46 protein-coding genes (1 of these 46 running past the window's edge) are annotated in these 57671 nt (G+C 62.1%); 14 read left to right on the top strand and 32 right to left on the bottom strand.

Translation table 11 applies throughout. The features are described from left to right. The 5 genes in view from DXT88_RS00550 to DXT88_RS00530 are tightly spaced (at most 44 nt apart) and all read right to left on the bottom strand, a layout consistent with a single transcriptional unit that may run on beyond the window. Positions 1–917: the 5' portion of a transketolase family protein gene (locus DXT88_RS00550; protein WP_016834140.1), read on the bottom strand. 88 nt of this gene lie to the left of the window's left edge; 917 of the gene's 1005 nt are visible here — the first part of the coding sequence; its start codon is at positions 915–917; its stop codon lies off the left edge, out of view. After that, entirely contained in the window at positions 914–1759 is an 846-nt protein-coding gene (locus DXT88_RS00545) for a transketolase (RefSeq protein WP_265210956.1), read from the bottom strand. Before DXT88_RS00545 ends, DXT88_RS00550 begins: the two co-directional genes overlap by 4 nt. A gap of 32 nt (positions 1760–1791) precedes the next feature. Continuing rightward, positions 1792–3648: a TRAP transporter large permease gene (locus tag DXT88_RS00540; protein ID WP_265210955.1), complete on the bottom strand. Its 1857-nt coding sequence runs from the start codon at positions 3646–3648 to the stop codon at positions 1792–1794. After that, positions 3645–4685 (bottom strand): TRAP transporter substrate-binding protein, encoded by a 1041-nt coding sequence (locus DXT88_RS00535; protein WP_265210952.1) that lies wholly within the window; start codon positions 4683–4685, stop codon positions 3645–3647. Before DXT88_RS00535 ends, DXT88_RS00540 begins: the two co-directional genes overlap by 4 nt. Before the next feature lie 44 nt (positions 4686–4729). Then, on the bottom strand, positions 4730–5479 hold the full coding sequence (locus DXT88_RS00530; protein WP_265210951.1) for an SDR family NAD(P)-dependent oxidoreductase: 750 nt from the start codon (positions 5477–5479) through the stop codon (positions 4730–4732). 205 nt (positions 5480–5684) lie between these two features. Here DXT88_RS00530 and DXT88_RS00525 point away from each other — a divergent pair, with 205 nt between their 5' ends. The 3 genes from DXT88_RS00525 to DXT88_RS00515 all read left to right on the top strand — a co-directional run bounded on the left by DXT88_RS00525 (position 5685) and on the right by DXT88_RS00515 (position 8209). Next, the gene (locus tag DXT88_RS00525; protein ID WP_029363416.1) at positions 5685–6569 is read left to right on the top strand and encodes a LysR substrate-binding domain-containing protein; all 885 of its coding nucleotides are present in this window, start codon (positions 5685–5687) and stop codon (positions 6567–6569) included. Between the two features lie 77 nt (positions 6570–6646). Further along, positions 6647–7780: a sensor histidine kinase gene (locus DXT88_RS00520; protein ID WP_265210948.1), complete on the top strand. Its 1134-nt coding sequence runs from the start codon at positions 6647–6649 to the stop codon at positions 7778–7780. 78 nt (positions 7781–7858) lie between these two features. Next, complete coding sequence (locus DXT88_RS00515) at positions 7859–8209, top strand: response regulator (RefSeq protein WP_265210946.1); 351 nt, start codon at positions 7859–7861, stop codon at positions 8207–8209. Between the two features lie 143 nt (positions 8210–8352). On the opposite strand, the gene DXT88_RS00510 is transcribed toward DXT88_RS00515, so the two are convergent. From DXT88_RS00510 to DXT88_RS00495, 4 genes are all read right to left on the bottom strand, one after another. Then, the gene (locus DXT88_RS00510) at positions 8353–9249 is read right to left on the bottom strand and encodes an NAD(P)-dependent oxidoreductase (protein WP_265210944.1); all 897 of its coding nucleotides are present in this window, start codon (positions 9247–9249) and stop codon (positions 8353–8355) included. Next, a complete protein-coding gene (locus tag DXT88_RS00505; protein ID WP_265210942.1) occupies positions 9246–9581 on the bottom strand; it encodes a putative quinol monooxygenase in 336 nt (111 codons plus the stop codon). The genes DXT88_RS00510 and DXT88_RS00505 overlap by 4 nt, the downstream gene beginning before the upstream one ends. A 9-nt stretch (positions 9582–9590) precedes the next feature. Then, positions 9591–10958, bottom strand: coding sequence for an NAD(P)H-dependent oxidoreductase (locus DXT88_RS00500; RefSeq protein ID WP_265210940.1), 1368 nt, complete (start codon positions 10956–10958; stop codon positions 9591–9593). 321 nt (positions 10959–11279) lie between these two features. After that, complete coding sequence (locus tag DXT88_RS00495) at positions 11280–12200, bottom strand: LysR substrate-binding domain-containing protein (RefSeq protein WP_040503401.1); 921 nt, start codon at positions 12198–12200, stop codon at positions 11280–11282. A 187-nt stretch (positions 12201–12387) separates the two neighbouring features. Between DXT88_RS00495 and DXT88_RS00490 the strand changes: the two genes are divergently transcribed. Together DXT88_RS00490 and DXT88_RS00485 are read left to right on the top strand one after the other, a co-directional pair. Beyond that, the gene (locus DXT88_RS00490) at positions 12388–13452 is read left to right on the top strand and encodes a TRAP transporter substrate-binding protein (RefSeq protein WP_016834126.1); all 1065 of its coding nucleotides are present in this window, start codon (positions 12388–12390) and stop codon (positions 13450–13452) included. A gap of 26 nt (positions 13453–13478) precedes the next feature. Then, positions 13479–15320, top strand: a complete 1842-nt coding sequence (locus DXT88_RS00485) for a TRAP transporter large permease (protein WP_265211131.1) — start codon at positions 13479–13481, stop codon at positions 15318–15320. A 38-nt stretch (positions 15321–15358) separates the two neighbouring features. Here DXT88_RS00485 and DXT88_RS00480 read toward each other — a convergent pair whose 3' ends face one another. Further along, positions 15359–17086 carry an IlvD/Edd family dehydratase gene (locus tag DXT88_RS00480; RefSeq protein WP_265210936.1) on the bottom strand — a complete coding sequence of 576 codons (1728 nt, stop codon included), beginning with the start codon at positions 17084–17086 and terminating at the stop codon, positions 15359–15361. A gap of 168 nt (positions 17087–17254) precedes the next feature. Between DXT88_RS00480 and DXT88_RS00475 the strand changes: the two genes are divergently transcribed. Further along, positions 17255–18166 (top strand): LysR family transcriptional regulator, encoded by a 912-nt coding sequence (locus DXT88_RS00475; RefSeq protein ID WP_265210935.1) that lies wholly within the window; start codon positions 17255–17257, stop codon positions 18164–18166. Positions 18167–18250: 84 nt separating this feature from the next. On the opposite strand, the gene DXT88_RS00470 is transcribed toward DXT88_RS00475, so the two are convergent. The 5 genes from DXT88_RS00470 to DXT88_RS00450 all read right to left on the bottom strand — a co-directional run bounded on the left by DXT88_RS00470 (position 18251) and on the right by DXT88_RS00450 (position 24299). Beyond that, the gene (locus DXT88_RS00470) at positions 18251–19948 is read right to left on the bottom strand and encodes a methyl-accepting chemotaxis protein (protein WP_265210934.1); all 1698 of its coding nucleotides are present in this window, start codon (positions 19946–19948) and stop codon (positions 18251–18253) included. A gap of 279 nt (positions 19949–20227) precedes the next feature. Beyond that, positions 20228–21463 carry an ABC transporter substrate-binding protein gene (locus tag DXT88_RS00465; RefSeq protein WP_265210933.1) on the bottom strand — a complete coding sequence of 412 codons (1236 nt, stop codon included), beginning with the start codon at positions 21461–21463 and terminating at the stop codon, positions 20228–20230. Between the two features lie 110 nt (positions 21464–21573). After that, positions 21574–22743, bottom strand: coding sequence for a branched-chain amino acid ABC transporter substrate-binding protein (locus tag DXT88_RS00460; RefSeq protein WP_265210932.1), 1170 nt, complete (start codon positions 22741–22743; stop codon positions 21574–21576). Between the two features lie 223 nt (positions 22744–22966). Further along, the gene (locus DXT88_RS00455) at positions 22967–23293 is read right to left on the bottom strand and encodes a hypothetical protein (RefSeq protein WP_265210931.1); all 327 of its coding nucleotides are present in this window, start codon (positions 23291–23293) and stop codon (positions 22967–22969) included. 22 nt (positions 23294–23315) lie between these two features. Further along, positions 23316–24299, bottom strand: coding sequence for a DMT family transporter (locus tag DXT88_RS00450; protein WP_265210930.1), 984 nt, complete (start codon positions 24297–24299; stop codon positions 23316–23318). Positions 24300–24529: 230 nt separating this feature from the next. Between DXT88_RS00450 and DXT88_RS00445 the strand changes: the two genes are divergently transcribed. After that, positions 24530–24895 carry a hypothetical protein gene (locus tag DXT88_RS00445; protein WP_016836743.1) on the top strand — a complete coding sequence of 122 codons (366 nt, stop codon included), beginning with the start codon at positions 24530–24532 and terminating at the stop codon, positions 24893–24895. Between the two features lie 281 nt (positions 24896–25176). Continuing rightward, positions 25177–25728 (top strand): flavin reductase family protein, encoded by a 552-nt coding sequence (locus DXT88_RS00440; protein ID WP_265210929.1) that lies wholly within the window; start codon positions 25177–25179, stop codon positions 25726–25728. A 99-nt stretch (positions 25729–25827) separates the two neighbouring features. On the opposite strand, the gene DXT88_RS00435 is transcribed toward DXT88_RS00440, so the two are convergent. From DXT88_RS00435 to DXT88_RS00410, 6 genes are all read right to left on the bottom strand, one after another. Continuing rightward, complete coding sequence (locus DXT88_RS00435) at positions 25828–27489, bottom strand: methyl-accepting chemotaxis protein (protein ID WP_265210927.1); 1662 nt, start codon at positions 27487–27489, stop codon at positions 25828–25830. A 142-nt stretch (positions 27490–27631) separates the two neighbouring features. Then, positions 27632–28789 (bottom strand): patatin-like phospholipase family protein, encoded by a 1158-nt coding sequence (locus tag DXT88_RS00430; RefSeq protein ID WP_265210925.1) that lies wholly within the window; start codon positions 28787–28789, stop codon positions 27632–27634. Positions 28790–29137: 348 nt separating this feature from the next. Beyond that, entirely contained in the window at positions 29138–30076 is a 939-nt protein-coding gene (locus DXT88_RS00425; RefSeq protein WP_265210924.1) for a dihydrodipicolinate synthase family protein, read from the bottom strand. A gap of 126 nt (positions 30077–30202) precedes the next feature. Continuing rightward, positions 30203–32470 carry a putative bifunctional diguanylate cyclase/phosphodiesterase gene (locus DXT88_RS00420; RefSeq protein ID WP_265210923.1) on the bottom strand — a complete coding sequence of 756 codons (2268 nt, stop codon included), beginning with the start codon at positions 32468–32470 and terminating at the stop codon, positions 30203–30205. Between the two features lie 449 nt (positions 32471–32919). Then, entirely contained in the window at positions 32920–34470 is a 1551-nt protein-coding gene (locus DXT88_RS00415) for a methyl-accepting chemotaxis protein (RefSeq protein WP_016835379.1), read from the bottom strand. 281 nt (positions 34471–34751) lie between these two features. Further along, a complete protein-coding gene (locus tag DXT88_RS00410; protein WP_016835380.1) occupies positions 34752–35360 on the bottom strand; it encodes a TetR/AcrR family transcriptional regulator in 609 nt (202 codons plus the stop codon). 196 nt (positions 35361–35556) lie between these two features. On the opposite strand from DXT88_RS00410, the gene DXT88_RS00405 reads away from it, so the two are divergent. From DXT88_RS00405 to DXT88_RS00395, 3 genes are read left to right on the top strand one after another with little or no spacing between them, the layout of a single operon-like run. Beyond that, positions 35557–37062, top strand: a complete 1506-nt coding sequence (locus tag DXT88_RS00405) for an efflux transporter outer membrane subunit (protein WP_265210921.1) — start codon at positions 35557–35559, stop codon at positions 37060–37062. Between the two features lie 57 nt (positions 37063–37119). After that, entirely contained in the window at positions 37120–38334 is a 1215-nt protein-coding gene (locus DXT88_RS00400; RefSeq protein WP_265210919.1) for an HlyD family efflux transporter periplasmic adaptor subunit, read from the top strand. A 13-nt stretch (positions 38335–38347) separates the two neighbouring features. Continuing rightward, complete coding sequence (locus DXT88_RS00395) at positions 38348–39886, top strand: DHA2 family efflux MFS transporter permease subunit (RefSeq protein ID WP_265210917.1); 1539 nt, start codon at positions 38348–38350, stop codon at positions 39884–39886. Positions 39887–39966: 80 nt separating this feature from the next. On the opposite strand, the gene DXT88_RS00390 is transcribed toward DXT88_RS00395, so the two are convergent. From DXT88_RS00390 to DXT88_RS00380, 3 genes are read right to left on the bottom strand one after another with little or no spacing between them, the layout of a single operon-like run. After that, positions 39967–41397 carry an efflux transporter outer membrane subunit gene (locus tag DXT88_RS00390; RefSeq protein WP_265210916.1) on the bottom strand — a complete coding sequence of 477 codons (1431 nt, stop codon included), beginning with the start codon at positions 41395–41397 and terminating at the stop codon, positions 39967–39969. After that, the gene (locus DXT88_RS00385; RefSeq protein WP_265210915.1) at positions 41397–42662 is read right to left on the bottom strand and encodes an efflux RND transporter periplasmic adaptor subunit; all 1266 of its coding nucleotides are present in this window, start codon (positions 42660–42662) and stop codon (positions 41397–41399) included. The genes DXT88_RS00390 and DXT88_RS00385 overlap by 1 nt, the downstream gene beginning before the upstream one ends. 16 nt (positions 42663–42678) lie before the next feature. Then, on the bottom strand, positions 42679–45909 hold the full coding sequence (locus DXT88_RS00380; protein WP_265210913.1) for an efflux RND transporter permease subunit: 3231 nt from the start codon (positions 45907–45909) through the stop codon (positions 42679–42681). Positions 45910–46085: 176 nt separating this feature from the next. Between DXT88_RS00380 and DXT88_RS00375 the strand changes: the two genes are divergently transcribed. Continuing rightward, a complete protein-coding gene (locus tag DXT88_RS00375) occupies positions 46086–46952 on the top strand; it encodes an oxygenase MpaB family protein (protein WP_265210912.1) in 867 nt (288 codons plus the stop codon). 19 nt (positions 46953–46971) lie between these two features. Here DXT88_RS00375 and DXT88_RS00370 read toward each other — a convergent pair whose 3' ends face one another. Beyond that, a complete protein-coding gene (locus DXT88_RS00370) occupies positions 46972–48480 on the bottom strand; it encodes a DHA2 family efflux MFS transporter permease subunit (protein ID WP_407649252.1) in 1509 nt (502 codons plus the stop codon). A gap of 80 nt (positions 48481–48560) precedes the next feature. After that, on the bottom strand, positions 48561–49670 hold the full coding sequence (locus DXT88_RS00365; protein WP_265210909.1) for an HlyD family secretion protein: 1110 nt from the start codon (positions 49668–49670) through the stop codon (positions 48561–48563). A gap of 189 nt (positions 49671–49859) precedes the next feature. Between DXT88_RS00365 and DXT88_RS00360 the strand changes: the two genes are divergently transcribed. Continuing rightward, the gene (locus tag DXT88_RS00360) at positions 49860–51326 is read left to right on the top strand and encodes an efflux transporter outer membrane subunit (RefSeq protein ID WP_265210907.1); all 1467 of its coding nucleotides are present in this window, start codon (positions 49860–49862) and stop codon (positions 51324–51326) included. 54 nt (positions 51327–51380) lie between these two features. Here the strand turns inward: DXT88_RS00360 and panE are convergent, their stop codons facing one another. The 4 genes from panE to DXT88_RS00340 form a co-directional block, all read right to left on the bottom strand. After that, positions 51381–52313, bottom strand: coding sequence for a 2-dehydropantoate 2-reductase (gene panE / locus DXT88_RS00355; RefSeq protein ID WP_265210905.1), 933 nt, complete (start codon positions 52311–52313; stop codon positions 51381–51383). A gap of 24 nt (positions 52314–52337) precedes the next feature. Further along, positions 52338–52718, bottom strand: a complete 381-nt coding sequence (locus tag DXT88_RS00350; protein ID WP_321161085.1) for a winged helix-turn-helix transcriptional regulator — start codon at positions 52716–52718, stop codon at positions 52338–52340. 12 nt (positions 52719–52730) lie between these two features. After that, complete coding sequence (locus DXT88_RS00345) at positions 52731–53534, bottom strand: SDR family NAD(P)-dependent oxidoreductase (RefSeq protein WP_265210904.1); 804 nt, start codon at positions 53532–53534, stop codon at positions 52731–52733. Between the two features lie 304 nt (positions 53535–53838). Then, complete coding sequence (locus DXT88_RS00340; protein WP_016833826.1) at positions 53839–54177, bottom strand: STAS domain-containing protein; 339 nt, start codon at positions 54175–54177, stop codon at positions 53839–53841. Positions 54178–54452: 275 nt separating this feature from the next. Between DXT88_RS00340 and DXT88_RS00335 the strand changes: the two genes are divergently transcribed. Further along, a complete protein-coding gene (locus DXT88_RS00335) occupies positions 54453–56192 on the top strand; it encodes a chloride channel protein (protein WP_265210902.1) in 1740 nt (579 codons plus the stop codon). A gap of 127 nt (positions 56193–56319) precedes the next feature. On the opposite strand, the gene DXT88_RS00330 is transcribed toward DXT88_RS00335, so the two are convergent. Both DXT88_RS00330 and DXT88_RS00325 read right to left on the bottom strand, forming a co-directional pair. Further along, a complete protein-coding gene (locus DXT88_RS00330; protein ID WP_265210901.1) occupies positions 56320–56970 on the bottom strand; it encodes a CoA transferase subunit B in 651 nt (216 codons plus the stop codon). Positions 56971–56982: 12 nt separating this feature from the next. After that, on the bottom strand, positions 56983–57671 hold a 689-nt coding region (locus tag DXT88_RS00325), incomplete at its 5' end, for a CoA transferase subunit A (RefSeq protein ID WP_265210900.1).

The following is a 57671-nucleotide window of genomic DNA, read 5'->3' as shown; positions in this document are numbered from 1 at the left end:
AGGAAGGCGTCCGGCAAACCAGCCATCTGGAAACCGGCAGGCTGCACACGGTTACGCATCAGCGTGCTTGCCACGATTTCACCCAGTCCGCCGATGACCGAATGATTCTCGGCGACCACCACGAGACGAGTTTTCTTTTTTACCTGCTCCAGCACGGTCGCTTCGTCGAACGGCTTGATGGTCGGGCAGTGCAATACGCCCACGCTGACGTTGTCGGCTTCAAGCGCCTTCGCCACTTCCAGAGCGCGCATCGTCATGAAGCCGCTGGAAATGATGAGCACGTCGTTGCCGTCCCGCAGCTCCTTGGCTTTGCCCAGTTCGAACTTGTAGTCGTATTCGTCCAGAACCAGCGGCACGTTGCCGCGGGCCAGACGCATGTAGACGGGGCCTTTGTGTTCGGCGATCTGCGGCACAGCCTGCTCCAGGTCCAGGGCGTCGCAGGGATCCACGATCGTCAGGCCGGGGATGGCGCGCATCATGGCCAGGTCTTCGGTGGCCTGGTGGCTGGGGCCATATCCGGTTGTCAGTCCTGGCAAGGCGCAGCAAATCTTGACGTTCAGATTTTCTTCGGCAATGACCTGATGGATGAAATCATAGGCGCGACGGGTGGCGAACACGGCGTAGGTCGTCGCGAACGGCACCAGGCCTTCCTTCGCCATTCCTCCCGCGGCAGCCATGAGCAATTGTTCTGCCATGCCCATCTGGAAGAAGCGCTCGGGATATGCTTTCTGGAATAGCTGCAAGTCGGTGTACTTGGCAAGGTCGGCGGTCATTCCGACAATTTCCGGCCGGTCGGCGGCATACTCAACCAGGGCTTTGCCAAACGGAGCCGCCTGGACGCGTTGCCCTTCGGCGGCAATCGAGGCAATCATTGCCGACGTCGTCAGGCGCGGTTTCTTTTCGGCTACGGTATTCATGCTGGGCTTCCTTCCTTGTATGACTGATCGAGAATGTTCAGCGCCTGCTGCCATTCGGGCGGGTCGACGCGGATGAAATGATTCTTCTCGCGCTGCTCCAGGAACGGCACGCCTTTTCCCATCAACGTATCGAACAGGATCACGCGCGGCTTCGACTCCGGCAACTGGCGAGCCTGGTCGAACGCCGCGATCACTGCGGGCAGATCATTGCCGTCCACGCGTTGAACGTGCCAACCGAACGAAGCCCATTTATCGGCCAGAGGTTCGAAGCCCATGATCTTGCCGGAAGGACCGTCGGCCTGCTGATTGTTGATGTCGACCAGGCAAATCAGATTGCCGAGATTGTGATGCGCAGCGCCCATGGCGGCTTCCCAGGTAGCGCCTTCGTCCAACTCCCCGTCCGACATCGAGTTATAGACGAACGACGCACTTCCCTTGTGACGCAACGCGAGCGCCATGCCGACACCGATAGCCAGTCCTTGACCCAGCGAGCCGCCGGAAATTTCCATCCCCGGCGTATAGGCCGCCATGCCGGACATCGGCAAACGGCTGTCGTCGCTGCCATAGGTTTCAAGCTCCTCCTCGGGGAGGATGCCGGCCTCAATCAGCGCTGCGTAGGCCGCGATGGCGTAGTGTCCGTGCGACAGCAGGAAGCGATCGCGACCTTCCCACTCCGGCTCCGTCGGACGGATTTGCATGGCGCGCTTGTACGCGACCGCCAGTACATCGGCCCAGCCGAGCGCCTGACCGATATAACCTTGCCCTTGCACTTCACCCATGCGTACGGCGAAGCGGCGGATTCGATATGCGCTTGCACGCAGACTTTCGAGATTTTCAGACATATGAATTCCTTCGTTGATAGATGCCATGCAGGTCAGAGGAAACCGATGGAGAACCACGGCACGAACGCCACGATAAGCAGTCCGATCACCAATATTCCCAGATAGGGCCAGATGCGCCTGACCGCGACATCGGGATGAACACGCCCGATGGTGCAGGCTGCGTAGTAGCCCAGACCGAATGGCGGTGCGAACAGGCCGACGCCCATCGACAGGATGATGACCATGGCGTAGTGAACCTCATGCACCCCGATGGCCTTGGCCACAGGGAACAGCAGCGGCGCGAACAACACCATCGCCGGAATGCCTTCCAGCACGCTGCCGAGCACGATGAACGCCGCGATCGAGACCAGCAGGAAACCGTATTTCCCGCCCGGCACACTCGTCATCGCCTCAGCCAGGCTATGCGAAAAGCCTGACTGCGTCAGCGCCCAGGACATGCCCGTGGCGGTACCGATGATGAACAGAATGGCGCCGGAGAGAGCCGCGGTATCCACCAGCATCGGATAGATCCGCTTCCAATCGAATCTGCGGTAAATCAGCAGACCGGCGACGACCGCATAGGCAATGCCGATGGTCGAGACCTCTGTCGCGGTCGCCACGCCTTCGACAACGGCAGTGCGAATCAGAATCGGCAGCAACAGTGCGGGCAACGCAATCGCCAGAGTGCGCAAGACGACCTTGCCAGGCGCGCGCTGGTAGCCGTCCATGATCTCTGCACTGCGAAAGCGCGCCAGGATCGCCAGCAAGACTGCCAGAACGATGCCGGGCATGATGCCGCCGGTGAACAAGGCGGCGATGGAGACGCCCGCGACCGATCCGATGGTGATCAGCACCAACGAAGGAGGAATCGTTTCGGCCATGGCGCCGGAAGCCGCCAACAATGAAATCAGTTCGCCCTCATGGTTGCCGCGACGTTTCATCTCCGGCAACAGAACCGGCGCCACGGCCGCCATGTCGGCGGTCTTGGCGCCCGAGATTCCCGATACCAGTAGCATCGCGCCCAGCAATACGTAGTTCAGGCCGCCGCGTACATGGCCCACGAGCGAAGCGAGAAAATCCACCATTGCCTTCGCCATGCCGGTCATTTCAACCAGATGCCCCAATAGAATGAACAACGGAACAGCCAGCAGAATCAGCGAACTCATGCCTTCATCGAAACGTCCCGCGACAACCGCCAGCGGACTGCTGGTGACGGTCAGCATGAACGCCACGGTCGCCAACCCGAAGCAGAATGCGATCGGGATGCCCAGCAATACCGACATGCCCAACAGCAGGCCAAAAAAGATGACGAGGTTCCAGTTGCCGATTCCTTGCAACCACGCAGACCCAAGGTACATCGCGGCGCCGAGGATTGCGATGGCGACGACGACACCGATAAAATCGGCCAGGCGGTGCCGGGAAATCCGCAGCAGGCAGATGACGATCATGAACACGGCGCCGACCGCGACTGCGGCCGCACGCACGGTATTGGGCCAACCGAGCGCCGGCGTCTGTATGAACATTTCGTCTTCGGCGTATTCCCACATCGGCCCCATCAGAATGAGCAACATGAGACAGGGCGCGATGATGGCCAGCGCTTCCGCCCAGGCCTTGCCGCGTTCGCTCAGGAAGCCCACCAGAACCGTGGTGCGCATATGCGTGCCGCGGCGCAGCGCGACCGCCGCGCCCAGATTCGCCAACCAGAGGAACAGGATGGAGGCCAGTTCATCCGCCCACGGAATCGGGTTGTTGAAAATGAAGCGCATCACTACGCCGGCCAACAGTACCGCCACTTCGCCCACGACGAGTGCGGCGGCGGGAATCTCGATGGCGTGCCCCAACCAGTTTTCCAGGCGCACGGACAACGACGTGTCCGCAAGCGCCGGGCGCTCAAGCGACAGCGCGCTCATCCCAGGCTCCCCACGCTGTTCTGCAGCAGTTTCCAGGCATCCTCTCCGAACTTGCTGCGCAGATCCTTGTAGAAGGTGCCTTTGGCCAGCGCATCCTTGAAGGAGTTCTTATCCGGCTCAATGATCTGCACGCCTTTGGCGGCCAGGTCATTGCGGGCGGAAATCGAGAGCGATGCGATGTCGGCACGTTCATCGGTTGCTGCCTTGTCCAGCTCGCGGCGCACGATTTCCTGGATATCCTTCGGCAGACGCTCGATGGCGCGACGGTTGCCCAGAATCCAGTAGGCATCCCATACGTGGTTCGACATCGCACAGAATTTCTGCACTTCATACAGCCGGGCCGTACTGATGATGGCTAACGGATTCTCCTGTCCCTCCACCAGCTTCGTCTGCAGCGAGGAATACACCTCATTGAAGTTGATCGGAGTCGGACTGGCGCCCAGCGCCGTGAACAGCGAGGTCAGCATCGGCGCCGCCGGCACCCGCAACTTCAGTCCTTTCAGATCTCCTGCGGTCTTGACCGGTTTGGTGGACGTAGTGATCTGGCGAAAGCCGTTATCCCAGGGCCTGGACATGGTGAGCAAGCCGGCCTTTTCGATCTGTGCGCGGACATAGGCCCCCAGCGGGCCGTCCATCGCGGCCCAGACTTCCTTGTAGTCGTGGAATGCAAAACCCGTATTGACGATACCGGCCGCCGGCACCAGGGTCGACAACACCACGCTGGCCTGATTGAAGAATTCCACACCGCCATTGCGGATTTGCGACATCAGGTCGGTATCCGAACCCAACTGGTTTGCCGGAAACAGTTTGATCTCCAGACGACCGTTGGTGGCGTTGCGAATGCGCTCAATCGCCTCCTGCGCCCGCTTGTTCACCGGGTGAGTCGGATCCTGTCCGGTCGCGAATTTGTACGTAAATTCAGCCGCGTTAGCCGGGCGCGTCATGATGGAAAATAACGGCAACGCCGTTGCAGCCGCCCCTATCTTCAACACTTGGCGACGGGTGATATTCTTTTTTGCGTCCTCGATCTTGCTCATGTCTTGTCTCCTTTTATGATGTCGTTGAATCCGTGGCAACCGGCTTAGTGAATCAGCATGCCGCCATTCACGTCGAGCGTGATGCCGGTGCAATACAGCGAAAGGTCGCTGGCCAGGAAGACGCAAGCGCCGCCGATATCGTCTGCGCGGCCAAGGCGCGCCAGGGGAATCGTTTCGGCAATGTCCGCTTTCTTTTCCTCGGTCAGTTTTCCCTTGATGATGTCGGTGCCGATCAGGCCCGGTGCAATGCTGTTGACGCGAATGCCATCCGGTCCGAATTCGCGCGCCATTGCACGCGCCAGGCCGAGTACGCCGGCCTTGGCAGCCGAGTAATGAGGTCCTCCCAGGATGCCGCCGCCGCGCTGGGCGGATACCGACGAAATGCAAATGATCGATCCGTTCCGCTGTTGCTGCATCGTCGGCAGGACCGCCTGCGACATGTACATCGTGCCGCGCAGACTGACATCCAGGATACGATCGTAATCAGCACCGGATATCTCGAGCGTCTTCGCGGCCTGGGTAATGCCGGCATTGTTGACGAGGATGTCGATCCGTCCGAATTGCTGGATGGCTGCGGCCGCGGCTGCGTCGCAGGATGCCTTGTCCGTGACATTGGCGACCAGTCCGAGATGACCGTCGCCGATGCGTGCAGCGGCTGCGGCAGGCTCCGCTTGCGCAAGGTCCAGGATGACTACGCGAGCGCCGTGCGACGCCATCAGACGTGCCGCGGCAAAACCCAGACCGTTGATGCCGGCTGCGCCGGTGATGACGGCGACTTTATCTTTGAGCAACATGAAATACTTCTCCGGTTAATGATCATTCTTGAGAGAACGCCGGAGACAGGCATGTGGAATGCCGCCGCGTGCGGAGCTTGCCTCTGCGCGCGACCCGTCTCCTTTCTTGTTCTTTTGCCGCATGTTCGGCCTTTGCCGACCTGACGACAAGCGAAGTATCATCATGCTAAAGTGACGAATCGTCATCTTAGATCCGGAGCTGTCCATGGCTGCATTGCCGCCCATTCCCAATCTCCAGGCATTCGAGGCTGTTGCCCGGCGCAGGAGCTTTGCGCTGGCTGCAGGAGAACTCCATCTCACTGCGTCGGCGGTGAGCCACCAGGTGGCGCGACTTGAATCCTATCTTGGCGTTCGCCTGTTTGAACGCAGTGCACATGGCGTGCACATCAGCGCCGCCGGAGAAAGCTATCTGGCGCGGATTCAAGGCGCGATCTCCGCCATCACGGCAGCATCCATGGATGTCAAACATGGCGTCAGCAACAGCCTGTACATCCACTCCGCTCCGAGTATCGCCAGCTTGTGGCTGATGGAACGACTGAATGGCTTCGCCCGCGCCTACCCCGACATTTCATTCAACCTGTCTGCAGCGCACACGCCCAGCAATTTCGAACTCGGCGAAGTCGACATCGACATCCGCTACGGCATACCGAACTGGCCGGGCCTGCAGGTTGAACCGCTGTTCGAGGAACGCATTGTCCCGCTCGCCAGCCCCGAGTTCATCCGTCAGAATAAATTGAAAAAACCCGAGGACCTGCTGAGGGTCCGGCTCATCCGCAGCAACGTCAGCGTCGTTCAATGGCCGGACTGGTTCGCGATCTATTCTCCACTGCGTACTCCCAACCAATTTGCGGTGCGCTTCGATCGCGCGCAAATGTCGTTGGACGCGGCGACTCAGGGCTTGGGCGTGGCGCTGGAGAGCACCACGGTTGCAGGACGGCATATCAGAGAACGACAGCTAAAACCTGTGTTCGGGTTGGAACAATGCATCAAGGTGAAAGCGCATTTTGCCGTCTATCCTGCGCGCCACATCAAGCGGCCTGCGGTTGAGGCATTTCTGGGATGGTTGCGAGAACAGGCGGCGCTGGAATAGTGAAACCTTTGTTTGCTTTTGGAAGGGATTTACCCCACCCTGTCCATTCAAGGCACTTTGCCGCCATCCTGGATCATATGAAGCTCTCGACATTCATCATCACCAACATGGAACAGGTTCTGGCGGAATGGGATCGATTCGCAAAAACGCTGGAACTGGAAGGACTGCTGTCGAGGAAGGAATTTCGGGATCACGCGGAGCAGATTCTGCGTGCGATTGCGTTGGATATCGACACCCATCAGAGCGCCGAGCAACAGCAAAGAAAATCGCAAGGCCTGTCGCCTGAGAATACCGTTGCCAGTGGGGCGTCCATCTACGGTACCGCCCGGCAGCATGACGGCTTCACGCTGTTGCAACTGACCGCAGAATTCCGCGCGCTACGCGCGACGGTGCAACGCCTCTGGTTCGCCTTGGGAAACGCGCTCACGCCAGCGCACAGTGCTGATCTGATTCGATTCAACGAGGCCATCGATCAGGCGCTGGCCGAATCGGTCGGTACTTATGCCGCACAGGCTTCACGGGCCAAAGATACCTTTCTTGCCATCCTCGGCCATGATCTGCGTAATCCCCTTGCAACCATCACCCTGTCCAGTAGCCTGCTGGGGCAGCCCGGGATGACAAAGGAAGCGGTCGCGTTGCTGGCACCGCGCATCAAGCGAAGCGCGTCCATGATGAACTCGATGATTAACGACCTGCTGGAATACGCGCGGGCTGAACTGGGCGGCGAAATGCCGATGGCGTTCGCTGATGCGGATATGTTGGATATCTGCCACTCCGCGGTTATTGACGCTTCCGCAGTCCATTCTCACTGTTCTTTCGTCGTGAATGCAAAAGAGCCGGTCCTGGGTTGCTTTGATCAGATCAGACTGCAACAGGTATTTACCAACCTTCTCAACAACGCCGCCCAGTACCGGGGCGACGAACAGCCCGTCGCGATGACACTGTCGTCGGACGCGGACAGCGCAACCATCTCCATTCAGAATTCCGGCGCCTTGATTCCGAAGGAGGCCATCGATGCCATTTTCGATCCCATGGTGCAGTTGGCGATTGTTCCCCAGCAAAGGCAGCGGGCTACGACGAGCTTGGGGCTGGGCTTATATATCGCAAAAAAGATCACCGAAGCTCACGACGGCTCGATCGGCGTCGAGTCACGCGATTCCACCGGAACGACATTTACTGTCGTCGTTCCCAGAGTAAGACCCTGCCATTGACCTGTTGTCCTACGCATAAAAAGCGTTGCGCCTATGGCGAACGAGGAAAGATGGTGTCATGGTGGTTATGGAGGAAATATGAACAAAAGCATTCTGATAGTGGATGACGAGCCTGACTTTCTCGACGTCATCGAAGTGGCGCTGCTCATGGGTGGATATCGGGTGGCGCGAGCAAAAGACGGCAAACAAGCTTGGGAAATGCTCGACAGCGAGACTCCGGGCATCATTTTGTCCGATTATTCGATGCCGAGAATGAATGGATGCGAACTATTCGACCTGGTAAGAAGCTCCAGTCGAGGCAGAAATATGCCATTCATATTCATGAGCGCAACGCCGGAGCTGATCAGTTCTGTCGGGTCCTATTCCGTGCTGCGCAAGCCGTTCCAATTTGACGCCTTGATGGCTAAAGTCGACTCCATGTGCGCTTGATGAGTTGCATTTAAAGGCACTGCCCGGCAGTCTGATCATCATCCCCAAAGGAACGCCGCACGCCGGCGCCGTGGTGACGACTTCCCCGACGGTCGCCTGCAGCGCTTCGGCGAACCGGTGTAGCCGCTCCGGCGAGGGCGACCTCAAACAGGAAGCTGATTGCGCCGGCGTAGTTCCCGGATCACACCGCTGTGATCGAGATCGCCGTCGCCGTGGTCCAGCATGTCGGAAAACAGCTGGTCGGCCTTGTTGATCATCGGCAAATCCAGTCCGACGCTGGCGGCGAAACGGATCGCCGTGCCGGTGTCCTTGACCTGGTAACGCGCCGGACCGCCCGGCGCGAAATCGCCGCTGATCATGCGCAGCGCGTGCTGGCGCAATATCGTCGAGTCGGCAAACCCGCCCAGCAGCGCCTCGCGCACTTTTGCCGGATCTGCACCGCCACGCTCGGCCAGCAACAACGCTTCCGCCACGCTGGCGATGTTGTTGGCGACCATCATCTGATTGACCAGCTTGGCCAATTCGCCGGATCCCGCCGGACCGACGTGCGTCGGGCGCCCCATTTTTTCCAGTAGCGGCAACGCCTGTTCGTAGGCTTGCACCGTGCCGCCGGCCATGATCGCCAGGCTTGCTTCGATCGCACCTTTTTCACCGCCCGACACGGGAGCATCGACGTAGGCCACGCCGCGCGCGGCAGCTTGCTGCGCCTGACGGCGAGCGGTCTCGACCGGGATCGAACTCATGACCACCAGCAATGATCCCGCACGCATGCCGGCGATCAGGCCCTGCTCACCCAGCAGCAACGCATCGCAATCGGGACCGGAACTCAGCATGCAGACCAAGGCGTCCGCGTCACGGACGACGTCACCGGCCTCGGCAATCACCTCGGCGCCGAACGCGGAAAGCCGCCGCGCTTTGTCCGGCGTGCGATTCCATGCCTGCACGCGATAACCCGCTTGCGCCAGATGACGCGCCATCGGGAAACCCATGATGCCGATGCCGATGAAACCGACAGTTTTGATTTTTGCGGCAGCCGTCATGTCGCTTCTCCCGTGCCGGTACTGCCGAAGCGCACCGGCAATTCGCGCTCGATGCAGGCCGGGAAGCCCGCCCTGAAACGCGCCAGGTGCGGCGTCTCCAGATGCAGATCGAATGCCTCGCGGTCGTCATACACCTCGTAGAAAAGCACCCGCGACGACCCCGGAAAACGCACCACGTCGAACTGGCGGCAACCCGCTTCGTCGGCCACCGAATGCCGTGCATCGTCATGCGCCAGCGCGAGGAAATCCGCCATGCCGGCGGACTTGACCTCGAACTCTGCAATCACGACAAATGCTGTTTGCGTTTCTATTTTTATTCCTGCATTTGCCATACGCCGCTCCTAAGGCAGCAAGATGCTGCCGCCCGGATTGGCGCGAGCGTGCCGTTCCATTTCCTGACGCAGCTTCACGACGTCCAGATCGCTCGACAATTCGACGTCCTCAAAGCGGACCACCGTGTCCTTCCTGACGGGACGCTTGAGCTTGACGTTATGCGCCAGGCCGATCGGCAATGCGCCCAGCGCCAGGCTCTTCGATGCGGGAATCGCGTTGGCCCACACCGCATAGCCGCCCTCGCCGTCCAGCATCTCGCCGGCCTGCAGGTCGCGCTTGGCGGTGGCGACCGCATCGCCGCGGAACTCCTTCGAACAGCCGGTGGACTCGCCGCGCAGCACTGCCGACAACACGCTGATGCTGGTCTCGAGTCCGATCATGTGGAACGGCCGCCACATCGAGCCGTACCAGCCCGACTTGTCGACCAGCAGGCCATATTGCTTGAAGCAGGCGCGGGCATATTCCGTCGGCGCCTTGAAGGTGACGAAGACGCCGTAGCGGATGTTGTTGAAGACTTCGCGACCGTCCGGCTCCTGGCTGGCGGCGATGTCGACCAGGCCGCTGCGCGCCAGCCGGCCGCCGTCGGCGGCAGGACGGAACACGCTGGCCAAATCATGCAAACCGGTCGGCGGAAACGCCAGGCCGTCGTCCGGACAATCGAGGCCGGTGCCGTTGGCGACCGCCGCCATTTCAATCGCAGCCTTGGTGCCATCGGTGAAGGAGTTGTACATCTTGGGATTGAAATCGCCCTTGGCGACTTCTTCGTCGGTCCAGCCGAAAAATCCCCAGACGGTGTCCGGCGTCGAATAGCGATAGCGCGGTTCGTAGTTCATGCCCTTGCCGGCCGAGACCAGTTCGAAGCCGCAGGAACGCGCCCAGTCGACCAGCTCGCAGATGATGGCCGGCTGGTCGCCGTAGGCCATGCTGTAGACCAGGCCCCTGGCCTTGGCGCGCGCCGCCAGCAAGGGACCGCACATGGCGTCGGCTTCGACGTTGACCATCACCACGTGCTTGCCGCCGTCGATGGCCGACAAGGCGTGGCGCACGCCGGCGATGGGGTGGCCGGTGGCTTCGATGATGCATTCGATTTCCTGGCAATCGGCCAGTGCGGCGGCGCTGTCGAGCACGCAGGTGGTGCCGTTCTTGACCGCGTCGCCGAGCGTTTTGGCCTGGTATCTGTCCTTTTCCCAGCCCACCCGCTCCAATGCCGCATGGGCTTTTTCCACATTCAGATCGGCCACGCCGACGATGTGCATGCCTTCGATGAGCCGGGCCTGCGCCAACACCATGGAGCCGAATTTACCGGCGCCGACCAGGCCGACGCGCACCGGGCGGCCGGCCGCCGCGCGTTCGCGCAGCAAGCTGTACAGATTCATTGTTAATCCTCGTCAATAACGGCAGGCATCGCCCGTGTCTCTCGCGTTCCGGGCTTGGGGTGCGATACCTGAAAGCGTGAAATTGTCGTCATGCCTTGCGCCACTACGCGTGAAACAGATGAACCAGCGCCATGGGACAAACCAGCCGACAGACTCTTACGCAACGGACGAACTGCTTTTGCTGCAGCTTGAACTTCGCCCGATGTGTGCAAAAAGTTTACTCAGCGCATCCTGTTAAAACAATTAACATTTACGAGAGAAATACTTAGTTTTTCTAATCGATAGAAAACGGGGGAGGCGAAGGAAATGCGGAGGAAGGGATTATTTTGAAAACGGCAAACGGAGATATTGCGCTTGCTCCGCCTGCCATTGCGCGACTTCGACGCGCAGCCAGTCGATGAAGACGCTGACCTTGTTTTTGCGCAGATGATCGACCGGGCAGACAATCCATTGGGTAGTCTGGGAAATTCTGGGCGGATTGCGCACCGGACAAACCAGGTTGCCGTCGCGCAGTTCGCGCCACATCATCAGGCTGCTTTCAAGCGCCAGGCCGATGCCGTCGGCGGCGGCGTCGACCGCCATGTGGCTGCGGTCGAACAGCACCCGGCGCATCTGGTTCGGCGGCGTTATCTTGCTCATGGAAAACCAGTACGGCCACTGCACCTGCGACTTGACCGACTGGATCAAGCGATGCTGCGCGACGTCGGCCACGCTCATGCTGCCGGCAGCGGCATAACCGGGGCTGCACACCGGGAAAAACCATTCCTCGGTCAGCCCTTCCGTGAACAGCCCCGGCCATTGACCGCGCCCGTGGCGGATCTCAACGTCGACCGTCTCGCGCGTGAAGTCGGTCACTTCATTGGTGCCGTTCAGGCGCACTTCGAGATCGGGGTGGGCGTCCAGGAACGAACGCAGGCGCGGCAGCAGCCATTTACTGGACAAGGTCGGCGTCGCCCGCACCGTCAGCAGCGTGACGGGACGCAGGCCGCGGATGCTTTGGGTGGCTTCGGAAATGCGGTCGATCTCTTCGGCGATCATCGAGAAATAACGCTCGCCTGCTTCCGTCAGCGCAACCCCGCGGCCGACCTTGACCATCAATGAGGTGCCGAGATGCGTCTCCAGCGCCTGGATCTGCTGGCTGACCGCCGAAGGGGTGACATTGAGTTCTTCAGCCGCGCTCGAGATGCTGCCGGAACGGGCCACCGCATGGAAAACACTGATCGAGCGCAGAGGAAGATACATGGCGTCAACTCTTTAAATTTTCTACACGATACTTAAAAATAAATTAATTGTACTTCACCAACAAACCTTTTACATTCAATCACGGACTCCCCAGGCAAGCTCACAGAAAGCGACCGGGGAATCTCGAAAGCACCCGGCCAGCGTGCCGATTGCCGCAGCCGACCTATAAAAAACTGGAGACAACAGCATGAAGCAAACCACACCGCCACGCGGCGATTTTTCATCGGACTCGTCGTCAAGCTTGCCTTCCGCCAAACGCCGCAGCTTGCTGACCGCAGCGGCGACGTTGCCCTTGTTCACGGTCTGGTCGGGCCCGGCGCGCGCCGCCGAATTCAATTACAAGCTGGCCACCGGCCAGTCGCTCGACCAGCCGGTCAATGCGCGCCTGAAGCAAGCCACCGATCGCATTCGCGAAGCCAGCGCAGGCCGGCTCGACATCCGTTTCTTCCCGGCCAGCCAGCTCGGCTCGGATACCGATCTGCTGACGCAGGTGCGCTCGGGCGGCGTGGAATTCCTGAACATCGCCGGCTCGGTCATTTCGACGGTCGTGCCGCTGGCCGCAATCACCAACGTCGGCTTTACCTACTCCGATTATCAGCAGGTGTGGAGCAGCGTCGACGGCGAACTCGGCAAGCTGATCCGCGCGCAGATCGACAAGAGCGGTTTCGTTTCCGTGGCGAAGGCCGGCGACAACAGCTTCCGCCAGATTTCATCCGCCTCCAAACCGATCAAGACGCCCGCCGACCTGCAGGGCTATCGCATCCGCGTACCGGTGTCGCCGATGTTTACCTCGCTGTTCAAATCGCTGGGCGCCAATCCGACCTCGATCAACTTCAACGAGCTGTACACGGCGCTGCAAACCAAGCTGGTGGACGGCCAGGAAAACGGTCTGGTCGCCATCGATTCCGGCAAGCTGTACGAGGTGCAGAAGTACATCACCCAGACCAATCACATCTGGGATCCGTTCTGGATGCTGGGCAATCGCCGCGCGTTCGCCGCCTTGCCCGACGACCTCAAGAAAATCGTGCAGCGCGAGTTCGATCGCGCCTACATGGAGCAGCGCGGCGACGTTGAGCAGCTCAACACCACGCTCAAGGAACAGCTCACCAAGAAGGGCATCGTCTTCGAGACCGCCAATCGCGACTCCTTCCGCAAGGCCTTGTCCGACGCCGGTTTTTATAAGGAATGGCGCGACAAGTTCGGCGCCGCGCCGTGGGCTGCGCTGGAGGCCGTCGTTGGGAAAATGTCGTGAGCGCCGTGCATAGCGCCATACCGCCGATGCCGTTGAACGGCCCGGCCGGCAACATGCTGGGCAGCGCGCAGCACTGGCTGGAAAAATCGGTGGAAGTACTCACCGCCACCGTAGTCGTCGCCGAAGTGGCGCTGCTATTCATCGGCATCATCGCGCGCTCGGTGCTGCACAGTTCGCTGATCTGGAGCGATGAGCTGGCGTCGATCCTGTTCCTGTGGCTGGCGATGCTGGGCAGTGCGCTGGCGGTGCAGCGCTCCTGCCACATGCGCCTCACCTTCTTCGTCTCGAAGCTGTCGCCGCGCGCACAAGCGTGGGCCGAGACGCTTGCCGTGGGGGTCACGGCCGTGCTGCTCCTGATGATGATCCATCCGAGCTTCGACTATGTCGAAGACCAGGGCTTCGTCGAAACACCTGCATTGGGATGGAGCGGCATGGTGCGGGCGCTGGCCGTTCCGGTCGGTTTCCTGATCGCCCTGGTAAGCTGTGCGCTGCGTCTGATGCATCACGACAAGCGCGACATCTTCATGGTCGCGGCATTGCTGGCCGTGATCGCCGGCGCCTGCTATCTGGCGGCGCCGATGCTCACGGCGATGGGACAAAGCGCGCTGCCGATCTTCTTCATTGGCTTGCTCGGTGCTGCAGTCATGGCCGGTGCGCCGATCGCCTTCGCCTTTGCGATCGCCACCTGTGCGTACCTGCTGACCACCACCAGCACGCCGGTGGTCATCGTGGTCGGCCGCATGGACGAAGGCATGAGCAGCCTGATCCTGCTGGCGGTGCCGATGTTCGTGCTGCTGGGCCAGCTGGTGCATGCGACCGGGCTGGCGCGCGTGATGGTGGAATTCCTGGCGGCGCTGGTCGGTCATGTGCGCGGCGGCATGTCCTACGTGCTGCTTGGAGCGATGTTGCTGGTGTCCGGCATCTCCGGATCCAAGACGGCGGATATGGCGGCAGTGGCGCCGGTGCTGTTTCCTGAAATGCGCAAGCGCGGCATGCAGGACAGCGAATTGATTTCCTTGTTGGCGGCTTCCGGCGCAATGAGCGAAACCATCCCGCCTTCGCTGGTCCTGATCGCCATCGCCTCCGTGACCGGGATATCGATTGCGGCGCTGTTCACCGCCGGCATCATGCCCGCGTTCGTCCTTGCCATCGTGCTGGCCGTGGTCGCCTGGTGGCGTGCCGGATCGGACCATGTGACGACCAGCCGTGCGCCGCTCAAACGCGTGCTGAAAACCTTTGCCATCGCCGTACCTGCCCTGTTGCTGCCTTTCGTGATCCGCACTGCGGTGGTGGAAGGCGTTGCAACCGCGACTGAAGTGTCGACCATCGGCATTGCCTACTCGCTCATTGTCGGCCTGATCATTTATCGCGGCAGCCTGAAGTGGCATATGGCCTTGCCGATTCTGGTGCAGACGGCGGCATTGTCCGGCGCCATTCTCTTCATCGTCGGCGCCGCCAGCGCAATGGGGTGGGCGTTGACGCAATCGGGATTTTCACATGACCTGGCGGCCATGATGACGGCCGTGCCGGGCGGCGCAACCGGCTTCCTGCTGGTCTCCATCGCGGCCTTCATCGTGCTCGGCAGCGTGCTGGAAGGCATCCCGGCCATTGTCTTGTTCGGCCCCTTGCTGTTCCCGGTGGCGCGCCAGCTCGGCATCCATGAAATTCACTATGCGATGGTGGTGATCCTTGCGATGGGCCTTGGCGTCTTCGCGCCACCCTTCGGCCTGTGCTACTACGCCGCCTGCATCATCGGCGAAGTCAAACCGGAGGTGGCGCTCAAACGCATCTGGCTGTATCTGGGAATGCTGCTGCTCGGGTTGATTGCAATTACGTTCGTGCCCTGGATATCAACCGGATTCCTTTGATTCGTTGACGGGAAGTGCGCAGGGCGACTCATCTCGGCTCAACCACGATCCGGCGCCTTGCCCACCATCTTCACCGCACGCAGGAAATCAAAATCCACGCCCTGGTCCGCTTGCGTCACGGTGTCCAGGAACAACTTGGCGTAGCCGCGCCCGGCGCTGGGAATCACGACCGGCGTCTCCTGCACGCGCCGCGCCAGTTCCTCGTCCGCGACCAGCAAGGCGATTTCCCGGTTCGCCACGCTCAGGCGGATGCGGTCGCCGTTTTGCACGTAGGCCAGCGGTCCGCCGATGGCCGACTCGGGCGTGACGTGCAACACGATGGTGCCGAAGGCGGTGCCGCTCATGCGTCCGTCCGAAATCCGCACGATGTCCTTCACGCCGGCGCGCGCCAGCTTGCGCGGGATCGGAATATAACCGGCTTCGGGCATGCCGGGCGCACCCTTGGGGCCGATGTTCTTTAGCACCAAAATGTCGTCGGCGTTGACGTCCAGCGCGTCGCTGTCGATGCGCGTGGCCATGTCCTCGACATTCTCGAACACCACCGCACGCCCTTCGTGCTCCATCAGCCGGGCATCCGCTGCCGACTGTTTGATGATCGCGCCGCCGGGAGCCAGGTTGCCGCGCAGGACGGCGATGCCGCCTTGCGGATAAATGGGATTGGCGGCCGGACGGACGACGTCTTGCGGGAAGCCGGCGCCGGCGCGCTCGATCTCTTCGCCCAGCGTGCGCCCGGTCACCGTCAGCGCCTCCAGGCGCAGCAGCGGCTTGAGTTCGCGCAGCAGCGTCGCCATGCCGCCGGCGTGGTGGAAGTCCTCCATGTAATGTTTTCCCGAAGGCTTCAAGTCCAGCAGCACCGGCGTCTCGCGGCCCATGCGGTCGAGTGCGTCCAGGTCAATCTCCAGGCCCATGCGGCCGGCGATTGCCGTCAAGTGCACGATGCCGTTGGTAGACCCGCCGATGGCCAGCAACACCCGCATGGCGTTTTCAAACGCGGCGGGCGTCAATATCTTGTCGATGGTCAAACCGTCGTGCGCCATCTGCACCGCCTGCGCGCCGGTTTCTTCCGCCACGCGGATGCGATCTGCGGTGACCGCCGGCGGCGAGGCGCCGCCCGGCACCGTCATGCCCATGGCTTCGGCGATGCAGGCCATGGTGCTGGCGGTGCCCATCACGGAACAGGTCCCCACGCTGGCGACCAGCTGGTTGTTGACCTCGGCGATATCTTCCGCGTCGATTTCTTCCGCGCGGTATTTACCCCAGTAGCGCCGGCAATCGGTGCATGCCCCTACCCGCTCGCCGCGATGACTGCCGGTGAGCATGGAGCCGGTGATGAGCTGGATCGAAGGAATGCCTGCCGAGGCCGCCCCCATGAGTTGCGCCGGCACCGTCTTGTCGCAACCGCCGATGAGCACCACGGCGTCCATCGGTTGTGCGCGCACCATTTCTTCGGTGTCCATCGACATCAGATTGCGCAGGTACATGCTGGTCGGCGCCGAGAAGCTCTCATGGATCGAGATGGTCGGGAAGTCCATCGGCAACCCGCCCGCCAGCATGACGCCGCGCTTGACCGCTTCGATCAGCTGGGGCGCGTTGCCGTGGCAGGGGTTGTAGCTGCTGCCGGTGTTGACGATGCCGACCACCGGCCGCTCAAGCGCCTGGTCCGTGTAGCCTGCGCCCTTGATGAACGCCTTGCGCAGGAACAGCGAAAAGCCCTGGTCGCCGTAGTTGGTGAGCCCTTTTTTCAAACCGGTTTGCCTGGGTTTCATTTGTCTCGTCTCCTGCTGCCTGCCCGCAAGGGCGGTCGCTTTTTTACCGTCGCTGGTTGAAGAACCTGTTCATCAACAGGTGGTGAAGCCAGAATACTGGGCGGTTCCATTGCAAAAAACAATTTGGTATTTCTTGCTTTAAAAGAAGATATTTTTTAGTATCGACAGATGGACCTTCGCTACCTTCAGAGCTTCGTGGCCACCGTCGAGTGCGGCTCAATCGCCGAGGCGGCGCGCCGTCTGGACCTGACGTCGGCGGCGCTGGCCGCGCGCGTCAGGGCGCTCGAGGAAGAACTTGGAACGCCGCTGCTGCAACGCTCCGGACGTTCGGTCAAGCCGACCGCGGCCGGTCTCAACATCCTCGACAGCGCGCGCAGCATGTTGCGCGAAGAGCGCGACCTGCGTGCGATGGCCATCAAGGAAGCGCCGGTCGGCGAACTGCGCCTTGGCACCTTCGTCTCCGCGCTGACCACCGTGCTGCCGCCGGTCTTGCGCACGCTCTATGCGGACCATCCCGACCTGTCGGTGTCGGTGGTGTCCAACGGCTCGGTCGAGCTATGCCGCATGGTGGCGGCGGGAGAACTGGATGCGGCGGTGGTGGTCGAGCCGCAGTTCGCCATTCCCAAGACCTGTGAATGGCGTCCCCTGATGGACGAACCGCTGGTGGTGGTGGCGCCTGCCGCCATGGCCGGTCGCGATCCGCATGCGCTGCTGCGCGATGAACCGTTCATCCGCTACGACCGTACGGTCTGGGGCGGCCAGCTGGCCGATCGCTATTTGCGGGACCACGGCATCCGTCCTCACCAGCGGCTCGAGATCAATGGCCTGATGTCGATTGCGGTGATGGTTGACCATGGACTCGGCGTGTCGCTGTTGCCCGACTGGTCGGCGCTGTGGTCAGGCGGCCTGTCGATCGCGCGGGTGCCGCTACCGCGCCACGCACCGGTGCGCCGGATCGGCTTCATCTGGGGCGTGCAACGTCCTCATGCGCACCTTGCCGGCCTGTTTTTGCAACACGCCGAAGCGGTGTTCCGGAAACAGGCCGGCAAGAGCAACAGCAAACGCAAGCCGCGCAAATAGCGGTCGGCATCGAAATCGGTCGCGGCCAAAACAAACAAGCCCGCTTGCGCAGGCTTGTTTTCGTACGTGACACCTTTTGAACGATCAGGCGCTGCGGCGTTCATCCCTGAGTTGCAAGGCCGGGTTGACCACCTTGGCGTCGCCGCCGAGCGGGCGCAGCGGCACGATGCGGGCGGAGCCGGACAGCGCCGGATCTTCCAGGCTGAACACGCCGACTGCCTGGTTGAGCCTGCCGGCCTGGTCCTGCAAGGTGCCGACCGCAGCGCTGGCTTGTTCCACCAGGGCGGCGTTTTGCTGCGTGACCTGGTCCATCAATGCAATGGCGCGGTGCACTTCTTCGATGCCGATGCTTTGCTCGTGGCTGGCGGCGGAGATTTCGCCGACCACGTCGGTCACGTGCTTCACGCTGGCGACGATCTGCTCCATGGTTTCGCCGGCCTGGCCGACCAGCTTGGCGCCGGTGTCGACCTTCTCCACCGAGTCATCGATGAGCGACTTGATTTCCTTGGCGGCGGCCGAGCTGCGCTGCGCCAGGCTGCGCACTTCGGTGGCGACCACGGCGAAACCGCGACCTTGTTCGCCGGCACGGGCTGCTTCCACTGCTGCATTCAGGGCCAGGATATTGGTCTGGAACGCGATGCCGTCGATCACGCCGATGATGTCGACGATCTTGCGCGAGGAAGTATTGATGGAGTCCATGGTATGCACCACCTGGCCGACGATGGCGCCGCCCTGCATGGCGATCGCGGAAGCGTTGCGCGCCAGCTGGTTGGCCTGCCTGGCGTTGTCGTCGTTCTGCTTGACGGTGGAAGTCAGTTGCTCCATCGCCGAGGCGGTTTCTTCCAGCGAGGCGGCCTGGTCTTCGGTACGGGAGGCGAGGTCGCGGTTGCCTTCGGCGATCTGGGCGCTGATTTCGGTGACGTCGCTGGCGGCATCGCGTACTTCCGTGACGGTGCGGCGCAGGTTGCTGCTCATTTCCGACAGCGCGGCCATGATGCTTTCATGTCCCTTGCCGAGGTCCTTGTCCTGCTCGATGGCGTGGTAGAGCTCGCCGCGGTCAACTGCGAAGGCCAGTTCCCTGACTTGCGCCGGTTCGGCGCCAAGTGCACGGCGGATGTGGCGCGTGATCAGTGTCGCCAGCACCACGCCGGTCGCCATGGCAACCGCCAGCAGGACCAGCATCAGGGCCTGGAAGCCATGCGCCAGGTTGCGTGCGTGGGCCGATTCAACCTGGGTCATCTGCTCTTGCAGGTCGATGAATTTGTTGATCGAAGCCAGCCATTCGACGAAAGCCGGCTTGCCTTGCTGCAGCATGATCTGTCGTGCGCCGTCGGTATCGCCTGAGGTGCGGGCCGCGATCACGCGTTGCACCAGCGGCATGGCGCGCGCTTCGATGGCCTTGATGGCGGCGAGATCGGCGCGTTCTTCGGCGCGGACGTTCCTGCCCTTTTCACCGGAGAAGATGGCGTCGAGCGGTTGCGCCGATTGCTGGTAGTCGTTGTCCAGTTTGCCGATCAGGCCGATGACGTCCTTGACTTCGGCGTCGCCCACCAGGGTCAGGTCGCGCAGCGCGATGGCGCGGTCATGCACGCTGCCGCGGAAGTTGATCGCGTAACGCTGCTTGACGTTGTTGTCGTCGCTGATGGTGCTCAGGCTGCCTTCGATGGCATTGACCTTCATGATGCTGAGCACGGTGAGCGCCGCCATCATGGCCAGCACGATGGCGAAGCTGATTTCGAGGCGGGCTGCAACGCTGATGGCACGCCGTGGCGATTGGTTCATGGTGATGCTCCCTGAGGTTGTGCGCCGTCCGGAGTCGGCGCTTGTCTTGTTTTTGTCGGCTGGCGGCACCTTTGCAGTGCAGAACAGCTTCCAGCTGACGCAATCTTAGGGAAAATCAATGCATAACAAAAATTGATAGTATTTATTAATTTGATAGGTTTTATGCACGATCCTTGCCGATGCTGGGTTAGCGCCGGATCCGTGTGGAAATTACGCCGCCGCGGCAGGCATATCGCGCCCGCCTTGCTGGCTTGATGTTGGCGGCCTGACGCCGGCGGATCAGTCCACCGCGCGCAGCTTCTTCACTTCCGCATCCGAGGGCTGCAAGCTGGCGCCGTCGACATACACGAAGCTGCTCATGACGCCCTTGCCGTCCTTGACGCCGGTGCGGCCGACGAAAGCGCCCAGAGTCGACTGGTGATCCTGCGCGCGGTAGGTGATGGTCGCCACCGGCGTCTCCACCTTCAGGCCGGAAAACGCCGCCGCAAGTTTGTCCGAATCGGTGCTGCCGGCCTTCTTCAGCCCGGCCGCAATCGACATCAGCGCGCTATAGCCGACCAGCGAGCCGTTGCGTGGATAGTCGTTGAATTTCTTGCGGTAGGCATCGACGAATTTCTTGTGCTCCGGCGTATTGATGGCGTACCACGGGTAGCCGGTCACGAGCCAGTTGTTGGGTGCTTCGGCGCGCAGTGGGTCGAGGTATTCCGGCTCGCCCGACAGCAGCGACACCACCTCGCGTCCTTCAAACAGGCCGCGCGTATTGCCCTCGCGGACGAACTTGCCGAGGTCGGTCGCGAACAGCACGTTGAAGATGGCGTCCGGCTTGGCGTCAGCCAAGGCCTGCGTGACCGCGCCGGCGTCGATCTTGCCCAGCGGCGCCGCCTGCTCGGCGACGAATTCGATATCCGGTTGCGCCGCCTTCATCAGCGTCTTGAAGCTGGCGACGGCGGACTGGCCGTATTCATAATTCGGATAGACGATGGCCCAGCGCTTCTTCTTGAGCTTGGCCGCATCCTTGACCAGCGACGCCACCAGCATGTAGGTCGACGGACGCAGGCGATAGGTGTACTTGTTGCCGTTATGCCAGACGATCTTGTCGGTCAGCGGCTCGGCCGCGAGGAAGAAAATCTTGCGCTGCCTGGCGTAGTCGGTCAGCGCCAGCCCGGTGTTGGACAGGAAGCCGCCGAACAGCAGCGACACCTGTTCGCGCTTGACCAGCTCTTCGGCCACCCGCACCGAGTCGCCGGGGTTGCCGTTGTCGTCGCGCGAAATCACTTCCAGCTTCTTGCCGAGCACGCCGCCTGCAGCGTTGATTTCTTCCAACGCCATCTCCCAGCCCTGGCGGTACGGCTCAAGGAAAGCCGGCTGCGCCTTGTAGCTGTTGATCTCGCCGATCTTGATGGTGGCCTGGGCGGCGGCGTTGCCGGACAAACCTGCGGTGGCCAGCACCGCCGCAACGGCGGCGAACTGCAGTGCGTACGTGAAGCTGAATGTAAAGCGGAGTCGCGAATTCATGGTGTCCTTCCCGGTAAAGACCACAAGTATAGCGAGCGCCGGGAATTTCCACTGCACACGCCCTTGTTGCAGAATCGGAACTCATTTCATGAATGGGCGTGAGATGCGTTCTAGTTACCCATGCCGACGTGATACTGCTTGTACATGGTCCACACCGAATTCCTGACCTGGTAGGTCGAGAAACTCACATCGCGCAGATCGCCGTGGGCGTCGAATGAAATCGTGCCGGTCAGGCCGTTATACTTGATCGCATGCAGGGCCGCAGTCACCTTGCGCGGATTAGCCGAGCCTGCGCGCACGATTGCTGCGGCCAGCACCTGCACCTGGTCATACGCCACCGCTGAATAGGCGCCGGGCGCGACGTTGTAACGCTGCAGGTAATTCTTCTCGAAGGCGTCGAGCTGCTTCGACTTGCGCTGGTGGGCGCCTGGCATGATCGACACCGTGCCTTCCGCACCGGGACCAGCCGTCTGCAAGAATATCGGACCGACCAGCGAGGCCGCCGTCACCAGTTGCGCCTCGATCCCGAGGCGGTACATGTTTTGCGCCAGCATCGCGCTCTGCGATGCCAGTCCGCCGAAGAACACCGCGTCCGCCTTGCCGACCCGGATTGCCTTGAGGATGTCGTTGAAGTCATAGGTCGTGGCGTTGACCGAATTGACGCTGACGATCTTGCCGCCCAGCTTGGTGAAGGCGCTCTCGAATTTTTCCTTGTAGTCCCGCCCGAACACGCTATCGTCATGCACGATGGCGACACGGCTCTTGTGCAATTCCTGCGCGACGTAAGAGGCCAGCACGGCAGCGCGCTGCTCGTCGTAGGCGGCGATGCGGAACGCGCTGTCATGGCCCTGCTGGGTGAAGCGCCGTGTTCCGGAAATGGCGAAATGCGGAATCCCGGCCTTCTGGTAAATCGCCGACGAGCTGACCGCAACCGCGCTGTTGAAAATGCCGACCACGCCGGCGGTATCGTTCCTGACGAAATAACGCGCCGCGATTTCGGCGATGCGCGGATTGGATTTGTCGTCCTGCACCTGCAGCTTGAGCACCAGCCGGTCGCTGCCCAGGCGCATCTCGGCGCCGTTGATCTCATCGACCGCCATCTTGACGGCATTGAGCATGCTGGTTCCGCTGGCGCTGCTCAGGCCGGTGAGCGGCCCGGCGAATCCGATGGAGACGTTCTTGTCGGCAGCCGTTGCCGGCGGCTGCCAACCGAGCAACTGCAATCCCAGCAGCGCCGTCATGGCCAGCAGCGCCATGCCGCGTTTGCCTTGCTTCTCCATATGTCCCTGTCCTTTCGACCTCGCGCTGATGTAGTTGGTATGAGTGCGCGACGCCGATAGTTATATCATCCCGCCCCGCGGCGGCATAAAGAGGAAAAGAAGCATAAAAACCAGAGATTTCATCGTCATCGCAGGCGTGTGGCGTATGTGGCAGTCATGACATTTTCCCATCCCTCCTGTGCGATCACTTTCATTTATTTTTCGCAAATCCGGGACTTTTTGTTCAGGCTTGCCACACGCCGTAACCGGCCTCACGCAACCCGATCGCCAACTCGACCTCCATGTCGCGCGCGCCGTCGTAGGGCATCGGGTTGTACATTTCGTAGAGTTTGGGCAGCAGGCGCAGGCCGAAGTCGCGTACATAGCGGTTGGACTGGATGCCGGCCTTGTGCTTGTCGAAACGCAGGTCGACGTTGAGGCCGGTCATGCCGACGTAGACGCAGGGCTTGCCGGTCACGTAGCCGGGATTGGCCTTGCGGAAGCGCGCCTCGTACAACACGTCGGCTGACAATTCGATGACGTAGACGGAATAGTGATAGCGGCGCGCCATGATGTGCGTGATGTGCGGAAAATCAGGAGTGTCCCGAGCCCGAACCTGCCCCCGCATCTGCCCCCGCATCTGCCCCCGTACCTGCACCGGACCTGCCCGGCACGGTCACCAGCAGCATGCCGGCCAGTGCGACCGCGAAGGCGGCCAGCTGGATCATGGTCAGCTGTTCGCCCAGCGCCAGCACGCCGACCAGCGCGGTGCTGACCGGCAGCATCACGGTAAACACGCCGGCGCGCGCGGCCGGCACCGACTTGAGCCCGGTCATCCAGAGCCAGACGCTCCACACGCTCGCGGCCAGCGCGTAGAACACCAGCAATAGCCAGATGCCCTTGTGCACGGCGCTGAAATCGAACTGCAACGCGGTATAGAAACCCAGCGGCGTCATCAGCGCCAAACCCCAAAGATTGATGATGGAACTGATGCGCTTGGGACTGAGCACGGCGGTGAGCTTCTTGCCGATGACGGCGTACGAGGCTTCGCACAGCACCGCGGCGAACACCAGCAGGTTGCCGAGCCAGGCCTGATGGGCGGCATCCGCGCCGCCTGCATCCAGACCAGGCCCGTGCGGATTCTTGGCCAGCGACAGCAGGCCGATGCCGAGCGCGCCGCAAGCCACCGCCATCCAGACGCGCGCGCCGATGCGTTCGCGCAGGAAAATCCAGCTCATCAGCGCCACCACTGCCGGGATCACCGACATGATGACGCCGGCCGACACCGCACTGGTCATGCTGACGCCGCTGATCATGCAGATCGTGAACAGGAAATTGCCGAGGAAGGATTCGAGGAACACCAGCAAGCGCGTGCGCGGCGTCAATGGCGCTTCGTTGGCGGGCTTTCTGAGCCAGCGCAACATCGCCACCGCACCGATGCCGAAGCGCAACCAGGCCAGCAGGAACACCGGCAGCGCCGCCGCCAGCGGCTTGGTCAGCGCGACATAGGCGCCTACCATGGACATGCTGAGGGCGAGGCAGACATAGGCCATCAGGCGGCCGGGAGTGTAATTCATGGAGGCGGGCTTAGGTCTGTTGGCGTCGGTTGGCTTTCCCCAAGGAAAGCAGCCCTGCATTCTAACGTGAGCGCGCCCCGATTGCAGGCTGGCGGCAGGCTGAGTCTTGATCCTCGCCGACTTGGTAAGAATTGTAAGCAAGTAATGCCGGGGCTTTTCTTCGTTCGAAAATAGAATATATTCGAATCGTGGCGAGAAATAAGATGCGCCTCAACTGAAAGGACATCATCATGATCAGCAAGAAAATCATCCCTGCCCTGCTTGTTACTGCAGTGTTGGCAGCCTCGGTTTCGACTTCGGCCTCCGCACATGATCGCGGCGGCAACGGCCTGGCGATCGCCGCCGGCATCATCGGCGCAGTCGCAGTCGGCTCGATGATCGCCAACGCCAACGCGGGCCCGAGCTATGCACCGCAACCGGTCTATCAGCAAGCGCCGCAACCGGTGTATTACCAGGAGGCGCCGCAGCAGGTCTACTATCAGCCTGCGCCTGTCTATGTGCGCCCTGCCCCGGTCTACGTCGAGCGCGAATACCGTGAACGCCCGGTGTATCGTGAATACCGCCGCGAGTATCGCGACGTGTATTACAGCCGGTAATTCCAGTCCTTGATTCCAGCCACTAAGCCAATGTAGAGCCCCGGCCGGAGGCTGCAGGCACATTGAGCGCCTGCAGCCTCCGGCTTTTTGTCGTCCCTCCTTCATCCACAATGCAAACCTTGCAGGACTGGCATGACCGGATGGCAACAACTTGACCGGCCGCCAACGGATTACAGCGTCCAGCGGGCATTTCAGCGTGAAAATCAGTTTTTGTCCTACAGAAACGCGGCCGGCGTCGGACATAGAATGGATGATCTTCATTTCCGCACTGGTGGTCCGCGATGAGCAAGAAGGTCGATTACCCCGTCTCCGACATCCGTCATTATCTTGAGCCCGGCCCGATCGTGCTGGTGACGTCGCGCTGGCAGGACGAGACCGACGTGATGACGCTGGGCTGGCATACCGTGATGGAATTCACGCCCTCGCTGGTGGGCTGCATCATCGCTGCAGGCAACCACAGTTTCGAACTGATCCGCAGCAGCCGCGAGTGCGTGATCAATATTCCCACCGCCGAGATGCTCGACACGGTGGCCGACATCGGCAACTGTTCCGGCGCCGACGTCGACAAGTTCTCGCGCTTCGGCCTGCACACCAGCAAGGCGGAAAGGGTCAAGGCGCCGCTGCTGGACGACTGCTTCGTCAGCCTCGAGTGCAAGCTCTACGACGACTGCCTGATCGACACCTACAACTACTTCATCTTCGAAGTCGTCAAGGCGCACGCTGCCCCTTCGCCAAAATATCCGCAGACCGTCCACTACACCGGCGACGGCCAGTTCCGCGAAGCAGGACGCCACGTCAGCCGACGCGGCCGCTTCATGCCGCAGAATCTCTGATCACTGATCCGGAAACACCGCGCCAAAGAAAAGGCCGCACAATCGTGCGGCCTTTTTCACAACTGCAGCGACAGCTTCTCGCCGCCTCATGCGTCGCGCTTAGGCATCCGCCTCATGTTCCAGGCGTCGTGGCGCAGGCGACACCAGGCGCACGGCCGATGGCGTGATGTCGATGGCGCGCTTGGCCGATTGCGATGCGGCGGTTGTCACCAGGCGCGCGGCGTCCAGCTTGAACACGCTGACCACCTGCTCCAGTGTCTCGGCCTGATCCTGCAAGGCCTGGGCGGCTGCTGCGGCTTCTTCCACCAGCGCGGCGTTCTGTTGCGTGACGTCGTCCATTTGCGACACGGCCTGGTTGACCTGGCTGATGCCGCTGCTTTGTTCTTCGCTGGCGCTGGCGATCTCGCCGACGATGTCGGTGACCTTCTGTACGCTGTTGACGATGTCGCTCATGGTGGTGCCGGCTTGCTGCACCAGCTTGCTGCCGGAACCGACCTTGTCGACCGAGTCGTCGATCAGGGTCTTGATTTCCTTGGCGGCGGCGGCCGAGCGCTGCGCCAGGCTGCGCACTTCGGAGGCGACCACGGCGAAGCCGCGACCCTGCTCGCCAGCGCGCGCTGCTTCGACGGCGGCGTTCAGCGCCAGGATGTTTGTCTGGAAAGCGATGCCGTCAATCACGCTGATGATGTCGACGATCTTGCGCGAGGATTCGTTGATCGAGTTCATCGTGTCGACCACCTGGCGCACCACGTCACCGCCTTGCGAGGCGATGTGCGATGCCGACAGCGCGAGCTGGTTGGCCTGCTTGGCGTTCTCGGTATTTTGCTTGACCACCGAGGTCAGTTGCTCGAGGCTGGATGCGGTTTCTTCCAGCGAAGCGGCTTGCTGTTCGGTGCGCGACGACAGGTCGGTATTGCCGACCGCGATTTGCCGGGCGGCGACGCTGACCGAATCGGTCGAGGTGCGCACCGTGCCGATCACGTCGACGATGCGCGCACGCAATTTGTTGAAGGCGGTGGCAGCGTGGCCGATCTCATCCATGCGATCGACCCGCATCGGCTGCGACAAGTCCAGCGAGGCGCTGACTTCTTCAAACGTGTTGCGGATATTGCGCAGGCTGCCGCTGATGTTGCGGTACAGGGTCAGCGCCAGCGTGCCGGTCAGCAGGAAGGCCACGACGATGACAGCGACCATGCTCTTGAACGCGAACTCGTACGCGGCGATGCTTTCGGCGCGCACGTCGTCGACCAGCTTGCCGTTGTAGGCGATGTGATCGTCGATGCCTTTCTTGACGCCGGCGGCGGACAGCGCCAGCGGACTGCCGGCCGCCAGCGTGGCGCGCACGCCATCCATGTCGCCCGCATGCGCGGCGGCGAAGAACGGAATCAGCGCCTTGCGGTAGGCTTCCATGTTGACTTTGTCGGCTTCCAGCATCTTGCGGTCGGTGTCGTCGAAGAGTTGTTCTTTTTCATACTTGGCGACGACGTCGTCGAAGGCCTTGTTGGCATCGGCCACGGCCTTGTCCAGCGCGGTCTTGTCGCTCAGGTTGGAGAACACGGAGAGGCGATAACCGGCCAGGCGCGTATCGGCGAGGAAGCCCTTGGCGGCATTGAGACCGCTGATGCTCGGGATGATGCGGTTCTGTACCGTGTCGAAGCGTTGCTGCGCGCGCTGCAGTTGCCAGAGGCCGTCGATGCCGACGAACAGGAGCGCCAGCAGGGCCACCGAGAGAGTGAGAATAAGGCGTTTGGTGATCGTCATGGTCGTTTCATTTCTCAAAAAGTGAATGGAATCCGCGGCCTCGTGGGCTGCGGTGCTGGCGTTGTCTCCTCCTGCCGGAGGCGATGCTGGCGATTCCGGTGTTGCTGTTTTAAATGCCGTGCTGCCAATACTGAATACTCGCTTACGCCGCTAATGGAGTGCCTTCAAAGGCGTTCTGCAGCGACTCGCCATGCTCGCGACAGAACTCCTTGCCGGCGCGGTAGCCGACGTCGAACAACAACTGCATGTTCGACGCGGACCAGTCGAGCACCTCCGGCCAATGCTCCTCCGGGATGCCGCTCATGAGATCGACCTTGAGCAGGCGGCGCAGCGGTTCGCCGGTGTCCGGATGGGTGTTGTGCTCGAGTTCGAACAGGCGCATCTCGGTCTTCGAGATCTTCACCAGCGGCGTGATGATGGAGCGCACCCAGGCGTCGTACAGATTGCGCGGCTTGCGAATCAGGCGGTCCTCGCCGAGGATGTCGAGCACCACCAGGGTGTCGATGTCGTCGTGCTTGCCTGCGTCGACTCCCTGCGTTCTCAAGGGATCGAAATTGAGCGTGTCGAGCGCGGCGCCTTCGATGTAATCGTCGCCGCCGATTTCCGTCGGCGGGTACAGGAACGGAAACGACAACGCGGCGCGCACATGAATCGGCGCGATCTCGTCCTTGTCCCATATCTGCATCTCGCTCTTGCTCATGTTGTAGGCGTTGATGTAGAACGCCGGCTTCATGCGCGCGATGGCGTCGAAGTCGATCGCCTGTTCGAGGAAGGGGTGATGCGCGCACAGCCCCAGGCTCTTGGACGACAGGTCCGAGGGCGACATGGCCGACAACATCAGGTGCATCCAGTCGTTCCACGCGCCCGACGCTTCGGCGAAGCGCTGCGTGAAGACGTCGAGGAAAGGATTGCCGGCCGCGCCGGCCATGTTGGGCAAACCGGCCAATTGCGGCAACTGCGGCATCTGGGGTAACTGTGGCATTTGCGCCGGCACCTGGTCGCGGAAACTGCGCGCGCCCTGGCCGGGCTTGTTGAAGATCTTGTAGTTGACCGGGAACATCTTGTAGATGCTGTCGGCGACGCCGACCTCGGCCCAACGCACCAGCGCCTCGCGCGGCGTGCAACCCAGCGGCGCCTGATACAGCAAGCCCATGAGCACGCCGGCGCCGGAGGCCGAGATGACGTCGAACTCGATGCCCTCGTCGAGGAACGCCGTCAGCGCGCCCGCGATCAAGGTTGAATTCGGCGCACCGCCGCCGATTACCAATGCTTTTTTTCCCGCCCTGTACTGATTGGTCATGTGAGCCTCTCAGATTCCCGTTGTGTTTTTGAAGCAGCGCCCTTTATGGAAAAAGGAATGATGCACTGCAAAATTTCTGTGTCAGGGAAATATAGCCTCAAAGAAACTGAAAGGAATGTGCCGCGGAGATTTAATTAACGCATATCTGGTATTCAACGGATGGATATCCGCGACACTACAAGGCTTTGCAGCGGATTGACGTTTTGACATGTACGTAATAACGGAGAAACTTTGTCACGCTGCCGTTCCCATGTCATGCGCAGGTGAGGGTTCAAATGAAGCGGCCGCGCCTTCGTATGAAGGACGCGGCCGATAATGCAGCGCAGCAGTAACGTCGACTATGCGTGCTTATTTACCCCAGCGCAGCACCAGCGGATCGAGGCGACGCGCGATCCTGATCAGGCCTTCGCGAGTGGCGGGATGCATCGCCGCGAGCGGATGGCGCACGGCGTCGGACTTGATGATGCCGCCTTCCTTCATCAGGGCTTTGCACGACGCCAGCCCGCCCTGGCGGTTTTCGTAGTTGATCAGCGGCAGCCATTCCTGATAATGCTGCGCCGCCAGTTCTGTGTCGCCGGCAACGTAGGCATCGAGGATGCGGCGGATGCCGTCCGGATAACCGCCGCCGGTCATCGCGCCGGTGGCGCCGGCGTCGAGATCGGCCATCAGCGTGATGGCTTCTTCGCCGTCCCACGGACCGACGATGGCGTCGCCGCCGAGGGCGATGATTTCACGCAGCTTGTTGGCGGCTTGCGGCACTTCGATCTTGAAGTAGGAGACGTTGGCGATCTCCTGCGCCATCTTGACCAGCAGCGTGGACGACAACGTGGTGCCGCTGACCGGCGCGTCCTGGATCATGATCGGGATGTCGATCGCGTCCGACACCGTCTGGAAGAATTCCTGGATGCCGCGCTCGCCGACGCGGATGGTGGCGCCGTGGTACGGCGGCATGATCATGACCATCGCCGCGCCTGCGTCCTGCGCATTGCGGCTGCGCTGTGCGCAGATGCGCGAGCTGAAATGGGTGGTCGTGACGATCACCGGAATGCGGCCGGCGACGTGGTCGAGCACGGTGCTGATGAGCGCATTGCGCTCGTCGTCGGTGAGCGCAAACTGCTCGGAGAAGTTGGCCAGAATACAGATGCCGTCGGAGCCGGCGTCGATCATGAAATCGATGCAGCGGCGCTGGCCTTCCAGGTCAATGTCGCCGTGGTCGTCGAAAATGGTCGGGGCGACCGGGAAGACGCCGCGATAGACAGGCGTTGGCGCTGGTTTTTTCTTGCTCATTGTTTGTCTCTCTTCAGTTCGGTTTGATGCGGGCTACGCCTGCTGGTGCTCGGGTGCGCCTCGAGGTACGCATGCTTTTGCGGCATCAAAACGGAAGCGGTCGGGACTGACCTGAGTCGAACCGGGTCAGCGACCTTTCAACAATTGATTGACCTGCTGGAACTCCATCGGCGGGTAGTAATAGAAGCCCTGGAAAAACTGGCATCCGATCGCTTTGAGGAATTTTTCCTGGACCAGCGTTTCGACGCCTTCGGCGACCGTGGTGCAGGAAAGAATCTTCGCCAGCGACACCACCGCACGGATAATCAGTTCACTCTTCTCGCTGATACCGATCTGCGCCACAAAAGACTGGTCTATCTTAATACTTTTCGTCGGAAAACGGCTGAGCTTCTGCAAAGAAGAGTAACCGGTTCCAAAATCGTCAATGGTGATGCCGTAACCTTTGGCGTTGAGCGCCTCGAGGTGGCTGATGGCCAGATTCTCGTTGCCGACCAGCCCGGTCTCGGTGATCTCGAACTCCAGGTGATCCGAACTGACGCCGTATTTCTGGCATGAGGCGTTGACCAGGTCGAGCAGATCGGCGCGCACGATATCGATGGCCGACAGGTTGATGGCGATCGGCAGGCAGCGCCGTTCCGAGTCCAGCGTCTGGCGAATATACGCGCACACCTTGTCGACCACGAAAGCGGTGATGAAATGAATCGCACCGCTGGTCTCGGCGACCGGGATGAATTCAGCCGGAGAGACGTCGCCCAGCGTCGGCGAGCGCCACCGGATCAATGCCTCGAGGCCGACGATCTCGCCGTCTTGCGTGACCTTGGGTTGATAGACCAGGCGCAGTTCGTTTTCACGCAGCGCCATCAAGATGGATTGTTCGATGTTGAGGCGGCGCCGGATCAGCGCGGCCGCTTCGTCGTCGAAGACGGTGATGTCCTGGGTGCCGGAACGACGCGCCGAATCCAGCGCCAGTTTGCCGCGCTGGATCAGTTCGTCGCCGCTGGTTTCGCCCGGCCGCGAGAACGCGATCGCCATCGATACCTGCACCGGATGACGTTGGCCGCCGACCAGCAATTCTTCCGGCAGGCTGCGGCGGATATGCTCGATCTGCGGGATGGCGTCGCGACTGGCGTGGCTGGTCTCGATCGTGAAGCTGAACACCACGCTGCGCAAGCGCGCGATCAGGCTGCCATCCGGCAGCAGTCGTCGCAACGCATCGGCGAAAGCGACGATCAGTGCATCGCCGGCGGCGCTTCCGTGCGCATCGTTGGCGTACTTGATGCTGTCGAGGCGGATGACCACCAGCGCCAGCTGGCGGCGCGGCGACATGGCCTGCATGTGCTCTTCAAGCTGCCGGTGCAACAGATCGCGGTTGGGTAATTGGGTGAGCTGGTCGTGATTGCTGAGGAAGGTTTCGCGTTCCTTGCTGCGGTCGAGTGCTTCCTCGATGCGGCGCTGTTGCGAGATGTCGCGCAGCAGCACGATGTAGTGCTGCTCGGAAGTGGTCGAGATATTTTCTATCACGATCAGGCGGCCGTCCTTAGACGCATACTCCTGGCCGCGCTTGAGCGCCAGGATGGCGGCCGCCTTTTCCGTGTCGCTGCGGCACTTGTGCCCGAGCAGCGCGAACAGATTCGCATCCTGGTCTTTCGGCGCGGATTTGCCGGGAGCGCGGCCGATCAGATTGTCGGCCAGCGTATTGGCCTTGAGTATGCGTCCCTGCGCATCGCACAGCACGATCGCGCCGCCGGCGTTTTCGAAAATCTCCTGGTATTGCGCATGACTGCTCTCGAGCTCGCTGCTGGCTGCACGATGACGGCGGATCGAGGCGTCCAGCGCGTGCAGCAGGCGAAACACGCCGAGCGGCACGCAGATGTTGAAGAACAAGAACAGCAGCGACTGGATATAGGCATGCGCATTGGCCAGCGGCGCATCAAGGCCCGGGTAGACCGGCAGCGGCTGGTTGCGCAGCAGCAGCATGAACGGGAATACATTGATCGTCATCAGCACCAGCGCCAGGCGCGAACCGAAGAAGATGCGGCCGATCAGCGGCGCCGTGTAGACGAACATGATGCCGTACTTGGCGACGTCGGCGTCTTTGATGAAGTACACCATGCAGAACGACGCCGCATAAATCGTCGCGATCAGGATCGCACTGCCGATCGCCGGACGCCGCACCGACGCCAGCACGCCCAGCACCAGTGCGATGAAGAATCCAGTCACGACGGCGATGATGTAATACGCGCCGACCTTGAATGCATCGATGGCGCTGAGCAGGCCGATACCGCATTCCAGCAGCAGACCGGACACGAGGATGATGCGCAGCGCGCTCTCTTTCCAGACCGTATTTTCCGCCGCGCTCAAGGCATTTTCTTTAAGCAGTAGCCACTGGAACATTGTATTTTTTCTTTGTGCAGATGTGGTCATGTGGAGCCGGCGTCATCGGTTTGCCCGGTCGGAACCCGGTTTGAAATTCGCTCTGGTTGAAACCCCGTTAGTTACTAACAATATCTAGCCTAATTTCGCATAGTCTCACAAATAATTTCCGTTAGGCAATGATATTCACATGAGACGATACGCTTGTCTCATTATCGACTCGCATAGATGACTTGGAAATCAAGGGGGAAATCCTGAGGGAAACCACTCGTTCAACGCCGTTGGCGACGCTGCACGGCCTGAATACGAGGCACCCGGGGAAATGTCAGCTCGCATTCCTGACGGAGAGATTACGCGGGGTTGGCGCCACACACGTAAAAAAAGCCCGCGACGGAGCGTCACGGGCTTTTCAGTTTTTTTGGCAGGGAAGGCGCCGCCCTTCCCGCCAGTGATGCCTGCATTTCTGCAGGTCAACGCCGCAGCTTGAATACGCTGACCACCTGTGCCAGCTTGCCGGCTTGCTCCTGCAGCGACTGTGCGGCAGCAGCGGCTTGCTCCACCAATGCAGCGTTCTGCTGCGTCACTTCGTCCATCTGCGTAATGGCGCGATTGACTTCCTCGATACCGGTGCTCTGTTCGGTGCTGGCCGCGCTGATCTCGCCGACGATGTCGGTGACGCGACGCACGCTGGCGACCACTTCGCTCATGGTGACGCCGGCCTGCTCGACCAGCTTGCTGCCCGAGCCGACCTTTTCCACCGAGTCGTCGATCAGCACCTTGATCTCCTTGGCCGCTGCGGCGGAACGTTGCGCCAGGCTGCGCACTTCGCTCGCCACCACCGCAAAACCGCGCCCCTGTTCACCGGCGCGTGCGGCTTCCACCGCCGCGTTCAGCGCAAGGATGTTGGTCTGGAAGGCAATGCCGTCGATGACGCTGATGATGTCGACGATCTTGCGCGACGATTCGTTGATCGAGCCCATGGTGTCGACCACTTGCCCGACCACCGCGCCGCCCTGCTGTGCGACTTCGGAGGCGGAGACGGCCAGTTGATTCGCCTGGCGCGCGTTGTCGGCGTTCGCCTTCACGGTCGAGGTCAGCTCTTCCATGGCCGAAGCGGTTTCTTCCAGCGAGCCGGCCTGTTGTTCGGTGCGGCTGGACAAATCGAGGTTGCCGCTGGCGATTTCGGTCGACGCGGTGGCGATGGTGTCGGTGCCGGTGCGCACTTCGCCGACGATACGCAGCAGGCTGTCGTTCATCGCCTTGAGCGAATCCATGAGCTGGCCGGTTTCATCGCGGCTGTCGGAGCGGATGTCGGCGCCGAGGTCGCCTTCGGCCACGCGCTGGGCGACGTCGACAGCCTTGTTGAGCGGCACCGACACGATGCGTGCGACCCACACCGCGAGCGTCATCGCGATCACCACGATGGCAATGAGCAGGCCGAGGATCCAGTTGCGCGCTTCGTTGAAGGTGTGGTCGGCCTCGGCGTTGGAACGCACGGTGCCATCATCATTGATCTTGACCAGGCCGCCCAGCTGCTCGACCGCCTGACGGAACAGCTTGTTCGACTCGCCCTTGAATTGCAGACGCGCTTCATCCTTCTGGTTGGCGCGCGACAGCTCCATGATCTTCTTGTTCTCGGCGAGATACTTTTGCATGGTTTGCTGGAATTGCGGATAGAGCACTTTCTCTTCCGGTTCCGAGATCATCTGCTCGTATGACGCCAGGTCCTTGCGAATGATCTCCATGCGCGTCTTCATCGCCTTTTCGGCGTCGTCGTAATCTTTTTCCTCCGTCGCCAGGATGTGCTGCAGCTCGGAAATGCGGAAGCGCGACATGGATGCCTGCAGTTGCAGGCCGACCTTGACGCTCGGCATCCAGTTGGTGGCGATGTCGCTCGAGGCTCGGTTGACCTTGATCAGTTCGACGATCGAGAAAGCGCCCAGTCCCGCAGTCAGGATGATGACGGCCAGGAACGACAGGACCAGTTTTTTTGCGATTTTAAGGTTATAGAACCAGCGCATGTGATTGCCTCGGACGGAGATGGTGAAAATGGTGCGCAGCGGAAAGGGCGCGCAAAGACGACGTCGTCAACAACGGCATCGTCCCATCAATGGTACGCAGGCGCGCGCTTTTTTCATCGTGGAAGGAAGCGGTTGTTTACCGTTCATTTTTGCGGGAAGGCCACGCGCAAGCGCCGTGGTTGCTGGCCTGCAAGGCGACCCTGAACTACCGGCGCGGCATTTTCACACGGCAATGTGATCGGATGATGACGTCGTGGCAAGATGCCGGCGAAGCTGCTTCGTCAGACGCCGTAGATGCGGAAGAAGGCCTCCAGAGAGCGTTCCACGGACGCCTTGATCTTGGCCGGCGGCATTGATGTGATCACGCCGAGGATGCGGCCTTCGGCCCACTCGGCTTCGACCAGGACGCGAAACTGGATCGCTGTCAGCCACGGGTCAGCTTCGCGCAGGTCGCCGCGATCCATCGCTCGTTTCATGAACTCGGAAATCACCAGCCAGCCGCGCTTGGGTCCGTTCTCGTAATACATGCAGCCGAGATCGGAACGCTCGGCGTTGTAGTACAGCAGGCGGCGCACCGCGATCACTTCCGGCGACAAGATCAGGTGCAGGTATTTGTTGGCGAACAGACGCAGCGTGTCGCGCATGTCGCTGCTGCCGTCGTCCTCGATCAGGATCGCGAACAGCGACTCGAACTGCATGCCGGCTTGCTGCTTCATGACCTGCAAGAATATCTCTTCCTTGGAAGAAAAATAGTTGTACAGGGTCGCCTTCGAGCCGCCCAGGCGCGCCGAGATTTCCGCCATGGAGGCGCGATCGAATCCGATCTCGTTAAATATTTCCGCGGCAACATCGATGATCGCCTGCCGCCGTTCTTCACTCTTCTTGCGCATGTAATTTCTTTGCCATTGCGGCGAAACCATTCAATTACCTGGCTCCGCCTGGTTTTCCCCGGGGCTGTTGCTTTTTTGTGCGCTTGCAGCATTTGCGCCGTTTGCCGAACCCCATTTTCCCCTAGTTTTGCTTGACGGTCGTTAAAAGTCAATACTATACTGAACTGTACAGTTTACTTATGAGTGGATTTCGATCATGCAAGTTCCATCTGTTTCAGGGGATCAAGACGCATCCCGATACCCTCGGCCTCGCCTGCCGGGTCTGCCGGGTCTGCCTCGTCTTGCAACGCTGTCGGCGCTGGCCGTCGCGGCGCTGACGCTGGCCGGCTGCGCGCAGTTTTCCGACCTCGGTCCGCGCGCCGAACCCAAAGACATCAATGCCTATCAGTCTTCGCAATCGCTGAATGCCGCCAATGCGCAAGCAGTGGCCTGGCCCGACGACAACTGGTGGACCGCCTACGGCGACAAGCAGCTCAACACGCTGATGGCCGAAGCGCTGCGCGGCGCACCATCAATGGCGGTGGCGAGCGCCCGTTTGCTGAAAGCCGAAGGCGCGGCGCAGCAGCAGGGCGCGGCGCTGTTGCCGCAAGTCACCGGCAACGCCTCGCTCGATCGCATGAAGCAGAGCTACAACAACGGCGTGCCGGCCGACTTCGTGCCGCGCGGCTATAACAACGAAGCGCGCGTCACGCTCGACTTCAGCTACGAAATCGACTTCTGGGGCAAGAACCGCGCCGCGCTGGCCGCCGCCACTTCCGAACTGGAAGCGGCGCGCGCCGACGCCGCCCAGGCGCGCATCACGCTGGCAACCTCGATCGCCGCCGGCTACGCCGAACTGGAGCGTCTGTTCAGCCAGCGCGACACCTCGCAGGCAGCATTGCAAGTGCGTCAGGAAACTGAAAACCTGTTCGCTCAGCGCCGCCTCAACGGCCTCGAAACCGAAGGCAGCGTCAAGCAAGTGGTGGCGCGCCGCGCGATGGCCGAAGCCGATCTGATGGCGGTGGACGAATCGATCGCCCTGCAACGCAACAAGCTGGCGGCGCTGGCCGGCGCCGGACCTGATCGCGGCCTGCAACTGGCGCGTCCGGTCATCGACATGTCGAAGCCGTTCAACCTGCCGCAGGAGTTGCCGGCCAACCTGCTCGGCCGCCGTCCCGACATCGTCGCCGCGCGCCTGCGCGCCGAAGCCGCCGCCAAGCAGATCAAGGTGGCGCGCGCGCAGTTCTATCCCAACGTCAACCTGAGCGCCTACTTCGGTTTCCAATCGCTGGGCACCAATCTGCTGACGCAGTCGGGCTCCAGCATCGGCAGTTTCGGACCGGCGATTTCGCTGCCGATCTTCGAAGGCGGACGCCTGCGCGGCCAGTTCCGTTCGGCCAGCGCCAGCTACGACGAAGCCGTCGCCAACTACGACAGCGCCGTCACGCAAGCCTTGCAGGACGTGGCCGACGTCGCCGTCAGCGAGCGCGCCCTGAGCGGCCGCCTCAACCGCACCGAAGCAGCCGCGGACGCCGCCCGGGATGCCTACCGCATCGTACGCAATCGCTACGAAGGCGGCCTCACCAACTACCTCGACGTGCTCAATGCGCAAGACACGCTGCTGACCAATCTGCGCGAGTTGTCGACCTTGCGCTCACGCCTGTTTGCCCTCGACGTGTCGATGGTGCGCGCGCTCGGCGGCGGCTATCAACACGCCAGCTGACCGCGCCCGCACAGCATCGACTCCATACAGACAAATATATCCACGAAGGAAAACGCCATGTCGCACAGTGATTCCCAAGCCATTCAAACCATTTCCACGGCTGATAATGCTCCAGGCAACGCGCCCGGCAAGCGCAAGAAGCTGTTCACCATTTTCGCCGGCGTGGTCGCCGTGGTCGCCATCGGTTACGGTACTTACTGGTACTTCATCGGTTCGCGTTACGTGACCACTGACAACGCCTACACCGCCGTGGAAATCTCGCAGGTCACGCCGGCCGTCAACGGCATCGTGTCCGAAGTCAACGTGGTCGATACGCAGTACGTCCATCAGGGCGACGTGCTGGTCGTGATCGACAGCCGCGACGCGACGCTGGCGCTGGCGCAGGCCGAAGCCGACCTGGGCCGCGCCGAACGCCGCGTGCAAAGCTACTTCGCCAACGACACCGGTTTCGTTGCACAGGTGCAGGCGCGCGAAGCCGAACAGAAGCGCTCCGCTGCGCAATTGCTGTCGGCCCAGGCCGACCTGCAACGCGCCGAACTCGATCTGCGTCGCCGCGAAGCACTGGAAAAATCCGGCTCCGTCTCGGGTGAAGAGTTGACCAATGCGCGCACCACCGTGCTGACCATGCAGGCCAACCTGAAGGCTGCCGAAGCCGGCAAGATCCAGGCCGACGCCAATCGCAACGCCACCGTCGGCGCGCAAAAAGCCAGCACCGTGCTGACCGCCAACACCACCGTCGACACCAACCCGGAAGTCACGCTGGCGCGCGCCAAGCGCGACCAGGCCAAGCTGGACCTGGAGCGCACCGTGCTGCGCGCACCGGTGGAAGGCGTAATCGCCCGTCGCCAGGTGCAGGTCGGCCAACGCGTCCAGGCAGGCACCGCCTTGCTGTCGGTGGTGCCGACCCGCTCCATGCACGTCGACGCCAATTTCAAGGAAGGTCAGTTGTCGCAAGTGCACCTGGGACAGCCGGTGACGATGAAGGCCGACATCTACGGCAGCGCGATTGAATATCACGGCACCGTGGTCGGCGTGGCCGGCGGCACCGGCTCCGCATTCGCTGTGATTCCGGCGCAGAACGCCACCGGCAACTGGATCAAGGTGGTGCAACGCCTGCCGGTGCGCATCTCGATCGACCGCAAGGAACTGGCCGAGAAACCGCTGAGCGTGGGCTTGTCGATGGACGTCTCGATCGACACGCGCGGCAAGAGCGGCAGCGGCTCGGAGAACACGGCGATGAATTCCTCCGCTGCAAAGTCCCCGACTCTGTAATCAGGCGGCAACCATGTCATCCCATTTTTCCGATGCATCATTAAAGCCGCTGGAGGGCGTGCAGCTGATCGGCGCCGGCCTGCTGCTGGCCGCGGCCAACTTCATCGCGGTGCTCGACACCACCATCGCCAACGTCTCCGTGTCGACCATCTCGGGCGCGCTCGGCGCCTCGTCGAGCCAGGGCACCTACGTCATCACCTCGTACGCAGTGGCCGAGGCGATCACGGTGCCGCTGACCGGCTGGCTGGCCAACCGTTTCGGCACGGTGCGCGTGTTCATCACATCGATGATCCTGTTCGGCGTGTTCTCGGCGCTGTGCGGCATGGCCAATTCGCTGGGCATGCTGATCGCTTTCCGCGTGTTGCAAGGCCTGGCCGGCGGTCCGTTGATGCCGCTGTCGCAAACCCTGCTGCTGCGCATTTTCCCCAAGGAGAAAGCGGCTGCCGCGGTCGGCCTGTGGGCCATGACCACGCTGATTGCACCGATCGCCGGCCCGATCCTGGGCGGGGTGCTGTGCGACCAGTACAGCTGGCCCTACATCTTCTTCATCAACGTGCCGGTGGCGCTGATCTGCGGCTACATGGGATGGAAGATGCTCAAGCGCTACGAGTCGCCGCTGCTGAAACTGCCGATCGACAAGGTCGGGCTGATCCTCATGGTGATCTGGGTCGCGGCGCTGCAGCTCATGCTCGACGAAGGCAAGGAAAAAGACTGGTTCGCCTCCACCGAAATCGTGGTGCTGGCGCTGATCGCCGCGGCCGGCTTCATCGCCTTCCTGATCTGGGAGCTGACCGAGCGCAATCCTATCGTCGACCTGCGCGTGTTCCGCCATCGCGGCTACACCGCCAGCGTCACCACGATCTGCCTGGCGTTCGGCGCGTTCTTCGGCGCCACCGTGCTGACGCCATTATGGCTGCAGGGCTACATGGGCTATACCGCCACGCACTCGGGCGAAACCACCGCGCTGACCGGCATCCTCGCGGTGCTGACGGCGCCGTTCGTGGCCAAGCTGTCGACCAGGGTCGATCCGCGCAAGCTGGTGTTCATCGGCGTGATGTGGCTAGGTGCGGTGACGCTGTTCCGCAGCTTCAACACCACCGACATGAGCAACTTCCAGATCGGCTGGCCGCTACTGATGCTGGGCATCGGTCTGCCGCTGTTCTTCGTTCCGCTGACCGGCCTGGCGCTGAGCAGCGTGGAAGAATCGGAGACCGCCTCGGCGGCCGGCCTGATGAGTTTCTGCCGCACCATGTCGGGCGCGATCGCCACCTCGCTGGTCAACACAAGCTGGGAAAACAAGTCGATCTACTACCATGCCGAACTGGCCGGCATGGTCGATCAGTTCGGCGACGTCAGCAACGCCCTCACGCAGGCCGGCATGTCGCTCGACCAGGCACGCGCCAACATGGAGCAGATGCTGCAATCGCAAAGCATCATGCTGTCGACCAATCACATCTTCATGATGGCGGCGATCTCGTTCGGCCTCGCGGCCGCGGCGGTGTGGTTTGCGCCGAAGCCGAAGCGGGTGGCGGATACGTCGGCGGCGCATTGATTGCGATGTAGGTTGCAATCGATACAGCATAAAAGAACGGGGCCTCGGCCCCGTTTTTTTCATCGTCTTTTCTCGTTCAGCTATTTCCGCGCGATCTGCGCATCCGGCCAGTCGCCGCCCAATGCCTTGATCAGGAACACCGACGTCAGCATGCGCTGCCCCAACAACTGCGCCGCCTGACGCTCGCTGTTGAGCAGCGACTGCTGCGCCGAAATCACATCAAGGTAAGTCGACACGCCGCCTTCGTAGCGGCTGTTTGCAAGGTCGAGCACGCGCCGTGCGCTGACGATGGCCGCTTGCGCTTGCGTGTAGGCGCGGTCCAGTGCGGCGACGCCGGTGATGCCGTCTTCCACTTCCTGCATCGCGGTCAGCACCACGCGCCGGTAAGAGGCCACCGATGCTGCATAGCCGCCCTTCGCGAAGTCGACGTTGGCGCTGACGCGACCGCCGTCGAAAATCGTCTGCGCCAGCGATACGCCGAGCGACCATACCACGCTGGGCGCATTGAACAAGGTGTCGATGTTGCGGCTGTCGACGCCGTACGACGGCGCCAGCATGATGCTCGGATAAAACGCCGCCTTGGCCACGCCGATCTGCGCATTGGCGGCGGCCATCGCGCGTTCCGCCGAAGCGATGTCGGGACGGCGCTCCAGCAGGTCCGAGGGCACGCCCAGCGGCACTGCCGGCGGCGTCATCGGCACCAGTTCCGGCGTCAGCGAAAACAGCGGCGCCGGCGTGCCGACCAGAGTGGCGATCGCGTGCTCATATTGCGCGCGCGCTTTGCGCAGCACGTCGACCTGGGTCAGCGTGGTGTCGAGCAGCGCCTGTTGCTGGGCCACGTCGAGGCCGGAGGTGGCGCCCAGATCATGGCGTGAAGTCGCCAGTTCCAGCGCCTTGCGTTGCAATGCAATCGAACGCGACAGCACGTCGAGTTCGACATCCAGTTCGCGCAGGTTGAAATAGTTGCCTGCCAGGTCGGCGCTCAGCAGCAGCCGCGTGTTCTCGAAATCGGCGGCCGACTGTTGCGACGAGGCGCGCGCGCCTTCGACGTTGCGCTGTACGCGACCGGCCAGGTCGACTTCATAGTTGACGTTCAAGCCCAGCGCAAAATCATTCTGCACCGTGGCAAAGTTGGGCGAATTGTAATTAGTCAGAGGGCGATTGCCGGCGATGCGCAGACGCGACGTGCGCGTGCTGACGCCGACCTGCGGATACATGCCGGCCGAGGCGACGTTGGCCGAGGCGCGCGCTTGCGTCAGGCGAGCGGCGGCGATGGCAAGGGTCTGGTTGCCGTCGATCGCCTGCTGCTGCAAGGCGTTCAACTTCGCATCGCCGAAGCGTTCCCACCACGGGCCTTTTGCTTGCTCATCAGCCGGCGTGCCTTGCCGCCACGGCGCGTCGAGCTGCCAGGTCACCGGCATGTCGACGTCGGGCTTGCGGTAGTCGGGACCGACGGCGCAACCGGCCAGCGTAGCAGCCACGGCAACTGCGATCACGAGTGGACGCAACATCACGACTTGGCCTTTTCTGTAGTCGGCTTGCCGTCTTTATCCTTGTCCTTCGGTGCAGCGGTCTCGGCCGCCACCGAAACTTCGTCGCCTTCGGCCACGGAGTCCGACGGATTGAGGATCAGGCGTTCGTCGCCGTTGATGCCTTCCAGCACTTCGACGCTCTGGCCGAAATTGCGGCCGAGCTGCACGCGCTTGAGACGGATCTTGTTGCCGGCATCGACCGCCGCCACCATCGCGCCGTCACGGCGGAACAGCAAGACGTCGGTGGAGACCACCAGCGCGCCGCTCGGCTTGAGCGGCAAGGCCACCTGCACGAATGCGCCCGGCATCAGTGCGCCGTCGGGATTGGGCAGCGACACTTCGACCTGCATGGTGCGCGTGGTGGTGTCGATCGAGGCGGCGGTGCGCGCCACCTTGCCGTCGAACTTCTGGCCGCGCAATTCGGTCTGCGTGACGACCACTTTCTGGCCCTGTTTGATCAGGTTGGAATACGACTGCGGCACGTTGATGTATACGCGCAGCGGATCGGTCTGCGACAGCAGGAACAGCGCGCGCGCGGCGCCGCCGCCCGCGCCCGGATCGACCAGGTCGCCGACGTCGACATTGCGGCGCGTGATCACGCCGGCGAACGGCGCGACGATGCGCTTGAAGCCTTCCACCTGGCGCAGGCGCTCGACGTTGGCGTCGGCGGCGGCAAGGTTGGACCGCGCCTGCGAATAAGCGCTGCGGCGTTCATCGAGCTCCTGTTGCGAAACGGCGTCCTTCTTGCGCAATGCTTCCCAGCGATCGACCGTGCTCTTGGCCAGCTCGAGACTGGAAGCGGCTTGCTGGCGCGCGGCCACGGCCTGCGACAGTTGCTGGTCGATTTCCGGCGTGTCGAGTTCAGCCAGCAGTTCGCCCTTTTCGACGCGGGCGCCGATGTCCTTGTGCCAGCGTTTCAGGTAGCCGCCGGCGCGCGCCGAAATCGGCGACTGCACGTAGCCCTGCAAGGTCCCGGGCAGCGACAGCGTCTGGGTCGCGTCGCTGCTTTTCGCAATGGCGGTCTTGACGTATTGCTTGGCGCGCTCGGTGGTGCCGGCTTGCAGTTCGCGTGCGTTGAACACGCGACTGATCACGGTGCGCGCGGCGCCGACGGCCAGCAACACCAGCACGACGATGACAATGAGGCGCGTGCGGCGCACGATCTGCTGGCGCTTCAACAGCTCTCCAGCCTCGCCCGGATCGAGGGGATGGATGCCGAGTTGGGAATGACGTTCTTGCGACATTGCTTCAAATCTCCTGTTACGGCTGCTGAGGCTGAGGCGGCTGGTCGGCCGGTCCGTGCCCGTGTTGCCGGCGCGCTTCTTTGCGGCGCGCCAGTCGTTGGTGAACGCCCGCGAAAACCACGGGAACGAAGAATAAAGTGGAGACGGTGGCGAAGATCAGGCCGCCGATCACGGCGCGCCCGAGCGGTGCATTCTGTTCTGCGCCTTCGCCCAGGCCGAGCGCCATCGGGATCATGCCGATGATCATCGCCAGCGCCGTCATCAGCACCGGCCGGATGCGCGTGGCGCCGGACTCGAGCGCGGCGGCCAGCGGCGTGGCGCCTTCTTCACGGCGCTGGCGTGCGAACGAGACGATCAGGATGCTGTTGGCGGTTGCCACCCCCATGGTCATGATGGCTCCGGTCAGCGCCGGCACCGACAAGGTGGTGCCGGTGATGAACAGCATCCAGGCGATGCCGGCCAGCGCGGCAGGCAAGGCGGCGATGATGATCGCCGCATCGATCCACGACTGGAAGTTGACCACCACCAGCAGGTACACCAGCACGATCGCCATCGCCAGGCCGACGCCGAGGCCGATGAACGAGGACTGCATGGTTTGCACCTGGCCGCGCACGACGATCTGGCTGCCGCGCGGCAGCTTGGGGCGCATTTCCGCGACCAGCTTCTCGACCTTGCCGGCGACGCTGGCCAGGTCGGTGCCCTGCACGCTGACATAGACGTCGATGGCCGGCAGGATGTTGTAGCGCGAGGAAATCGCCTGCTGGCGGGCCGGTTTCACTTCCACCAGGTTGCCCAGCAATTGGGTATTGGCCGGTGCCCCGGCGGCGGTGGCGGCGGCGCCTGCGCCGACCGGAATGTTGAGCAGCGCGTCGAGCGAATCCACGCGATATTGCGGCGACTGCACGGCGATGTTATAGACCACGCCATTCTGCGGGTTGAGCCAGAATGCCGGCGTCGTCTGCGAGCTGCCGGACAGCGCGATCAGCACGTTCTGGCCGACGTTGGCGGCGGACAGGCCGAATTGCTGCAGGCGCGTGCGATCCATCTGCATGTCCAGCGCCGGACCGTCGAGGCGCTGATGCACGTGGGCGTCGACCGCGCCGGGGATCTGGCGGATCTGCTTGGTCAGTTGCGCGGCCAGCTCGGCGTTCTGCTGCAGGTTGGGGCCGGTGAACTGCACGTCGATCGCGGCTGGCAGACCGAAGTTCAGGATCTGCGTGACGATGTCGGCCGGCTGGAAGAAGAACTCGATGCCGGGGAAGCGCTTGGGCAATTCGGCGCGCAGCATGCTGACCAGTTGCTCCGTGGGCCGGTGGTCTTCATGCAGCGACATCAGGATTTCACCGTCGAGCGTGCCGATGGTGCCGGCGTTGCTGTACGAAAGATTGATGCCGCTGTTGGGAACACCGATGTTGTCGAGGATGGTTTCCAGCTCGTGGGCCGGGATCATTTCGCGAATGGCGGCTTCAACCTGGTCGGCGGCGCGCGCGGTTTCCTCGATGCGGGTGCCGGTCGGCATGCGCATGTGCAGGCGGATCTGGCCGCCGTCGACGTTGGGGAAGAAGTCGCGGCCGAGGAACGGATACAGCAGGCAGGACAAGACGCAGAAACCGAGGAAGGCCAGCGCGAAACGACGGCGGTGCGACAGCAGCGACGACAGCACCAGCGTGTAGGCGCGGCGCACGTGTTCGAAGCGACTGTCGAAGCCGCGGTACAAACGCTGCAGCAGGCTGGTCTTGCCGCCACTGTTTCCACCCTCCGCTCCGTGGACGCCGCCCATCAGCAGCATCACCAGCGTCGGCACCAGCGTGCGCGAGAGGATATACGACGCCGCCATCGCGAACACCACCGCTTCGGCCAGCGGCACGAACAGGAAGCGCGCCACGCCCGACAGGAAGAACATCGGCACGAACACGATACAGATACACACGGTCGAGACGAAGGCCGGCACGCCGATTTCGCCGGCGCCGACAATGATGGCGTCATGCAATGGCTTGCCCATGTGCATGTGGCGCTCGATGTTTTCAATCGTCACGATGGCCTGGTCGACCAGGATGCCGACCGAGAGCGCGAGCCCGCCCAGCGTCATCAGGTTGAGCGTCTCGCCGAGCATGTAGAGGATCAGGATCGACGTCAGGATGGACAGCGGGATGGTCAGTGCGATGATCAGTGTGCTGCGCCAGTTGCCCAGGAACAGCAGCACCATCGCAGCGGTCAGGCCGGCGGCGATGAGCGCTTCGGCGACCACGCCCTTGACCGCCGCCTTGACGAACAGCGACTGGTCGAACAGCGGCGTGATCTTGACGTCGGAGGGCATGGTCTGCTGCGCTTGCGGCAGCAGCGCACGCAGGTTGTTGACGATGTCCAGCGTGGAGGCGCCGCCGTTCTTCAACACCGACAACAGGACGCCGCGCACGCCGTCCTGGCGCACCACGTTGGTCTGCGGCGAAAAGCCGTCGCGTACGTAGGCGACGTCGCGCAGATAGGTGGTGGCGCCGTTGCTGGTGCGCACCGGCAGGTCGTTGAGGCCGGCCACGGCTTCCGGCGAGCCGTTCATCTTGACGGTGTATTCAGTGCCGCCAAACTTGGCGGTGCCGGACGGCAGGATCAGGTTTTGCGTGTTGACCGCGTTGACCACGTCGACCGGCGACAGGCCGCGCGCCTGCAATGCCTGGGTATCCAGGTCGACCGAGATCAAACGCGTCTTGCCGCCGTAAGGGAACGGCACGGCCACGCCGGGAATCGTGATCAGTTGCGGACGCAGCGTATTGATCGCGGCGTCGAACAGCGATTGCTCAGGCAGCGTCGGGCTCGACAGCGCCAATTGCATCACCGGAATACTGGAGGCGGAATACTTGATCACCAGCGGCGGCGTGATGCCGGGCGGCAGCTGGCGCAGTTGCGACTGCACCGAGGCGACCGTCTGTGCAATGGCGTTCTGGATGTTGGCGGTCGGCTGGAAGAACACCTTGATCACGGCCACGCCGGCCAGCGATTGCGATTCGATGTGTTCGATGTCGCTGACCACGGTGGTCAGGCCGCGCTCATTCTGGGAGGCGATGCGCTGGCCCATTTCCTGGGCGGACAGGCCGTTGTAGTTCCAGATGATGCTGATGACCGGGATATTGATTTCCGGGAAAATGTCCGTCGCCATTTTCATGAGGACGAGCGGCGTCGACAGCACGATCAGCATCGCCATCACAATAAAGGTGTAAGGGCGACGCAGCGCCAACTCGACCATTGACATGTACTTTAGTTCCCTGAAATAAGACTTTTATTATACTCAGAATAATTTGCCTGAAAGCTACTACTCTTGGGCTATCCAGACCTTTTCTGCTTATTTTCCACGCTTCTGCAGCTCACTGACAAAAGCCTTACCATGACATCCGCCTTACCATGACATCCCGTCCTGCGAGAAACCCCATGGAAGCCCTGCGCACCCGTATCGAAGCCAGCGTCATCAGCATCAGCCGCCCGCCCGGCAGCCCGGACTTCCGGCTGCCCAAGGGCGACCCCGGCCTGTTCGGTCCGGATTCGGCCTGCTGGCAGGTACATAGCGACTTCACTTCGATGCTGATCGGCGGCATCGGTGCTCTGTTATTGCAGATGCTGCACCCGCTGCCGCTGGCGGGCGTGTGGGATCATTCCACATTTCAGCAAGACATGCTTGGCCGCTTGCGCGGCACCGCGCAGTTTATCGCGGGAACCACGTTCGGCAGCAGCGCCGACGCCGCCCGCCTGATCGAACGCGTGCGCCGCATCCACGCCGGCGTACGCGGCGTCGCGGCGGACGGACGCGCGTATTCCGCCGACGATCCGGCGCTGCTGACCTGGGTGCATGCGGCGGAGGTGTGGTGCTTTCTGCGTGCCTACGTGCGCTATCGCAATCCGGACTTCAGCCTGGCGATGCAAAATCGCTACCTCGATGAAATCGCGCTGGTCGCGGAGCAGCTCGGCGCCATCGACGTGCCGCGCAATCTGAAGGATTTGGAAAGTTATATCGACAGCATGCGCCCGCAGTTGCGTTGCGAAGAGCGCACGCTCAAGACGGTGGAGCTGGTGCTGAATGCGCCGGCGCCGAATGCGCTGGCGTTGCCGTTTACGCGCCTGATGACGCGCGCCGGCGTGGACTTGCTGCCCGACTGGGCCAAGCAGCAACTGGGGATGACGCCGTTGCGGCCGCTGCAACAAGCACTGCTGCAACGCGCCGTCGGTCTGGCGGCGAAGCCGGTGCGCTGGGCGGTGCGTCAGAGCTCCGCCCAGCTTGCACGTCAGCGCATGGCCGGCTGATCCGGATCAAGGAGTCGATTTAGTGGGCATCGGCTGACGGCGCTTTCGGCGGCGCCACTTTGTGCATCAACGGGATCAGCACGATCGCCACCAGGAAACACGCCATCACCGCCAGGAAGGCATCGGCGAAGGTTTGCGTCTGCGCTTCGCGCATGGTCAGCTTCCACAATTGCTGCAGGGCTCCGGTCGGTGCGCTGCCGCCGTCGAGTCCCCACGCCAGCATGTTGGCGCCGGTGTTTTGCAGCAGGTTGTTCATCGATTCATTGGCGCTGTTGAGATGTTCCGCCAGCCGCAGGAAATGCAGGTTGGTGCGGTCGTTGAGGATGGTGCCGCACACCGCAATACCGATCGCGCCGCCCAGATTGCGCATGAGGTTGAACAAGCCTGAAGCCTGTTTCAGGCGCTCGGGCTTGAGCGCTCCCAAGGTCAGCGTCACCACCGGCGCCACCGCAAACTGCTGCGCGAAGCCGCGCAAGGCTTGCGGCAGCAACAGCTCGCGCCAGCCCCAGTCGTGCGTGATCGGCGTGAAGTTCCACATGCTCAGTGCAAAGCAGGCCATGCCGAACATCATCAGCCAGCGCAGGTCGACGCGCCGTCCCAGATAGGTATAGAACGGAATCGCACAGATCTGGAACAGGCCGGTAGCAAAGATCGCCAGGCCGATGTCGAGCGCGCTGAAACCGCGCACGTGCGCCAGGAATACCGGCGTCAGGTACACCGTGGCGAAGATGCCGATGCCGGTGACGAAGGAGAAGAAGCAACCGAGTGCAAAGTTGCGGTCCTTGAGCGCGCGCAGATCGACTACCGGGTTGTCGTACGCCAGGCTGCGCCAGATGAAACCGACGCCGGCAACGATGGCGATCCACACGGTGGTTCGGATGATGTCGTCGCCCATCCAGCCCAGCCGCGGACCTTCTTCCAGCGAATATTCGAGACAACCGAGGCTGGCCGCCAGCAAGATCATGCCGAGATAGTCGGCGCCCCTGAGCAGCGACAGATTGGGCTTGTCGATGCGCACCAGCATCGGCACCACCACCGCGACAAAAATCCCCGGCGCCAGGTTGATGAAGAACAGCCAGTGCCACGAGTAGTTGCTGGTGATCCAGCCGCCCACGGTGGGTCCAAGCGTGGGCGCCAGCGACGACAGCGCGCCGACGGTGGCGGCGGCGATCACGCGCTGATGGCCGGAGAAATAAAAGAACGCCGAGGTGAACACCATCGGGATCATCGAACCGCCGAGGAAACCCTGCAGCGCGCGGAAGAAAATCATGCTGTTGATATCCCACGCAAAGCCGCACAGCATGCTGGCGATGGTAAAGCCGACCGCCGACGCGCTGAACAACCAGCGCGTCGACATCACGCGCGCCAGCCATCCCGACAGCGGAATGACGATGATCTCGGCGATCAGGTAGCTGGTCTGCACCCAGGCGGTTTCATCAGCGCCTGCCGACAAGCCGCCGCCGATATCGGCCAGCGACGCCGAGACGATCTGGATGTCGATCAAGGCGATGAACATGCCGACGCACATGGTGGCGAAGGCGAGGATCTTGGCTTTTTGCGTGAGTTCGGCAGAGGGCGCCTGGGCAGCCAGGGCAGCGGCGCTCACGGTCAGCTCCGGTTGCCGGTGGAGTTAACTGTGCGGTCATCCACTTCCGCCGTCACCGACAAGCCCGGACGCAGCTTGCCGAGACGTGCGGCTTCGCCGTCAAGCAGGATGCGCACCGGCACGCGCTGGACGATCTTGGTGAAATTGCCGGTGGCGTTTTCGGCCGGAAGGATGCTGAACTGCGCGCCGGTGGCCGGTGCGATGCTGGCGACATGGCCCTGGAAGGTTTCTCCGGGCAAGACGTCGGCCTTGATCTTCACTGTCATGCCGCTCTGGAAATGGGCGATCTGGCTTTCCTTGAAATTGGCGTCGACCCACAATCCTTCCGCCGGCACCACCGACAACAGCTGCGCGCCGGTGGCGGCGTAAGCGCCGGTGCGCGCACGGCGGTTGCCGACCACGCCGTCGACCGGGGCGCGCAATTCGGTATAGCCGACATTCAGTTGGGCGAGGTTGCGCTCGGCGATGGCTTGCTGCAGGGCCGCCTGGACCTTCTGCTTTTGCGTGGCAAGCACGTCGAGCTGGCGTTGCGCGGCGAGCAGGCCGGCTTGCGCCTTCTGGCCGTTGGCCTGCGCCTGCTTGTAGTCGGCGTCGGCCTTCTGGAAGCTCTGCACCGACACCGCCGCCCTGGACGACAGGCTTTGATAGCGCGCCTGGTCGTCGCGGGTGCGGGTGAGGTCGGCGTTGCTGGCGGCGACGCCGGCCTTGCCCTGTTCGATCACGGCTTCCTGCAGGCGGCGCTCGGCATCGATGTTGGCCAACGCGGCTTGCTGCGCCTGTACTGCGGCGTCCAGCTTGTTCAGCACCGCGAGGTAATCGCGGTCGTCGATCTTGACCAGCAGGTCGCCGGCCTTGACGCGCTGGTTGTCGGCGACCAGCACCTTGACAATGTTGCCCGGCACCTTCGGCGCGATCACGGTGATGTCGCCGCCGACGTAGGCATCATCGGTGTGCTCCCAATGACGACCTTCCGCAAACCAATAAACGAGATAAGCGGCCACGGCCAGCAGGACCAGCGCCGGCACCGCGAATTTGATGAATCTCTTTTTTCCCTTCGGCGCGGCACCATTGGTTTCGTTGCCGCCGGCTGCTGCATTTGCTTGCGTTGTCATCTGATACCCCTGCCCTTCTCTAGTGTCTGTCTTGCGCCCAATGGATGTCGCCTTGCGGCATTTTTTACTTCAAAAAAATGTTGAAACTGCTAGTTGCTTTCATTTTGATAGTTAGATTAAACTAGAGACTATCATTTTGCAAGTAACTTTTAAAAACACGACATCCGACACTTGTTCAGGGGAAGCGACATGGGCAACATCACATCTACAGGCATCACCGCACTGCGCACGACACGCCTGACGGCGATGGCGCTGGCGGCGGGAATCTTCCTGGCGGGCTGCGCCAGCGGCCCGGATTACCAGGCGCCGGCGGTGACGACCGGCGCCTTCCACAACGCGTCGTTGCTGGAGCAACGCACGACAACCGCAGCATCGATGCCGCAACTCGAACAGTGGTGGACCGGCTTCAACGATCCGGTATTGAGCAGCATCGTGCAGCGCGCGATGCAACAGAACCTCGATCTGGCCGCCTCGCTGGCACGGGTGGAGCAGGCGCAAGCGGCGGCGCGCCACGCCGGCGCCGAGCGGCTGCCGCAAGTCGGCCTGGACACCCAGGCGGGACGCCAGCGCCAGTCGCTCAACAGTCCGCTGGGCAAAATCGCATCCAGCTTCCCCGGCTATCAGCGCACCCAGACCTTGTATGACGTCGGCGTCGGCGCCAGCTGGGAAACCGACCTGGCCGGCTCGCTCAGGCGCGGCGTCGAAGCGGCCGATGCCGAGCGCGACGCCGCCGAAGCGGACCACCTCGGCGTGCGCATCTCGATCGCGGCCGAGGCGGCGGACGCCTACTTCCGCATTCGCAGCGCACAGGCGCGCATCCGCATCGCAGAAGATCAGGTGCAGACCAGCGACAAGTTGCTTGGACTGGTGAAGTTGCGTTTGCACGACGGTTTGTCCAATCAACGTGAAGACGCCCTGGCCCAGGCGCAGTTATCGCAGGCGCGCGCCGGCATCCCTCCGCTGCGTGCCGAACTCGAACGCCAGCTCAATCGCCTCGATGTATTGATGGGCGCGGTGCCCGGCACCTATGCGCGCGAACTGGATACGGGTGCGGCCAACGATATTGCAGTGCCGGCCATCAGCGTTGCCGACGGCAGCGCCGGATTGCTGCGCCGCCGTCCCGATGTGCTGGCGGCCGAACGCAAACTGGCCGCGTCGAATGCGCGCATCGGCGTGGCCTTGGCCGAGTACTATCCGAAACTGTCGCTGTCGGCCTTGCTCGGCTTTGAGAGTCTGGGCGCGGCGGGCCTGGTCAGCGCCGACAGTTTCCAGCCGCAGGCAGCACTGGGATTGCGCTGGCGCCTGTTCGATTTCGGTCGCATCGATGCTGAAGTCGCCCGCGCCAAAGGCGTCAACCGGGAGGCGCTGGCGCGCTATCGCCAATCCATCCTGCGCGCCACCGAAGACGTCGAGAACGCCATCGCGACGCTGGTGCAACTGGAGAAGCAAAGCGCCGAGCTGGCCGATGAAGTGGCGGCGCGACAACGTGCGCGCAGTGTGGCGCAGGACGCCTATCAGGGCGGCGTGCTGAGCCTGACCGAAGTGCTGGAGGAAGACCGCCTGCTGCTGCACGCGCGCGATCAGCTGGCGCAGGTGCGCGCCGACGATGCACGTGCGGCGGTGTCGACGTTCCGTTCCTTGGGCGGAGGATGGTAGAAGAAATTGCATGCGCCCCGCTCGGAGGCGCATGCATTTCGTCACGGCGGAAGATCAGGCCGGCTGGTTCAGCAGGCGCGCTTCGTAGGTCTTGAGATGGGTGTAGACGACTTGCAGCAGATCGGTTTTGACTGCCGCCTCGCGGCCGCGGCGCAGCAGGTCGCCGATGATGTGGTCGGCTTCGATGCGCGCGCCGTTGCCGATGTCGCGGAACATGGAGGCGGTCAATGTCGAGCCGGCTTCAGTCAGCATTTTGCGCGTGCGTTCGAAGAATGGGCCGCCCGGCGCATGGCCGTTGGCAGCGGCAACGCCGCTGGCTTCATCGAGCAGGCCGCTGACGAATTCCAGCCCGCCGGCGGCTTGCATGATGTCGCCGATGTTGGAACGCATCAGGCTGGTGCTGCCGGCCAGCGACGCCAGCATGATCCATTTTTCCCACATCGATTGCAGGATGGTAGCGCTGGCGTTGACGTCGAAACCGGCGCCGGCGAGTTGTTGTTCGATCGCCTGCACGCGCGCCGAGGCGGCGCCGTCGCGCTCGCCGAAGGTCATGCCGTGGAAAGTATTCAGATGACGAATGGCGCCGTCGGCATCGACGGTGCTGGCGATGACGCATTGGCCGCCGAGGATTTTTTCCGCGCCGAAGCGCGCGGCCAGTACGTCGAGATGCTGCAGGCCGTTGAGCAGCGGCAGGATGACGGTATCCGGGCCGATGGCGGCGGCGAAGGAATCGATGGCGTCATTCAGGTCGTAGGCCTTGCAGCTCAGGATGACCAGGTCATAGGCTTGCTTCAGGTTTTGTTTCTGCACCGTGGGCGGATTGCTCAGCGCCAGGTCGCCGACCGGACTCTTGATCTGCAGGCCGTTCCGCGCCAGCAATTGCGCACGTTTCTCGCGCACCAGGAAGGTCACATCACGTCCCGCCGCCAGCATGCGGCCGCCAAAATATCCACCGACTGCGCCGGCTCCCACTACCAGAATTCGCATTGCTGAATCTCCTCGTTTTTCGTACTAATTGTTTTCGGCATCCTTGTCCGGCAACGATGAAGGCCGCGGCAAATTTGCCTGTCCTTCCACCGGCAGGTTGCGGCTGCCCCAGTCGTACATCGCCGCGATCACGATGCGAAAATCGCGGCCGCGTTCAGTCAGGATGTATTCGTAGCGCGGCGGATGTTCGCGATACCGGCGCCGCTCCAGCAGGCCGGCGTCGACCAACGTCTGCAGACGGCGCGTCAGCATGTTGGGGGATATTGCCAGATTTTTCTGAAACTGGTCGAAGCGGGTCAATCCGCGCAGGCAGTCGCGCAGAATCAGAATGCTCCACCACTCGCCCACCATCTGCAGTGTGCAAGCGACGGGGCATTCCGCATCGGCTATGCATTTGTGACGCATGCGCGGATCGGCTTACTTGAGATAGCGCGCGGCAGGCTTGCTGAGCGACAGGTTGGGGGCCATGGCGTGACGTGCGGCGGTCAGCGCTTCCCATTGGCCGACGTCGGGCAGCGATGGGATTGTCACTTGCTCGCCCAGGTCGAGACCGGCCAGCGCGGCGTCAACCAGATCGTCCACTTCCATCAGCATTTCGGCCGGCAGGTTTTCGATGGCGGTGCCGGAACGCTCCCAGATTTCGGTGCGGGTGGCGCCCGGCAACACGGCCTGCACGCGCACGCCATGATTGCCCAGTTCTTTTTGCAGCGATTGGCTCAGGTTCAGCACGAAGGCCTTGGTGCCGCTGTAGGCGCCGTTGAACAGTTCAGGCGCCAGCGCCAGCACCGAGGCGACGTTGATCAGCGTGCCGCCCTTGCGCGCGATGAAGCCGGGCGCGATTGCTGCGGCCAGGCGCAGTACGGCGGTGATGTTGAGCTGGATCATGGCGTCGTATTGTTCGATGTCGCCGTCGGCCAGCTCACCCGAGATCGACATGCCGGCGTTGTTGAGCAGCATGGTCACTGAGGCGTCGCTGCGCAGGCGTTGTTCGACTTTCAGCAGGTCGGCCTTGTTGACCAGATCGGCAGGCAGGATGTCGACCTTGACGGAAGTTTCCTTGCGCAGGCGCGCGGCCAGCGTTTCCAGGCGCTTGACGTCGCGCGCCACCAGGATCAGGTCGTAGCCCCGGCGCGCCAGGCGGTCTGCGTAAGTGGCGCCGATGCCGGTCGAGGCGCCGGTGATCAGGGCGGTGCCGGGCTTGTTGCTGGTTGGGTTGCTCATTTTTTTCTCCAAAAGGTTAGTGGTAATGCCCGACGATTCGGCCAGTTACTTTCATAATAATAGTTACTAGGCGAAAGTCAAGCAAGTTCATCGTTTCAATCAGGACGATAGGGAATGCCTAACGGAGGCCCGATGCCCGATGTCTGAGATCGCCCCCCGACAACGATGCGTCAGAACGGATGGATGACCTGAGGAGAATGCGTGCAGCGTGATGCACGATGTGTGCGGGTTCACGGGCGAGATGTGGCGCTATGGCCTGATCCGGATGCGGGGAGCTCCCGGCGGGAAGAAAATGTGCGCAGTGTTACACGTGACTGGCGTGCAGGCATTCTTCGACGGTATCGACAACTTTGTAGAGCGCGACAAAGCCGGTATCGTCAAAGACTTCGCGCACGGACGGGCGCATGCCGGCCACCAGGAGACAATCCCGTGCGCCTTGGGCTTTTTTGCTGAGCTGATACAGCACCCGTAATCCGGCCGACCCGAGCTCGGTCAGGCCGCTGAAATCAAGGATCAGTTTTTTCGCCGTACCATCGCATTGCTCGCGCAACTGAACCACAAATTCTCCGGCGCCATTGGCATCCAGACGGCCGGTGGCGCGTACGATCATCACGCCGTCATTTTGGCTGGTTTCCAGCTTCATGGTGTCTTCCATCGGTTGTGAGGGCTTTGTATTATGAACGCGCCTCGTGCACCGGAGCGCCGCGAATGGTTACCAATCGTTACCAGCGCCCCTCATCTTTTTGTAACTCGATTTTATTAGCGCTGAATTACGAAAATATTCCGCATTGAACCGCGGAAAAATACCAACGCCGAATCGTTTTTTCTCAAATTCATTAAATACATCACATTGTGATATATTTAACCGCTCCGGTTTTCCGGACGCCATCCTCTTTGCTCACCCTTCTGAATCCCGCCATGCGCCGCCACCAACGTGATTTCGGCCTCGACCGCCGTGTACTTTTTCTTGCCGGCATTGCCGTCATCATCGGTGGCATCAGCACCGTCGCTGCCTTCGTGCTGCTGAACCTGATCCATTTTTTTACAAATCTGTTTTTCTTCCAGACGTTCTCGCTTGCGGATCGCTCGCCCGCTACCCACACGCTGGGCATCGTGGTGGTGATCGTGCCGGTCATCGGCGGACTGATCGTCGGACTGATGGCGCGCTTCGGCTCGGACAAGATCCGCGGCCACGGCATCCCGGAAGCCATCGAAGCCATCCTGTTCGGCAAGAGCAAGATGTCCGGCAAGGTTGCGGTGCTCAAACCGCTGGCGTCGGGCATCGTCATCGGCAGCGGCGGACCGTTCGGCGCCGAAGGACCGATCATCATGACCGGGGGCGCGATCGGCTCGCTGATCGCGCAGCATTTCCACGTCAGCGCCGCCGAGCGCAAAACCCTGTTGGTCGCGGGCGCCACGGCCGGCATGACCGCGGTGTTCGGCACACCGGTTGCAGCAGTGCTGCTGGCGGTGGAGCTGCTGCTGTTCGAATGGCGGCCACGCAGTCTGTTGCCGGTGATCCTGGCCTGCGCGGTAGCCGGTTTTGCGCGGCCGTTGCTGCTGGAACCGGGACCGCTGTTCCCGTTGCACACCGATCCGGTCGGCTTGTCGGCGCTGCTGGTGTGCATCGTCGCCGGCCTGCTGAGCGGCGCATTGTCATCCGCGATGTCGATGGCCTTGTACTGGATTGAAGACCGTTTCCACGCTTTGCCGCTGCACTGGATGTGGTGGCCGGCGCTAGGGGCGGTGGCAGTCGGCATCGGCGGCTATTTCGAACCGCGCGCGCTGGGTGTGGGCTACGACGTCATCGCCGACCTGCTCAACCACCACCTGGCGATGTCGGCAGTGCTGGCCTTGCTGGTGGTGAAAGCGATCATCTGGGTGATTGCGCTCGGTTCAGGCACCTCCGGCGGCGTGCTGGCGCCCTTGCTGATGCTGGGCGCAGGACTGGGCACCGCAATCGCTTACGTGGTCCCCGGCAGCGATCCGACCTTGTGGCCGCTGGTGTGCATGGCGGCAGTGCTGTCCGGCGTGCTCGGTGCGCCGCTGACGGCGGCAGTGTTTGCGCTGGGATTGACGGGCGACTTCAACGCCTTCCTGCCGCTGCTGCTGGCGACCGGGATTTCCTACGGCTTCACGGTGCTGGTCATGCGGCGCTCCATCATGACCGAGAAGATCGCGCGGCGCGGCCTGCACATTTATCGCGAGTACAGCGTCGATCCGCAGGAACGCATGTTCGTGGAAGAAGTGATGACGCGCGAGCCGGTAACGATTTCCGCTTCGCTCAGTCTGGAGGAAATCGCTGCCGTCTACTTCGGCGCGACGCAACAACATCGGGCCTTCCCGGTCTGCGACAACAAGGGAAAGCTGATCGGCATGCTTGATCGCCACACCCTGCTCGGGCATCTCGACAAGCACGCCGCCGCCACGCCCGTCGGTGAACTGCTGACGTCGTCCACGTCCCTGCTCGCCTTCTCCACCGAAACCTGCCAGTCGATTGCGCGGCGCATGGCGGCACATCACGTCGAGCGCCTGCCGGTCGTGGCCGATGCCTCGTCACTGCAACTGATCGGCATCGTCAGCCGCAGCGACCTGGTCAAACCGGCGCACACGGTATTCCACGAAGAGCACGTGCGCGAACGACTGGCGCAGCGCTGAACAAGACGAATCAGACGCGCATAAAAAACGGCACAGGCTTCGACCCCTGTGCCGTTCGCTCTCCGAAGAGAACGCAGAACAAACTGATGCTTGCTGATGCTTGCTGATGCTTATTGGTGCTGCATGATCACACTGCGCTGACGTCGAGCTCCGCTTCGGTATTCGCGATCACGTCTTCCTTGCTCACGCCGGTGGCCAGCTCGATCAGCTTCAGACCTTGCGGCGTCACGTCGATCACGCCGAGATCGGTGATGATGCGATTGACCACGCCCACGCCGGTCAGCGGCAGGTTGCATTGCTTCAGGATCTTTTGCGAGATGCTGCCATCCTTGCCCTTGGCCACGTGCTCCATCAGCACCACCACGCGACCGACACCGGCCACCAGGTCCATCGCGCCGCCCATGCCCTTGACCATCTTGCCCGGGATCATCCAGTTGGCCAGGTCGCCTTGTTGCGACACCTGCATCGCACCCAGGATCGCGATGTTGATCTTGCCGCCGCGGATCATGCCGAAGGAGTCGGCCGACGCGAAGAAGGACGAGCCGGGAATGGTCGTCACGGTTTGCTTGCCGGCGTTGATCAGGTCGGCGTCGACCTTGTCTTCGGTCGGGAACGGGCCGATGCCGAGCAGGCCGTTTTCCGACTGCAGCCAGACTTCAATATCCTTGGGAACGTGATTCGCCACCAGGGTCGGCAAGCCGATGCCGAGGTTGACGTAAAAACCGTCCTGCAATTCCTTGGCTGCGCGCGCAGCCATTTCGTCTCTGGTCCATGCCATTTCATGATCTCCTTATTTCGCCGCAGCCGAAACCGTGCGTTGTTCGATGCGCTTTTCCGACGTGGCGTTGACCACGATGCGGTGCACGAAAATGCCGGCGGTATGGATCTGGTCCGGGTCGAGCTCGCCGACTTCAACCAGTTCCTCGACTTCGACCACGGTGATCTTGCCGGCCATGGCGACGTTGGGGTTGAAGTTGCGCGCGGTCTTGTTGAAGACCAGGTTGCCGGCACGGTCAGCCTTGTGCGCCTTGACCAGCGAGACGTCGGCCACCAGCGAGCGTTCCATGACGTACTTGGCGCCGTCGAACTCGCGGATTTCCTTGCCTTCGGCGACCAAGGTGCCGACACCGGTCTTGGTGAAGAACGCCGGGATGCCGGCGCCGCCGGCGCGCAGCTTTTCCGCCAGCGTGCCTTGCGGGGTGAATTCGAGTTCCAGTTCGCCGGCCAGGTACTGGCGTTCGAACTCCTTGTTTTCGCCGACGTAGGAAGCGATCATTTTCTTGATCTGGCGCGTGGTCAGCAGCTGGCCGAGACCGAAACCATCGACCCCGGCGTTGTTCGAAATCGCCGTGAGGTTCTGCACGCCGGAGTCGCGCAAGGCCGCAATCAGCGCTTCAGGAATGCCGCACAGGCCGAAGCCGCCGACGGCAATCGTCTGGCCGTCCTTGACGATGTCGGATAACGCGCTGGACGCGTCGG

Origin of the sequence: Herbaspirillum lusitanum, assembly GCF_026127345.1 — a bacterium.
GTDB lineage: Bacteria > Pseudomonadota > Gammaproteobacteria > Burkholderiales > Burkholderiaceae_D > Herbaspirillum > Herbaspirillum lusitanum.
This window is presented reverse-complemented; position numbering and strand designations above follow the sequence as displayed.

Bases quoted from the DNA above. Each gene is read 5' to 3' on its own strand.
- DXT88_RS00335 (WP_265210902.1), top strand. From the start codon at position 54,453: ATGCGCCGCCACCAACGTGATTTCGGCCTCGACCGCCGTGTACTTTTT.
- DXT88_RS00340 (WP_016833826.1), bottom strand. From the start codon at position 54,177: ATGAAGCTGGAAACCAGCCAAAATGACGGCGTGATGATCGTACGCGCC.
- DXT88_RS00435 (WP_265210927.1), bottom strand. From the start codon at position 27,489: ATGACGATCACCAAACGCCTTATTCTCACTCTCTCGGTGGCCCTGCTG.
- DXT88_RS00475 (WP_265210935.1), top strand. From the start codon at position 17,255: ATGGACCTTCGCTACCTTCAGAGCTTCGTGGCCACCGTCGAGTGCGGC.
- DXT88_RS00365 (WP_265210909.1), bottom strand. From the start codon at position 49,670: ATGACAACGCAAGCAAATGCAGCAGCCGGCGGCAACGAAACCAATGGT.
- DXT88_RS00330 (WP_265210901.1), bottom strand. From the start codon at position 56,970: ATGGCATGGACCAGAGACGAAATGGCTGCGCGCGCAGCCAAGGAATTG.
- DXT88_RS00400 (WP_265210919.1), top strand. From the start codon at position 37,120: ATGTCGCACAGTGATTCCCAAGCCATTCAAACCATTTCCACGGCTGAT.
- DXT88_RS00390 (WP_265210916.1), bottom strand. From the start codon at position 41,397: ATGTTGCGTCCACTCGTGATCGCAGTTGCCGTGGCTGCTACGCTGGCC.
- DXT88_RS00515 (WP_265210946.1), top strand. From the start codon at position 7,859: ATGAACAAAAGCATTCTGATAGTGGATGACGAGCCTGACTTTCTCGAC.
- panE (WP_265210905.1), bottom strand. From the start codon at position 52,313: ATGCGAATTCTGGTAGTGGGAGCCGGCGCAGTCGGTGGATATTTTGGC.
- DXT88_RS00525 (WP_029363416.1), top strand. From the start codon at position 5,685: ATGGCTGCATTGCCGCCCATTCCCAATCTCCAGGCATTCGAGGCTGTT.
- DXT88_RS00405 (WP_265210921.1), top strand. From the start codon at position 35,557: ATGCAAGTTCCATCTGTTTCAGGGGATCAAGACGCATCCCGATACCCT.
- DXT88_RS00370 (WP_407649252.1), bottom strand. From the start codon at position 48,480: ATGTGCGTCGGCATGTTCATCGCCTTGATCGACATCCAGATCGTCTCG.
- DXT88_RS00345 (WP_265210904.1), bottom strand. From the start codon at position 53,534: ATGAGCAACCCAACCAGCAACAAGCCCGGCACCGCCCTGATCACCGGC.
- DXT88_RS00425 (WP_265210924.1), bottom strand. From the start codon at position 30,076: ATGAGCAAGAAAAAACCAGCGCCAACGCCTGTCTATCGCGGCGTCTTC.
- DXT88_RS00380 (WP_265210913.1), bottom strand. From the start codon at position 45,909: ATGTCAATGGTCGAGTTGGCGCTGCGTCGCCCTTACACCTTTATTGTG.
- DXT88_RS00540 (WP_265210955.1), bottom strand. From the start codon at position 3,648: ATGAGCGCGCTGTCGCTTGAGCGCCCGGCGCTTGCGGACACGTCGTTG.
- DXT88_RS00440 (WP_265210929.1), top strand. From the start codon at position 25,177: ATGAGCAAGAAGGTCGATTACCCCGTCTCCGACATCCGTCATTATCTT.
- DXT88_RS00430 (WP_265210925.1), bottom strand. From the start codon at position 28,789: ATGACCAATCAGTACAGGGCGGGAAAAAAAGCATTGGTAATCGGCGGC.
- DXT88_RS00420 (WP_265210923.1), bottom strand. From the start codon at position 32,470: ATGTTCCAGTGGCTACTGCTTAAAGAAAATGCCTTGAGCGCGGCGGAA.
- DXT88_RS00530 (WP_265210951.1), bottom strand. From the start codon at position 5,479: ATGTTGCTCAAAGATAAAGTCGCCGTCATCACCGGCGCAGCCGGCATC.
- DXT88_RS00445 (WP_016836743.1), top strand. From the start codon at position 24,530: ATGATCAGCAAGAAAATCATCCCTGCCCTGCTTGTTACTGCAGTGTTG.
- DXT88_RS00410 (WP_016835380.1), bottom strand. From the start codon at position 35,360: ATGCGCAAGAAGAGTGAAGAACGGCGGCAGGCGATCATCGATGTTGCC.
- DXT88_RS00395 (WP_265210917.1), top strand. From the start codon at position 38,348: ATGTCATCCCATTTTTCCGATGCATCATTAAAGCCGCTGGAGGGCGTG.
- DXT88_RS00375 (WP_265210912.1), top strand. From the start codon at position 46,086: ATGGAAGCCCTGCGCACCCGTATCGAAGCCAGCGTCATCAGCATCAGC.
- DXT88_RS00385 (WP_265210915.1), bottom strand. From the start codon at position 42,662: ATGTCGCAAGAACGTCATTCCCAACTCGGCATCCATCCCCTCGATCCG.
- DXT88_RS00505 (WP_265210942.1), bottom strand. From the start codon at position 9,581: ATGGCAAATGCAGGAATAAAAATAGAAACGCAAACAGCATTTGTCGTG.
- DXT88_RS00500 (WP_265210940.1), bottom strand. From the start codon at position 10,958: ATGAATCTGTACAGCTTGCTGCGCGAACGCGCGGCGGCCGGCCGCCCG.
- DXT88_RS00465 (WP_265210933.1), bottom strand. From the start codon at position 21,463: ATGAATTCGCGACTCCGCTTTACATTCAGCTTCACGTACGCACTGCAG.
- DXT88_RS00415 (WP_016835379.1), bottom strand. From the start codon at position 34,470: ATGCGCTGGTTCTATAACCTTAAAATCGCAAAAAAACTGGTCCTGTCG.
- DXT88_RS00470 (WP_265210934.1), bottom strand. From the start codon at position 19,948: ATGAACCAATCGCCACGGCGTGCCATCAGCGTTGCAGCCCGCCTCGAA.
- DXT88_RS00520 (WP_265210948.1), top strand. From the start codon at position 6,647: ATGAAGCTCTCGACATTCATCATCACCAACATGGAACAGGTTCTGGCG.
- DXT88_RS00535 (WP_265210952.1), bottom strand. From the start codon at position 4,685: ATGAGCAAGATCGAGGACGCAAAAAAGAATATCACCCGTCGCCAAGTG.
- DXT88_RS00360 (WP_265210907.1), top strand. From the start codon at position 49,860: ATGGGCAACATCACATCTACAGGCATCACCGCACTGCGCACGACACGC.
- DXT88_RS00510 (WP_265210944.1), bottom strand. From the start codon at position 9,249: ATGACGGCTGCCGCAAAAATCAAAACTGTCGGTTTCATCGGCATCGGC.
- DXT88_RS00495 (WP_040503401.1), bottom strand. From the start codon at position 12,200: ATGTATCTTCCTCTGCGCTCGATCAGTGTTTTCCATGCGGTGGCCCGT.
- DXT88_RS00545 (WP_265210956.1), bottom strand. From the start codon at position 1,759: ATGTCTGAAAATCTCGAAAGTCTGCGTGCAAGCGCATATCGAATCCGC.
- DXT88_RS00480 (WP_265210936.1), bottom strand. From the start codon at position 17,086: ATGAAACCCAGGCAAACCGGTTTGAAAAAAGGGCTCACCAACTACGGC.
- DXT88_RS00350 (WP_321161085.1), bottom strand. From the start codon at position 52,718: ATGCGTCACAAATGCATAGCCGATGCGGAATGCCCCGTCGCTTGCACA.
- DXT88_RS00455 (WP_265210931.1), bottom strand. From the start codon at position 23,293: ATGGCGCGCCGCTATCACTATTCCGTCTACGTCATCGAATTGTCAGCC.
- DXT88_RS00450 (WP_265210930.1), bottom strand. From the start codon at position 24,299: ATGAATTACACTCCCGGCCGCCTGATGGCCTATGTCTGCCTCGCCCTC.
- DXT88_RS00490 (WP_016834126.1), top strand. From the start codon at position 12,388: ATGAAGCAAACCACACCGCCACGCGGCGATTTTTCATCGGACTCGTCG.
- DXT88_RS00460 (WP_265210932.1), bottom strand. From the start codon at position 22,743: ATGGAGAAGCAAGGCAAACGCGGCATGGCGCTGCTGGCCATGACGGCG.
- DXT88_RS00485 (WP_265211131.1), top strand. From the start codon at position 13,479: ATGCCGTTGAACGGCCCGGCCGGCAACATGCTGGGCAGCGCGCAGCAC.